Source organism: Agrobacterium sp. 22117, assembly GCF_052045735.1.
Lineage (GTDB): Bacteria > Pseudomonadota > Alphaproteobacteria > Rhizobiales > Rhizobiaceae > Agrobacterium > Agrobacterium cavarae.
Window position 1 is genome coordinate 390,696 of the sequence record NZ_JBQEPP010000002.1, and the last position, 54,898, is coordinate 445,593.

58 protein-coding genes, 1 tRNA gene and 2 pseudogenes (2 of these 61 only partly in view) are annotated in these 54,898 nt (G+C 58.2%); 27 read left to right on the forward strand and 34 right to left on the reverse strand.

The genetic code is table 11. From position 1 onward, the window contains the following. Positions 1-525, reverse strand: the start of a protein-coding gene (locus ACTJKV_RS06285; protein WP_113180681.1) for an efflux RND transporter periplasmic adaptor subunit. 666 nt of this gene lie to the left of the window's left edge; only the first 525 of its 1,191 coding nucleotides appear in the window; its start codon is at positions 523-525; the stop codon falls past the left edge of the window. A gap of 563 nt (positions 526-1,088) precedes the next feature. On the opposite strand from ACTJKV_RS06285, the pseudogene ACTJKV_RS06290 reads away from it, so the two are divergent. Further along, a pseudogene (locus tag ACTJKV_RS06290) lies at positions 1,089-1,394 on the forward strand (DUF2325 domain-containing protein); the annotation flags it as partial. A gap of 185 nt (positions 1,395-1,579) precedes the next feature. Here ACTJKV_RS06290 and ACTJKV_RS06295 read toward each other — a convergent pair. The 6 genes from ACTJKV_RS06295 to ACTJKV_RS06320 form a co-directional block, all read right to left on the reverse strand. Further along, positions 1,580-2,908, reverse strand: coding sequence for a GH1 family beta-glucosidase (locus ACTJKV_RS06295; protein WP_062426247.1), 1,329 nt, complete (start codon positions 2,906-2,908; stop codon positions 1,580-1,582). Positions 2,909-2,995: 87 nt separating this feature from the next. Next, positions 2,996-4,519 (reverse strand): ABC transporter substrate-binding protein, encoded by a 1,524-nt coding sequence (locus ACTJKV_RS06300; RefSeq protein ID WP_062439997.1) that lies wholly within the window; start codon positions 4,517-4,519, stop codon positions 2,996-2,998. 267 nt (positions 4,520-4,786) lie between these two features. Next, positions 4,787-6,043, reverse strand: a complete 1,257-nt coding sequence (locus ACTJKV_RS06305) for a DUF2254 domain-containing protein (RefSeq protein ID WP_274101903.1) — start codon at positions 6,041-6,043, stop codon at positions 4,787-4,789. 178 nt (positions 6,044-6,221) lie between these two features. Continuing rightward, positions 6,222-6,590, reverse strand: a complete 369-nt coding sequence (locus tag ACTJKV_RS06310) for a DUF423 domain-containing protein (protein ID WP_274101904.1) — start codon at positions 6,588-6,590, stop codon at positions 6,222-6,224. Further along, positions 6,587-6,988, reverse strand: coding sequence for a group II truncated hemoglobin (locus tag ACTJKV_RS06315; RefSeq protein ID WP_130979259.1), 402 nt, complete (start codon positions 6,986-6,988; stop codon positions 6,587-6,589). Before ACTJKV_RS06315 ends, ACTJKV_RS06310 begins: the two co-directional genes overlap by 4 nt. Positions 6,989-7,101: 113 nt before the next feature. Further along, positions 7,102-8,517 carry a phosphomannomutase gene (locus ACTJKV_RS06320; RefSeq protein ID WP_274101905.1) on the reverse strand — a complete coding sequence of 472 codons (1,416 nt, stop codon included), beginning with the start codon at positions 8,515-8,517 and terminating at the stop codon, positions 7,102-7,104. A 245-nt stretch (positions 8,518-8,762) separates the two neighbouring features. On the opposite strand from ACTJKV_RS06320, the gene ACTJKV_RS06325 reads away from it, so the two are divergent. Next, positions 8,763-8,972 carry a hypothetical protein gene (locus tag ACTJKV_RS06325; RefSeq protein ID WP_062426615.1) on the forward strand — a complete coding sequence of 70 codons (210 nt, stop codon included), beginning with the start codon at positions 8,763-8,765 and terminating at the stop codon, positions 8,970-8,972. Here ACTJKV_RS06325 and ACTJKV_RS06330 read toward each other — a convergent pair. Genes ACTJKV_RS06330 through ACTJKV_RS06340 form a run of 3 tightly spaced genes read right to left on the reverse strand, consistent with a single transcriptional unit; the run spans position 8,945 to position 11,320 of the window. Further along, positions 8,945-9,502: a hypothetical protein gene (locus ACTJKV_RS06330; protein ID WP_113261637.1), complete on the reverse strand. Its 558-nt coding sequence runs from the start codon at positions 9,500-9,502 to the stop codon at positions 8,945-8,947. The two genes, ACTJKV_RS06325 and ACTJKV_RS06330, sit on opposite strands and share 28 nt — an antisense overlap. Continuing rightward, positions 9,499-10,530 carry an SAM-dependent methyltransferase gene (locus tag ACTJKV_RS06335; protein WP_113261636.1) on the reverse strand — a complete coding sequence of 344 codons (1,032 nt, stop codon included), beginning with the start codon at positions 10,528-10,530 and terminating at the stop codon, positions 9,499-9,501. Before ACTJKV_RS06335 ends, ACTJKV_RS06330 begins: the two co-directional genes overlap by 4 nt. A gap of 1 nt (position 10,531) precedes the next feature. Continuing rightward, entirely contained in the window at positions 10,532-11,320 is a 789-nt protein-coding gene (locus ACTJKV_RS06340; RefSeq protein WP_130979255.1) for a DUF1295 domain-containing protein, read from the reverse strand. Positions 11,321-11,499: 179 nt separating this feature from the next. On the opposite strand from ACTJKV_RS06340, the gene ACTJKV_RS06345 reads away from it, so the two are divergent. The 5 genes from ACTJKV_RS06345 to arsK all read left to right on the forward strand — a co-directional run bounded on the left by ACTJKV_RS06345 (position 11,500) and on the right by arsK (position 15,075). After that, complete coding sequence (locus ACTJKV_RS06345) at positions 11,500-11,871, forward strand: DUF2147 domain-containing protein (RefSeq protein ID WP_274101908.1); 372 nt, start codon at positions 11,500-11,502, stop codon at positions 11,869-11,871. Positions 11,872-11,942: 71 nt separating this feature from the next. Beyond that, positions 11,943-12,359 (forward strand): DUF2177 family protein, encoded by a 417-nt coding sequence (locus tag ACTJKV_RS06350; RefSeq protein ID WP_111850375.1) that lies wholly within the window; start codon positions 11,943-11,945, stop codon positions 12,357-12,359. A 77-nt stretch (positions 12,360-12,436) separates the two neighbouring features. After that, positions 12,437-13,438: an alpha/beta fold hydrolase gene (locus ACTJKV_RS06355; protein ID WP_274101909.1), complete on the forward strand. Its 1,002-nt coding sequence runs from the start codon at positions 12,437-12,439 to the stop codon at positions 13,436-13,438. A gap of 94 nt (positions 13,439-13,532) precedes the next feature. Then, positions 13,533-13,889 carry an ArsR/SmtB family transcription factor gene (locus tag ACTJKV_RS06360; RefSeq protein ID WP_274101910.1) on the forward strand — a complete coding sequence of 119 codons (357 nt, stop codon included), beginning with the start codon at positions 13,533-13,535 and terminating at the stop codon, positions 13,887-13,889. Further along, complete coding sequence (arsK, locus tag ACTJKV_RS06365) at positions 13,882-15,075, forward strand: arsenite efflux MFS transporter ArsK (RefSeq protein WP_274101911.1); 1,194 nt, start codon at positions 13,882-13,884, stop codon at positions 15,073-15,075. Before ACTJKV_RS06360 ends, arsK begins: the two co-directional genes overlap by 8 nt. 12 nt (positions 15,076-15,087) lie before the next feature. Here the strand turns inward: arsK and arsH are convergent, their stop codons facing one another. The 14 genes from arsH to ACTJKV_RS06435 all read right to left on the reverse strand — a co-directional run bounded on the left by arsH (position 15,088) and on the right by ACTJKV_RS06435 (position 23,641). After that, positions 15,088-15,813 (reverse strand): arsenical resistance protein ArsH, encoded by a 726-nt coding sequence (arsH, locus tag ACTJKV_RS06370; protein WP_274101912.1) that lies wholly within the window; start codon positions 15,811-15,813, stop codon positions 15,088-15,090. Then, entirely contained in the window at positions 15,791-16,213 is a 423-nt protein-coding gene (arsC, locus tag ACTJKV_RS06375; RefSeq protein ID WP_440598530.1) for an arsenate reductase (glutaredoxin), read from the reverse strand. Before arsC ends, arsH begins: the two co-directional genes overlap by 23 nt. A 2-nt stretch (positions 16,214-16,215) precedes the next feature. Further along, entirely contained in the window at positions 16,216-17,274 is a 1,059-nt protein-coding gene (arsB, locus tag ACTJKV_RS06380; protein WP_440598531.1) for an ACR3 family arsenite efflux transporter, read from the reverse strand. Between the two features lie 49 nt (positions 17,275-17,323). Further along, positions 17,324-17,671 (reverse strand): ArsR/SmtB family transcription factor, encoded by a 348-nt coding sequence (locus tag ACTJKV_RS06385; RefSeq protein ID WP_440598532.1) that lies wholly within the window; start codon positions 17,669-17,671, stop codon positions 17,324-17,326. An 83-nt stretch (positions 17,672-17,754) separates the two neighbouring features. Further along, complete coding sequence (locus ACTJKV_RS06390) at positions 17,755-18,732, reverse strand: sensor histidine kinase (RefSeq protein ID WP_440598533.1); 978 nt, start codon at positions 18,730-18,732, stop codon at positions 17,755-17,757. 235 nt (positions 18,733-18,967) lie between these two features. Next, complete coding sequence (locus tag ACTJKV_RS06395; protein WP_440598602.1) at positions 18,968-19,414, reverse strand: DUF6691 family protein; 447 nt, start codon at positions 19,412-19,414, stop codon at positions 18,968-18,970. Continuing rightward, positions 19,414-19,821 (reverse strand): YeeE/YedE family protein, encoded by a 408-nt coding sequence (locus ACTJKV_RS06400; protein WP_130979248.1) that lies wholly within the window; start codon positions 19,819-19,821, stop codon positions 19,414-19,416. Before ACTJKV_RS06400 ends, ACTJKV_RS06395 begins: the two co-directional genes overlap by 1 nt. Continuing rightward, positions 19,818-20,156 (reverse strand): sulfite-sensing transcriptional repressor BigR, encoded by a 339-nt coding sequence (bigR, locus tag ACTJKV_RS06405; RefSeq protein WP_440598534.1) that lies wholly within the window; start codon positions 20,154-20,156, stop codon positions 19,818-19,820. Before bigR ends, ACTJKV_RS06400 begins: the two co-directional genes overlap by 4 nt. Then, complete coding sequence (gene blh, locus ACTJKV_RS06410; protein ID WP_440598535.1) at positions 20,147-21,445, reverse strand: bifunctional sulfur transferase/dioxygenase Blh; 1,299 nt, start codon at positions 21,443-21,445, stop codon at positions 20,147-20,149. Before blh ends, bigR begins: the two co-directional genes overlap by 10 nt. 166 nt (positions 21,446-21,611) lie before the next feature. Then, positions 21,612-21,878 (reverse strand): hypothetical protein, encoded by a 267-nt coding sequence (locus tag ACTJKV_RS06415; protein WP_062426272.1) that lies wholly within the window; start codon positions 21,876-21,878, stop codon positions 21,612-21,614. A 222-nt stretch (positions 21,879-22,100) separates the two neighbouring features. Beyond that, complete coding sequence (locus ACTJKV_RS06420) at positions 22,101-22,259, reverse strand: hypothetical protein (protein ID WP_162741055.1); 159 nt, start codon at positions 22,257-22,259, stop codon at positions 22,101-22,103. Between the two features lie 605 nt (positions 22,260-22,864). Next, a complete protein-coding gene (locus tag ACTJKV_RS06425; protein ID WP_440598536.1) occupies positions 22,865-23,140 on the reverse strand; it encodes a hypothetical protein in 276 nt (91 codons plus the stop codon). A 1-nt stretch (position 23,141) separates the two neighbouring features. Further along, on the reverse strand, positions 23,142-23,336 hold the full coding sequence (locus ACTJKV_RS06430) for a hypothetical protein (RefSeq protein ID WP_207773694.1): 195 nt from the start codon (positions 23,334-23,336) through the stop codon (positions 23,142-23,144). 65 nt (positions 23,337-23,401) lie between these two features. Beyond that, positions 23,402-23,641 (reverse strand): hypothetical protein, encoded by a 240-nt coding sequence (locus tag ACTJKV_RS06435; protein ID WP_274101919.1) that lies wholly within the window; start codon positions 23,639-23,641, stop codon positions 23,402-23,404. Positions 23,642-23,925: 284 nt separating this feature from the next. On the opposite strand from ACTJKV_RS06435, the pseudogene ACTJKV_RS06440 reads away from it, so the two are divergent. From ACTJKV_RS06440 to ACTJKV_RS06450, 3 genes and pseudogenes are all read left to right on the forward strand, one after another. After that, a pseudogene (locus tag ACTJKV_RS06440) lies at positions 23,926-24,141 on the forward strand (helix-turn-helix domain-containing protein); the annotation flags it as partial. Between the two features lie 431 nt (positions 24,142-24,572). Next, on the forward strand, positions 24,573-25,298 hold the full coding sequence (locus ACTJKV_RS06445; RefSeq protein WP_274101920.1) for a DUF5343 domain-containing protein: 726 nt from the start codon (positions 24,573-24,575) through the stop codon (positions 25,296-25,298). Next, a complete protein-coding gene (locus tag ACTJKV_RS06450) occupies positions 25,295-25,888 on the forward strand; it encodes a Swt1 family HEPN domain-containing protein (protein ID WP_274101921.1) in 594 nt (197 codons plus the stop codon). The genes ACTJKV_RS06445 and ACTJKV_RS06450 overlap by 4 nt, the downstream gene beginning before the upstream one ends. 187 nt (positions 25,889-26,075) lie before the next feature. On the opposite strand, the gene ACTJKV_RS06455 is transcribed toward ACTJKV_RS06450, so the two are convergent. After that, positions 26,076-26,152 (reverse strand) — tRNA-Arg (locus ACTJKV_RS06455). Between the two features lie 472 nt (positions 26,153-26,624). Here ACTJKV_RS06455 and ACTJKV_RS06460 point away from each other — a divergent pair. Both ACTJKV_RS06460 and ACTJKV_RS06465 read left to right on the forward strand, forming a co-directional pair. After that, positions 26,625-27,146, forward strand: a complete 522-nt coding sequence (locus tag ACTJKV_RS06460) for a MarR family winged helix-turn-helix transcriptional regulator (RefSeq protein ID WP_207773695.1) — start codon at positions 26,625-26,627, stop codon at positions 27,144-27,146. A gap of 703 nt (positions 27,147-27,849) precedes the next feature. After that, on the forward strand, positions 27,850-28,077 hold the full coding sequence (locus ACTJKV_RS06465; RefSeq protein ID WP_112521083.1) for a hypothetical protein: 228 nt from the start codon (positions 27,850-27,852) through the stop codon (positions 28,075-28,077). Between the two features lie 29 nt (positions 28,078-28,106). Here the strand turns inward: ACTJKV_RS06465 and ACTJKV_RS06470 are convergent, their stop codons facing one another. Further along, positions 28,107-28,586, reverse strand: coding sequence for a hypothetical protein (locus tag ACTJKV_RS06470; RefSeq protein ID WP_274101923.1), 480 nt, complete (start codon positions 28,584-28,586; stop codon positions 28,107-28,109). Positions 28,587-28,750: 164 nt separating this feature from the next. Beyond that, positions 28,751-29,737: a LysR family transcriptional regulator gene (locus tag ACTJKV_RS06475; protein ID WP_062426277.1), complete on the reverse strand. Its 987-nt coding sequence runs from the start codon at positions 29,735-29,737 to the stop codon at positions 28,751-28,753. Between the two features lie 267 nt (positions 29,738-30,004). Here ACTJKV_RS06475 and chvE point away from each other — a divergent pair, with 267 nt between their 5' ends. From chvE to araD1, 4 genes are all read left to right on the forward strand, one after another. Further along, positions 30,005-31,069 (forward strand): sugar ABC transporter substrate-binding protein ChvE, encoded by a 1,065-nt coding sequence (gene chvE / locus ACTJKV_RS06480; protein ID WP_062426278.1) that lies wholly within the window; start codon positions 30,005-30,007, stop codon positions 31,067-31,069. 90 nt (positions 31,070-31,159) lie between these two features. Continuing rightward, complete coding sequence (gene gguA, locus ACTJKV_RS06485) at positions 31,160-32,695, forward strand: sugar ABC transporter ATP-binding protein GguA (RefSeq protein WP_062426279.1); 1,536 nt, start codon at positions 31,160-31,162, stop codon at positions 32,693-32,695. After that, complete coding sequence (mmsB, locus tag ACTJKV_RS06490) at positions 32,695-33,891, forward strand: multiple monosaccharide ABC transporter permease (RefSeq protein ID WP_062426280.1); 1,197 nt, start codon at positions 32,695-32,697, stop codon at positions 33,889-33,891. The genes gguA and mmsB overlap by 1 nt, the downstream gene beginning before the upstream one ends. 99 nt (positions 33,892-33,990) lie before the next feature. Continuing rightward, positions 33,991-34,986, forward strand: coding sequence for an AraD1 family protein (araD1, locus tag ACTJKV_RS06495; RefSeq protein ID WP_062426281.1), 996 nt, complete (start codon positions 33,991-33,993; stop codon positions 34,984-34,986). A gap of 224 nt (positions 34,987-35,210) precedes the next feature. Here the strand turns inward: araD1 and ACTJKV_RS06500 are convergent, their stop codons facing one another. Then, positions 35,211-35,618, reverse strand: a complete 408-nt coding sequence (locus ACTJKV_RS06500) for a VOC family protein (RefSeq protein ID WP_274101926.1) — start codon at positions 35,616-35,618, stop codon at positions 35,211-35,213. Between the two features lie 472 nt (positions 35,619-36,090). On the opposite strand from ACTJKV_RS06500, the gene ACTJKV_RS06505 reads away from it, so the two are divergent. The 3 genes from ACTJKV_RS06505 to ACTJKV_RS06515 all read left to right on the forward strand — a co-directional run bounded on the left by ACTJKV_RS06505 (position 36,091) and on the right by ACTJKV_RS06515 (position 39,092). Continuing rightward, entirely contained in the window at positions 36,091-37,527 is a 1,437-nt protein-coding gene (locus tag ACTJKV_RS06505; RefSeq protein WP_274101927.1) for a PAS domain-containing protein, read from the forward strand. Positions 37,528-37,873: 346 nt separating this feature from the next. Beyond that, entirely contained in the window at positions 37,874-38,452 is a 579-nt protein-coding gene (locus tag ACTJKV_RS06510; RefSeq protein WP_274101928.1) for a histidine phosphatase family protein, read from the forward strand. Positions 38,453-38,507: 55 nt separating this feature from the next. Continuing rightward, positions 38,508-39,092 (forward strand): DUF1349 domain-containing protein, encoded by a 585-nt coding sequence (locus ACTJKV_RS06515; protein WP_274101929.1) that lies wholly within the window; start codon positions 38,508-38,510, stop codon positions 39,090-39,092. A gap of 432 nt (positions 39,093-39,524) precedes the next feature. Here ACTJKV_RS06515 and ACTJKV_RS06520 read toward each other — a convergent pair whose 3' ends face one another. Beyond that, positions 39,525-40,118, reverse strand: coding sequence for a class I SAM-dependent methyltransferase (locus tag ACTJKV_RS06520; protein WP_274101930.1), 594 nt, complete (start codon positions 40,116-40,118; stop codon positions 39,525-39,527). Between the two features lie 230 nt (positions 40,119-40,348). Between ACTJKV_RS06520 and ACTJKV_RS06525 the strand changes: the two genes are divergently transcribed. Then, the gene (locus tag ACTJKV_RS06525) at positions 40,349-41,218 is read left to right on the forward strand and encodes an MBL fold metallo-hydrolase (protein WP_440598537.1); all 870 of its coding nucleotides are present in this window, start codon (positions 40,349-40,351) and stop codon (positions 41,216-41,218) included. Between the two features lie 150 nt (positions 41,219-41,368). On the opposite strand, the gene ACTJKV_RS06530 is transcribed toward ACTJKV_RS06525, so the two are convergent. From ACTJKV_RS06530 to ACTJKV_RS06540, 3 genes are read right to left on the reverse strand one after another with little or no spacing between them, the layout of a single operon-like run. Next, a complete protein-coding gene (locus ACTJKV_RS06530; RefSeq protein ID WP_062598759.1) occupies positions 41,369-42,190 on the reverse strand; it encodes a transglutaminase family protein in 822 nt (273 codons plus the stop codon). 27 nt (positions 42,191-42,217) lie between these two features. Beyond that, a complete protein-coding gene (locus tag ACTJKV_RS06535) occupies positions 42,218-43,159 on the reverse strand; it encodes an alpha-E domain-containing protein (protein WP_062426289.1) in 942 nt (313 codons plus the stop codon). Positions 43,160-43,162: 3 nt separating this feature from the next. After that, the gene (locus tag ACTJKV_RS06540) at positions 43,163-44,572 is read right to left on the reverse strand and encodes a circularly permuted type 2 ATP-grasp protein (RefSeq protein WP_062426290.1); all 1,410 of its coding nucleotides are present in this window, start codon (positions 44,570-44,572) and stop codon (positions 43,163-43,165) included. A 436-nt stretch (positions 44,573-45,008) separates the two neighbouring features. On the opposite strand from ACTJKV_RS06540, the gene ACTJKV_RS06545 reads away from it, so the two are divergent. The 3 genes from ACTJKV_RS06545 (at position 45,009) to ACTJKV_RS06555 (ending at position 47,252) form a co-directional block, all read left to right on the forward strand. Next, positions 45,009-45,629, forward strand: a complete 621-nt coding sequence (locus tag ACTJKV_RS06545; protein WP_062426291.1) for a L,D-transpeptidase — start codon at positions 45,009-45,011, stop codon at positions 45,627-45,629. 110 nt (positions 45,630-45,739) lie between these two features. Further along, positions 45,740-46,537, forward strand: a complete 798-nt coding sequence (locus ACTJKV_RS06550; RefSeq protein ID WP_062440083.1) for a class II glutamine amidotransferase — start codon at positions 45,740-45,742, stop codon at positions 46,535-46,537. Between the two features lie 331 nt (positions 46,538-46,868). Beyond that, on the forward strand, positions 46,869-47,252 hold the full coding sequence (locus ACTJKV_RS06555; RefSeq protein ID WP_274101932.1) for a DoxX family protein: 384 nt from the start codon (positions 46,869-46,871) through the stop codon (positions 47,250-47,252). A 183-nt stretch (positions 47,253-47,435) separates the two neighbouring features. Here ACTJKV_RS06555 and ACTJKV_RS06560 read toward each other — a convergent pair whose 3' ends face one another. Then, entirely contained in the window at positions 47,436-49,409 is a 1,974-nt protein-coding gene (locus ACTJKV_RS06560) for a response regulator (protein WP_274101934.1), read from the reverse strand. Positions 49,410-49,829: 420 nt separating this feature from the next. Between ACTJKV_RS06560 and ACTJKV_RS06565 the strand changes: the two genes are divergently transcribed. Then, on the forward strand, positions 49,830-51,380 hold the full coding sequence (locus tag ACTJKV_RS06565; RefSeq protein WP_112360016.1) for a DEAD/DEAH box helicase: 1,551 nt from the start codon (positions 49,830-49,832) through the stop codon (positions 51,378-51,380). Positions 51,381-51,461: 81 nt separating this feature from the next. On the opposite strand, the gene mnmD is transcribed toward ACTJKV_RS06565, so the two are convergent. After that, positions 51,462-52,208 carry a tRNA (5-methylaminomethyl-2-thiouridine)(34)-methyltransferase MnmD gene (gene mnmD / locus ACTJKV_RS06570; RefSeq protein WP_274101935.1) on the reverse strand — a complete coding sequence of 249 codons (747 nt, stop codon included), beginning with the start codon at positions 52,206-52,208 and terminating at the stop codon, positions 51,462-51,464. Between mnmD and ACTJKV_RS06575 the strand changes: the two genes are divergently transcribed. The 3 genes from ACTJKV_RS06575 to puuE all read left to right on the forward strand — a co-directional run. Beyond that, positions 52,207-53,400, forward strand: a complete 1,194-nt coding sequence (locus ACTJKV_RS06575; RefSeq protein WP_274101937.1) for an NAD(P)/FAD-dependent oxidoreductase — start codon at positions 52,207-52,209, stop codon at positions 53,398-53,400. The genes mnmD and ACTJKV_RS06575 overlap by 2 nt on opposite strands. A 105-nt stretch (positions 53,401-53,505) precedes the next feature. Then, complete coding sequence (locus tag ACTJKV_RS06580) at positions 53,506-54,213, forward strand: DUF1045 domain-containing protein (RefSeq protein ID WP_113180647.1); 708 nt, start codon at positions 53,506-53,508, stop codon at positions 54,211-54,213. A 129-nt stretch (positions 54,214-54,342) separates the two neighbouring features. After that, positions 54,343-54,898 carry the 5' portion of an allantoinase PuuE gene (gene puuE, locus ACTJKV_RS06585; protein ID WP_274101940.1) on the forward strand. It continues 368 nt past the right edge of the window, so only the first 556 of its 924 coding nucleotides appear in the window; its start codon is at positions 54,343-54,345; its stop codon lies off the right edge, out of view.

Below are 54,898 nucleotides of genomic sequence, written 5' to 3' on the forward strand. Positions count from 1 at the left end.
TGCCTCGAGGCGCGCCTTGGCGACATCTGCCGCCGCTGCCGTCTGTTCCACCTGGGATACAGAGCCCGAGCCGGACTGGCCAAGGCGGGCGGCGCGATCCTTCTGGCGCACGGCGTCATCCAGATTGGCCTGGGCTTCGATCACCTGCGCTTTGCTCTGGGCAACGCCTGCCTCGGCTTTCGCCCGGTTGGCTTCCAGCTGGCTCTTTTGCAAAAGCAGGCTGTCGCGGGAAAGCTCGGCGAGAACCGAGCCTGCCTCCACTTTGTCGCCCACATCGACATTAAGCTTGTCGAGGGCAAGGCCCTCCACCTGCGGCTGGACATAAATCTCGTCCACCGGGCGAATGGTGCCGGTGGCAATCACGCGGTCCACGAGGTCGCGCTTTGCCACCTCCGTCACCACGATGGCGGGCAGGTTGTTGCGGCTTGCCTGCACGGGCTCACCTTCTGCCTGCGCCACTGTCTGAAGAGCGGAGCCCAGAAGAAGAAGGGCAGTAAAACCTGCAATCGGTGCGATGCGCTGCATATATTTGTCCGTCCACAGTGGGTCGCGCGATGATCATGCGCCGTCATCGGCGCCAATCATCTTCGGCGAGAAGTGCATGCGATATTCATTAGACTCTTCTACGATATCAGCCTCCATCCGGTTTACCTGACCGCGATGTCGGCGATATTACGCAAGCGTGTCCCATTCCCCTGATGCACGCTTTGTAAAAGCTCTGGTGAGGGGAATGTAAATGCGAGATCGCTACTTTTCAATCCGTCTAGCCGATGGCCCGGCTATACATTTTTGAATAGCGTTCTGGTGGGTGGCCAACGGGTTCATCGGCACTCAGGTACCAGCCTATCAGGAATTTCCGCGCAGTGCGCTGCATGTTTGAGAAAAACATGACGATTATCATCAACTTTATTCTTTACTCTAAAACTCATCTTTAATATCGTGCGCTCCAAGAACCGGCAGAGGGCCGGGTTTCAACGGCAAGGTGAGGCATGGCGCGGAAAGAAAAGAAGAAGGCAGTTCGGGGCAAGCAGGATGATCGCTCTCAATCGCCGGACACGTCCGTACAACAGCAGGCACCTTCCGGTCCGAAGAGCTTTCTCTATGTCGGCGGGCGCGACTGCCAGGTGGCGCATCTGCGCCAGATCGCCAGCAACTTCGATGCCGAACTGATCCACCATGACGGGGGCTTGCGCGAAGCGGTTTCCCGCATCGACACGCTGCTACCGTCGGTCGACTGCGTCTTCTGCCCCATCGACTGTATCAGCCACGACGCGTGCCTGCGCGTCAAATCCGGCTGCAAGAAGTTCGGCAAGACTTTCATCCCGTTGCGCAATGGCAGCAAGTCCAGCCTCGAGCGGGCGCTGCAGACGATGAATGAGCGCGGTGCGAATTAAGGGATGATGCTGAGGGGGCTTAAAAGGCCTCTCAAGTTCGGCTCTCGCCATCCTCGGCCTTCAGCCGAGAATCCGCAGCCGCACCCGTAAGCGCTTGAAACATGGATCCTCGGGTCGAGCCCGAGGATGACGGAGAGGTTGAAGCTTGCAGTGTCACCTCTCTTCAGGAGAGTTCCTATCACCTTTTACAAAGCGTTCTTCCGAATCACATCGCTCAGCCAGTGATATGACGCCTTCGGAATACGCTGTAGTGTCGGGTAATCGACATAGACCAGACCGAAGCGTTTGGAATAGCCGCGCCCCCATTCGAAATTGTCCATCAGCGACCAAGCGAAATAGCCCTTGATATCGTGGCCTTCTTCGAGTGCGTCGAGAAGAACGTTCAGGTAGCCTTCGAAATAGGCGATGCGATCCTTGTCGATGACCTTGCGATCCGGGCCGAGCGCGTCCGGATAGGAGGCGCCGTTTTCGGTGATGTAGATGGTCGGCTTGTTATAGCGCTCGCTGGTATCGCGGATCTGTTCGAGGAAAGCTTGCGGATCGACGACCCAGTTGACATCGGTGAGCGGACCCATGCCGGTGGGCGGGGCGGTCTCGGCAACGCCGAAGGTCGTGTTCTTGTTGGGGCCGACGAAGACCGGATTGTAGTGGTTGAGGCCGAAGAAATCCATTGTCTGGCTGATATCGGCCATGTCGTCGCCAAGAATGAACGGCTCCATTTGCTTGGCGATCGGCTCCGGATAGGTGCCGAGCCACAGCGGGTCGACGGTCACGCGGCGCCAGAGGCAATCGCCTAGAATGCGGGCTTCCTCGTGGGCCGCGTCGTCGTAATGCGGACGTACCGGCCCGAGCGAGACGATGTTGCCGACTTCCGCCTTGGGCGCTTCGGCGCGAACGGCCTTGACCGAGTAACCATGGGCAAGGTTCAGCGTGTGGATGGCCTGCAGGCTGTCCTCGTAGGACTGTTTGCCCGGCGCGTGGCGGCCGACATTATAGGCGACCCAGGGAATGACGTTCGGTTCGTTGATCGGCGCAAAGCGTTTGACGCGATCGCCAAAGTGGCGGGCAATCGTCGCGGCGTAATCGGCGAAGATCTTTGGGGTTTCGCGCGAGCGCCAGCCGCCCTTTTCTTCCACCGCCACTGGCATGTCCCAATGATGCAAGCAAATCCACGGCTCGATGCCTTCATGCAAAAGGAGGTCGATGACGCGGTCGTAGAAATCGAGCCCGCGCTGGTTCACCTGGCCGGAGCCTTGCGGGAAAATGCGCGGCCATGCGGTCGACAGGCGATAGGCGCCGACGCCAAGACCGCTCATCAGGCCGATATCTTCCGGATAGCGGTGGTAGTGATCGCAGGCGATATCCGCCGTCTCGCCATTGGTGGTGCGGCCCGGCGTGTGGGCATAAACATCCCAGACACTCTGGCCGCGGCCATCCTTGTTGACGGCGCCTTCGGTCTGGAAGGCGGAGGCGGCGACGCCCCAGAGAAAGTCCTTGGGAAAAGAACGCGTCATGACAGATGCTCATAATCGATGAAGGAGGCTTGCGGCGTGCCCCGCACAGGATGCGGGACACGTGTCTTCTTGGGAGGAGAGGTGACCTCAGTTTCCGGTGCTGACATTCCAGAAATACGGCCAAGGGGATGGCTTGAAATCCTTGAGCGTCTTCTTCTTCGAGCTCAGCGCATTGAAATCGCCAACCTTGTAAACCGGGGCTTCCTCATAGAAGACCTTCTGAATTTCGGCGAAGAGGGCCTTGCGCTTTTCCGGGTCGGATTCCGCAATGAAGGGCTCGACTGCTGCGGCCTTGGCAGGTGTCGACCACCAGCCGGGATAGCTGTCGGACATCCAGCCGTTGAGGATAGGCTCCGGCGGGAAGGGGCCGTGGGTGATGAAGATGTCCCACAGTTTCGGATCGGCCCGGCGGGTGGTCAGCGTTGCCCAGTCGAAGACGCCAAGCTCGACCTTGAAGCCGGCGGCCTTCAGATACTCGGCCGCCACCTGCGCCATCTTGTAGTGGAACTCATACTGGCGGCTGGTCAGGATGCGGATCGGCTTTTCACCGTCATAACCGGCCTTCTTGGCCATGGCTGCTGCCGCTTCGGGATCGCCCGCGCCATAACGCTCGATGCCCTCTTCCGTGTGCCAGGTATAGCCTTGCGGATAGAGCGCGCCATCGACGGCGAAGAATTCCGGATTGCCGAAGGCGGCCAGCAGCATGTCTTCCGGGTTCAGCGCGGCCTGGATGGCGTGGCGCATCTCCTTGTTGGCAAGCACACCTTCCTTGGTGTTCATCACCATGACTGGCGCACCATAGGGCTTCAGCACCACAGGCTCGGACGCCTGCGACGCCTTCAGGCGGTCGAAGGTTTCAGGCGGAAGAGAGTCGGCATAGTCGAACTGGCCGGAGACGGCACCTTCGAGGCGGGTATTGGCATCGGGAACCGGCACGAAGCGGACTTCATCGAGAATGGCCTTGCGTGCGCCGCCAAAGCCGTTGGCCGCTTCGGACCGCGATTGGTAGCCATCGAAGCGGACGAGCTGGATATACTGGTCGGCCTTGCGTTCTTTCAGCATATAGGGGCCGGTGCCGATGATCTTGGTCAGCGGGTCTTCGGCAAGGTTTGCCTTTGGCATGATGACGGCGGCGGAATTGTTGAAGGCGAGAAGCGAGAGCAACGGCGCATAGGGCTTGTTCAGCACGATCTGAATGCCGTCATCACCCTTGGCGGTGACCGAACTCAGATAAGGTGCGACCTGCTTGCCGCGTGATGCGATCTTGGCCCAGCGCTCGATCGAGGCGACGACATCGGCGGATGTCATGGTGGAGCCGTCGTGGAACTTGATGCCCTTGCGCAGCGCGATGTCATAGGTCTTGCCGTCGGCGGAAACGGTCGGCATTCCCTCGGCCAGCAGCGGAACGACGTTCCATTCGGCATCGAAGGTGAAGAGCGTTTCGAAGATGTGCTGCGTGATCATGCCCACCACATCGGCGGTCGATGCCATCGGGTCGAGTGTGGGCGGTTCACCGATCGTCGCGACATTGACGACGCCGCTGGCAAAACTCGGCGTGGACATGGCGGGCAGCAAGAACAAGGAGGCTGCAAGCAAAGTGCGTTTGAGCATGACGTTCCCTCTTTTGAATCCACAATAATGGAATATGCATTCTTATTGCGTCATACTGTAGCGGGATGATGAGCGTTGTCAAATGCGTTTGCGCGCACAGTCACGTGCAAGCGAAGTTCATAAGAGGTCTCGGGGATCGACGCGAAAGCACATGCGCGTTCTGGCAAAGACGCACCGAAACGTCGTCGTTGCGGTCAAAGTGGATCGCTATCCATTTCACACGCCGAGCGAGGCGATCTGCGGATCGCCCTTGTCCGCCGCCCGGTCTTACGCCGGTCCCAACAGGCCTGCGATACGCCGAAGCTTGTCGAGGTCTTCTTCGATCATCGATGTTGCTTCGGCACGCTTGATTGCGCTTCTGGAATGTTGGACGGCAATGCGTTTGAACTCGGGGTGGCGAAAACCGGAAAGGGTGATGAACGCCTTCTGCAGTCGAATGCCGACTTCAAGGATCGCGGCGCCATCGCGGGCAAGCGGAATGAAGAGATCGTCGAAGACATCTTCGAGCCTGATGGGCGCGACATGCAGGCGCGGATATTGCACGTCGATGTCGTCGGCGTGTTCATCCCAGACCGTCAGGACACGCATATATCTCGAAATCAGATCGATAGCAGTGCCGGAATCGTTGATGGCTTGCGACAAGGACCTGGACGCGATTTCAGCCAGAACCGCAGCACCGAAACGCGGGTCCTGATCGAAGGATCGGACGTCCCCAATCGTGAATGCCGATGCTACGCGTTTTTGACCCTCTTCATCGACATCCCCAACGATCCAGGCCAGGGGAATATTGGGGGCAACCAGCTTGCCGGCTATCGCCACAACTGCGATCTCCACGTCAAGTTCTTCCGAAATTTGCCCGAGCGCGCCGCCATCCACATGCTGGACATAGCCAACCTTCGGCTGGTGAACGGGCGTGTTCGGCGCACTCAGCCTCGGATCATTGTACTCCAGTTCTTTCCCGCCCAGGCACGGGCTTTCTATCCAGGACCGTAAGGCCTCGATGGTGGCTTTCTCCACGCGCTCCGTCGTTTCCGTCACACGTCCAAGGCGTGAAAGGTGATCGATCCAGCGAAGCAGGGTGACGATGATCAGAAGGATGACGCCGATCGTCACGACGAAAAGGATCACGCGGCCCTGGTCGCCATAGGCTCCGGTTGCAAGCGCGATAATGCCAACGAGGCTGAAGAGGAACGAGCCGACAAAGGTGGCCAGCACATTTTGCGTCGTGCTGTCTTCCATCACGAGCTTGGTGGCCCGTGGCGTCACGTTGTTCGTTGCAGCCGAATAGGCGGCGACCATCGTGCTCAATGAGAAGGTGGTCACTGTCAGCATGCTCGAGGCAATGATGCCGAGGATCTTGTCGACAGCGTCGGCACCGATCTTCGCGGGAAGCTCTGCCGGGATGTAGGAGGAGAAGGCGACGGCGAGAAGTGCGGTCACGACTCCTCCAACCGAGAACAACGTGGCCCTGAACCATATTCGCCGGACGATCTGGTTGAGCCACCACTGCCATTTCGATGTCATATAGCCCCCGCTCCATTGCAACCCGATCGTCTACAATCGCCGACGATCCGGTTTCACTCCGACACTTTTCAGAGCGATAACGACGTCACGCGGAGGGCGTTCCGTAAATGGGTGTGCAACGCTTCGGGTCAAGCTGGACGCGTTTGCCGTGGTTTGCGTGAGCCGCTATTTCGCGGCGCTAGTCCCGTGCGGATGGAAAAAAGGCCGAGGCTGCAAGCGCCAACCAGCCGAAGATCATGCCGAGACCGCCTGCGGGCGCGGCCATGGGAAAGAGGCTTTCGCCGGTAAAATGCTTGGAGACGAGATCGCTGGCAAAGAGTGCGGTTCCAAGGCCGAGAAGAAGGGCAGTGGGCAGCGCGGTCTTGATACGATCCCAACCAAGGTGAAGACCGAGCAGCACCGGCGCATGGGCAAGGCACATGGCGGACGCATTACCGAGCAGCACTGTCGCGCCTGTGTGGGTGGCAGCGGCGGCAAGGGCTACGCCGGAGGCGCCGAGGACGCCGCTCAAAAACAGTGTCCCGGCTTTCAGGATAGCCTGGTTCATGGCTGCGCCTCTTCCTGGTTTTGCATGTGAAAGGCCAGTCTTTCGACCGGCGCCCAGATGATGTCCCGTAGCTTCGGGTTTTCGATCGTCTCATCCATGGCGCGGCGGAAGCAGAGCAGCCACTCATCCCTTTCGCTTGCACCGATCGGTGCGACGAAATGGCGGCGGCGCAGCATGGGGTGGCCGTATTTTTCCACATAGACCGGCGGTCCGCCGAGATAGCCTGTCAGATAATCGTAGAACTTGCTTTCGCTGCCGGAAAGATCGGCCGGATGGATGGCGCGGCAATGGGCGGCTTCCGGCAATGTGTCCATCAGCTGATAGAAGCGGCGGGTGAGCGCCCGCACGGTGGCGTCTCCACCAATGGCTTCATAGAGAGTGATCGTATCGTCTGCCACGCCTTAGCCGTCTCCGTTTGCTCCGCTTTTGGCGCGTCCTCAGGGAAAGTGCAAATGGAAAGGCCAGGATGCGGCAATTTGCGTTGCCGCATCCTGATGATCGTCAAAGACGATCAGCCGAAATTGCGGATGAGGTCGAGGCCCTGGTTCAGCAGCGCATTGGCCTCGTCTTCATTCGCGGCTTCCACATAGCAGCGCATTTCCGGGGCATTGCCCGAGGGGCGGAAGTGGATGGTGTTGCCATTTGTGAGCGTGACCCGCAGGCCGTCGATATCGCTGGTGGACTGGACTGCGCCGACCGGCTTGAGGAACGCTTCGAGATTGCTGCGCGAGGCACGCAGGTGCTCCATCAGAGCCGAGCTCTTCTCCTGGGCGAAATCCTGCAGGCGGTCGGCGGCTGCGACCGGCAGCGAGTATGCAGCGGCCACCTCGGACAGGGTTTTGCCCTCGCTTGCCTTCAATTGCAGCGTGGCGAGGATCGGTAGGAAGCAGTCGCGGGTGGGAAGGGGGGCGATCTGCTTGCCGTGTAGGGTAAAGGGCGTGGCTGTCAGGAAGCCGCCATTGGCCTCAAAGCCGACCACGTGGTCGTGACCTTCCGACAGCGCATCGGCCATGCCGGCGATGACGAAAGGTGAGCCGACCTTGGTGCGCACCACCTTGAAGTCACCCGCCGCTTCGATTCCGGAATTGGAGGTGACCGGCGTGACAACGACGCCTGCTTTGAGGAAGTTCGAGGTAATGAGACCGATGAGATCGCCACGCAGCGGCGTGCCGGTTTCATCGGCAAGCAAAGGCCGGTCGCCATCGCCATCGGCGGATACGATCGCATCCAGACCATGCTCAGGCGCCCAGGCTTTCAGCTTCTCGAGCGTGTCGGGAGAGACCGCTTCGGTATCGACCGGAATGAAGCTCTCCGAGCGGCCAAGCGCCACGACGTCGGCGCCGTAATGGGCCAGGACGTCGACGAAGAGATCGCGCGCCACGGTGCTGTGCTGATAGACGCCGATCTTCAGGCCTTTCAACGCATTGTCATGCAGAAGACCGATATTGCGCTCATAGAAGAGTTCGTTTGCCTCGCTGCCGCGGCTTTCGCCCGTGCCTTCCTCAACGGTCAGTTCGTCCTGCTTCAGGCTTGCGGCCAGATCGGCAATCGCGGTTTCGTCCTGCTTGTCGATTTCGCCATCCGGGCGGTAGAACTTGATGCCGTTGCGATCTGCGGGAATGTGAGAGCCGGTGATCATCAGGGCCGCTGCCTTGAGCGACAGGCCGTAAAGCGCCAGGGCCGGCGTCGGCAGCGCGCCGCAATCGAGCGGCTTGAGGCCGGCGGCCTTCAGCGCGCCGATGCAGCTTGCGGCAATCGCTGGGCTGGAGTCGCGAAAGTCCTGTCCGACCAGGATCGGGTCGCCTTGTTTTGCCAGGCCGGAGTTCAGAAGATGATGGGCGAAGGCTGTGGCATAAAGGGCGGAAGCCTTGCCCTTCAGATCTTCCGACAGGCCGCGCAGACCGCTCGTTCCAAACTTCAAACTCATCTCAAAAAAGCTCCTTGTTCAAAATCTATTCGAAGCCCGAGACATGGGCTCACATGTTTTCTAACCCGGAACATGCGGCATTGATCCCGGCGTGTCATCAGGAAAGACGGTATTGCGTTAACGTGCGAGCGGCATCGATCCTCCTGCAAAGCCTGCAACCGGTGGCTTTTACCGGCCTTTTTGCTTACAGACTTTTTCTGGCACTGCTCCATATCGGCGCATTGCTTCCAAGGGATGACAAAGCAATGGACACAGTATCGATCGACAACCGTGGCGATTTTGGCCTTTGGGCCATTGAGCGTGCCAAGGAGATCATCGCGGTCGAGGCTTCGGCGCTGGCGATCGCGTCACGCGATGGCAAGGACGAGGAGATCCGCGATGCGGCGAATGCGCTGGGCGCGGCCATCTCCGCCGCACTTCTGGAAGTCTATGACGGGCTGGTGCCGGAGGAGTGATCGGCGCCGCGAAGGCCTGAATAGCGAAGCGCGATGAAGGCGGTGAGGCAGGCGACGGCAAAAGCGTTGAGGTTGAAGAGCTTGCCCAGATCCTCCGCGCTCCAGATGTGCAACGCATCGCCGATCAGGTAGCGCGTGGTCAAGAACCCGGCAAAGACGACGCCCGTCAGGCCGATCTGCCAGAGTTTTTCGCTTGCCCTGAAAGATAGTGCCACGAGCATGATACAGGCGGCAAAGAACAGCTCGGTGCCCGATCCCGTGCCGAACAGCTTGGTTTCGAACACCGTGTCGATGGTGCCGATGAGGGGAAGCGCAATTCTTGCCGCCAGTGCGGACCGCCTGGCGATGAAGGGGATGGCGAGAAAGAAGGGCATGGAAAGCACGCTGATCCATGCCGCCTCGACGCCATTGCCGACGACCCACCAGATGGTCGGCGGGTAGAACGGCTTGTTGGCAATGATGACCCAGGCAACGGTGACGGTGGCTGCCGTCAACGCATCCTGTTTCGCGCTTGCGCCTTTGTCTGTCATTTGCTGACCGGCTTCAGCAGATAATGTCCGACGCCCCAAACCTCGCCCTTGTCGTGGCCGAAAAGCCCTGCGGTGGCGAGGAAGAACAGTCTCCAGCGGCGGTGCCACAGCGAGGCGTCCTTGCCGTAAACACGCTGCAGGATCGGTGTGATCCTCTCCGACTTGGCATCGAAATTGGCAAGCCAGTCCATGGCAGTCCGGCGGTAATGCGTGCCAGACCAGCGCCATTCGGCTTCCACGGCGTAGACATCGGCGAAACGATGCGGGAGATCATGCGCCGGCATGATGCCGCCGGTGAAGAAGTGATGTGCGATCCAATCGGCAGGGTCGTTCGGATCGAAGCGGTAGGAGCGGTTCTTGTGGGTGAAGACGTGGATGAACAGCCTTCCATCCGTCTTCAGCCAGCCATTGGTGCGTTCGAAAAGAGCGCGCCAGTTGGACATATGCTCGAACATCTCGACCGAAACGATGCGGTCATATGTCCCCGATGGGGAAAAGTCGTTCATGTCCGCGGTGATGACGGTGAGGTTGCTGAGGCCCTGGCGCTCAGCCTCCCCGACAATATAGGCGCGCTGCGAGGCGGAATTGGAAACCGAGGTTATCCGGGCATTGGGAAACTGCCGCGCCAGATAAAGCGATAGCGAACCCCAGCCGCAGCCAAGCTCCAGAACATCCATACCGTCATGGACATCGGCATGCTTGACCGTTTCAGCCAGTGCCGCGGTTTCAGCGTCGGCAAGCGTGCTGGAATCGCCCAGGTAATAGCAGCAGGAGTATTTTCGCTGCGGCCCGAGCACCAGAGAGAAGAATTCCGCCGGGACTTCGTAGTGCTGGCGGTTGGCGTCATCGGTGTGCGTGGCGACAGGAAAATCCGCCATGTCACGGGCGAAGCCAGCCTCCTTGCTCTCCGGCACCTTCTCCAGCCGGCGCTTGGTGCGGTTGCAGAGGAAATCGATGCCGGTCAGCGTGAGGCCGTCGGACAGCGGTGCCTTTTCGGCTGCGTTGATGGCGAATGCCAACATGTTCATGTCATGCCTCCTCTTTGCGTGGGCCGGGGAAAAATGCGTTGACGCGGCGCTGAAGCGCGCGGAACTTTTCGCCGCGCGAACGCAGCATGTGCTCTTCAAGCGGCGGGATGCCGGACGCGTGGACGAGGAGCCAATACATCAACGCTGGCGCGAGAAGCGCTGCCCAGGCGAAAGGCGAGGGGCCTGTCAGCGCCAGCAGCGGCCATGAGCACCAGTAGAGCCACTCGAAGAAATAGTTGGGGTGGCGGGAATAGCGCCACAGGCCTTCCTCGCAGACCTCGGTCTTGGCTTCCGGCTTCTTGCGGAAGCGTGCCAGTTGCCGGTCCGACAGCGCCTCGCCAGCAATGGCCAGAAGACCGATGACGACGGCGATCAAATCCAGCGAGTGGGGGAAGCTGGCTGTGCTGAAGGCTGCCAGATAGATGGCAAGGACCAGAATGAACCCGGCGAGGGCCTGGATCTGCAGAAACAGGAAGAGGCGTTTGGAGGCGTTGTCGCCCCATTCCTCGACGAGCTTGGCATAACGCGGATCTTCGCCGCCGCCCTTGGTGCGAGAGCCGATATGGCTGCCCAGCCGGATGGACCAGACGGCCACGAGCAGGAATGCGGCAAGCCTGCGCTCCTGCGTGCCATCAGCAATAAGGATTGCGACAATGCCGCCGATACCGACGGCAAAAGACCAGATCGTATCGATCCAGCCGCTTGCCCCCGTGCGGCGTTGCACGGCCCAGGCCGCAATCATGGCAAGCGACAGGCCAAGGGCAATCAGAAACAGGAAGAGGACATCCATAGGAAAGTTCTTTCCGTGATCAGCATGATGAGTCTGCCAAATCTACGGAGAACGACCGGTCATGGTTTCCTTGCAGAAGAAAAAAAATTCTTACGCCGTTTCTTGTGATCCGAAATCAAGGTCGGCGCGTTGTTCTCGTCATCGGTGCGCAGTGACGCCTCTTGTTAAAGGATTTGAGCATGAAAACGGTTCTTAGACTGTCCATCCTTGCCCTTGCTTTGAGTGGTGGCAGTGCCTTTGCAGATACGATCGAGGGCCAGTGGGCGCGCGGCGATGGCAATGCCAAGGTCCGGATTGCGCCCTGCGGCTCTGACATCTGCGCCATCAACACCTGGATCAAGCCGGGTACGCCGAAGGAAAAGACGGGCGACAAGCTGGTGATGAGCATCAAGCCGACATCCGACGGCGAATATTCCGGCACCGCTTTCGATCCGCAGCGCGACCTCACCTACAAACTGACCGTCTCCGTCAAAGGCGCCAACATGACGACCAAGGGCTGCGTATTGGCAGGCATCATCTGCAAGGGCGTCAACTGGACGCGTATCAACTGATCCTTGGGGTGCCGGGCGCGACAGCTTTGCGCGCTTTGCGTCCAGAAATGCTTCAAGACGTGGGAGTTCTCATGAAACGGTTCGTCATCGCCTATATCGCGACCATGGTCTTCTTCCTGGCCATCGATGCGGTGTGGCTCAGCACCATGGCGGACCGTCTCTACCGTCCGCTTCTGGGTGATCTTCTGGCGCCGCAGTTCCGCCTTGTTCCCGCCGTGCTCTTCTATCTGATCTATTGTGCGGCGTTGAGCTTCTTTGCGGTTCTTCCCGGCCTCGACCAGCGCCGCCTTGTGGTGGCGCTGCGCAATGGCGCCTTCTTCGGCTTTGCTGCCTATGGCACCTATGACCTCACCAATCAGGCGACGCTCGTAACCTGGCCGACGACGCTGACCATTGCCGACCTCATCTGGGGTTCGGTACTTTCCGCGGCCACGGCGTTCTGCTCCTGCTGGCTGACGGGAAAGCTGAATGGGCGTTCTGCCCATTAAGGACCCGGCCGTTTCCGTCTTGCGTATCGAGATGGCCGGGTTCAAGACGTGATGTTACCTCTCTTCTCAGGACGATCATGCCCAACAGTTTTCTGCCGATGCTCGGAACGGTTCTTGCCATGAGCATGATGACGCCTGCGATCGCTGGATCGGATAGCCCGACCAAGGGTGAGGAGAGCGTCGATGTCGGCGGCTTCAAGCTGAACAGCATCCTGCTGCCCGCCGGAAAGAAGGCCGATCTTCCGCCGATCGTCTTCATCCATGGCGCGAGTGCCAGCCTTTACGATCCGCTCTTTTCCTTCCGCGAGCCGCTGGAAGGACGCGGCAAGCTGCTCTTCGTCGACCGGCCGGGGCATGGTCTTTCCGATGTCGGACCGAAGGAAAACATCCTGCCGGACGCGCAGGCCGATGCGATTGCCGAGGCGATGAAGAAGCGCGGCATCCGCAAGGCAATCATTGTTGGTCACTCCTTCGGCGGCGCGATCACGGCGGCCTTCGCGCTGCGCCACAAGGATATGGTCGAAGGGCTCGTCTTTCTGTCACCAGCCCTCTACCCGTGGCCGGGTGGCATCAGCTGGTACTATGACGCCGCACGCGTGCCCGTGGCCGGCGTATTCTTCAGCACCCTGATTGCCCCGCCTGCCGGGCTGATTGTGTTGAACGGTGCGGTCAAAGGCGTCTTCGCACCCAACCCCATGCCATCCGATTATGTTTCGAAGACCAAAGCCTACCGTGCCTTGCGCCCCGTTGCCTTTCGTCACAACGCCCAGGAAGTGGGTGCGCTGAACGGCTGGGCAAAAGATGCCTCTGCGAATTATCGGCAGATCAGAGCGAAGACGATCATCATTGCCGGGGACAAGGACGGCGTGGTCTCGACCGAAATCCACTCCAAGCATCTTGCCCGCGATATCCCGGGAGCAGAGCTTATCGTCGTCCATAATCTCGGCCACAAGTCGGATTACGTCGCCCGCGATCTGGTCGTCGCAGCGCTGGAGAAAATCGCTGGCAAGCCCCGCAATCTGAAAGCCATCGCCAAGACGGTGGAAACGCGAATTGCCAGCGACAAGGGCGCGATGTGACGGCAGGACGATATTTCGACCAGTCACAGCCACACTTGCCGATCTTCATTGCATGTCGTATGTCTCAATCCAATAGTTCAAGGATTGTTGAAATATGGACGAGCGCCAGGCGCTTTCTTCATTCGCGGCACTCTCCCAGGAAACCCGGCTTCGCATCGTGCGGGCCCTGGTCGTAGCGGGTCCGGATGGACTTGCGGCCGGTAAAATTGCCGAACGCATGGGCGTTTCTGCCACCAATGTTTCATTCCACCTCAAGGAACTGGAGCGGTCCGGGCTGATCAACCAGCAACGGGTGTCACGCTCCATCATCTATCGTGCCAGTTTCGAGACGCTTGCCGAGCTTGTGACCTTCCTGATGGAAGACTGCTGCGCTGGTAACTCCGCGATCCGGCATAACGTCTCGTCGTCCGAGGGTCATCTATCTGCTGCAAGGGTGAACGCCGTTGAATAGGTCGCGCGTTTCTGCCTCTCTCGTTTCAGCGCTCGGCCTGACGCAGATCATCGGATACGGCACGCTCTATTACAGCTTCAGCATCCTGGCGCCCGGCATGGCGCAGGATCTTGGGCTTTCGCTGGCGCAGGTGTTCGGGGTGTTCTCCGTCTCCCTTTTCATCGGCGGGCTTTCGGCAATTTACATCGGCAGACAGATGGACCGGCTGGGTGCGGCAACCATCATGGCGGTCGGGTCCGCGCTGGCATCGGTGATGCTCGTGCTATGCGCTGCGGCACCTTCGGTCGCGACTTTTGCCATTGCCATCATCCTGCTCGAGGTTTCGTCCGGCATGGTGCAATATCAGGCGGCCTTCGCCACGCTGGTGGAGAGCGATGCCCATAGCGCGTCGCGGAGCATTACCTATCTGACGCTGATAGGCGGCTTTGCGTCAACGATCTTCTGGCCGATCTCCAGCGTGCTTGCCAGCCATCTTTCCTGGCGTGAAATCTATCTCGTCTTTGCAGCACTCAACCTTGTTGTCTGCATGCCGCTGCATGTCTGGATCAGAAGCCTCGGCAAGAAGGCACGCGGTTTGCCCGTTGGCGCGAAACCGACTGTCGTCGGCGCCGTTCCGCCGCATATGCGCCAGAGGACCATGCTCATCGTCTCCGTCGCTTTCGCGCTTCTCGGATTTACGCTTTCCGCCATGCTGGCACATATGGTGCCCATGCTCGGATCGATCGGGCTGGGTGCTGCCGCGGTCGTGATCGGTTCTCTCTTCGGCCCGGCCCAGGTTTTGAGCCGCCTGATCAACATGGTGTTTGGAAAGCGTCTTTCGCCGCCGGGCCTTGCCGTTTTGTCCGCGGTGCTGATCGTGTCCGGGGTGGTGATGCTGCTGCTCAGCGCAGACTGGTTGCCGGGTGCGGTGGCCTTTGCCATTTGTCTCGGGCTTGGCTCCGGCATCAACAGCATCGCACAGGGAAGCCTGCCGCTTTATCTCGCCGGCTCGGAAGGCTATGGCGCAATGACCGGCAAACTGACCGCTGCACGGCTTGCGGTCGGCGCTTTCGCGCCATTCGCCTTTGCTGCCGCGATGGAAAATGTCGGTCTAAGCTTTGCGCTTGCAGCAAATGCAGGACTTGGCGCGTTCAGCATTGCCGCTTTCGTCATTGTCGCGCGGTCCTGCCGCGCTCAGGTGGCGTAAGCGCGCCGCCGATCAGATCGAGTTCAGAGACACCCGCTTCTGAAGTGCTGCAGCTTCTTCCTTCCGCTCGCTGTAACGGCTGGTCAGATAGGGCGAGGCATCGCGTGTCAGAAGGGTGAACTTCACCAGTTCCTCACAGACATCGACGACGCGATCATAATAGGAAGATGGCTTCATCCGCCCTTCGGCATCGAATTCCTGAAATGCTCTGGCGACCGAAGACTGGTTGGGAATGGTGATCATCCGCATCCAGCGGCCGAGGATGCGCATCTGGTTGACCGCATTGAAGGACTGGCTGCCGCCGGAAACCTCCATCACGGCGAGCGTCTTGCCCTGGGTGGGGCGCACGGAACCGAGCGACAGGGGGATCCAGTCTATCTGCGATTTCATGATGCCGGTCATGGCGCCGTGGCGCTCCGGGCTGATCCAGACCTGCCCCTCCGACCATTGCGAGAGGTCGCGTAGTTCCTGCACCTTAGGATGACTGGCCGGTGCTTCATCCGGAAGCGGAAGTCCAGCGGGATCGAACAACCGCACTTCGCACCCCAAATGCTCCAGCAGGCGACGGACCTCGAAGGCAAGGAGCCTGCTATAGGACATTTCTCTGAGCGATCCATAGAGGATGAGGATGCGCGGGCTGTGGACCGACATTGCAGGACGCAGGGCCTCGGCCGGGATGGGATCGAGATGTTCGCTCTGTAAAGCGGGGAGGTGCTCAGACAATACGCTTTCCCTCATGATCGAGAACCTGTTCTCCATCTTCCTTGGTGAAGGCACCCTGATGGCTGTCGGGCAGAATATCCAGCACCGCTTCCGACGGACGGCAGAGCCGTGTTCCGAGCGGCGTAACCACGAAAGGCCGGTTGATGAGGATCGGCTCCTTCACCATGGCATCCAGCAACTGCTCGTCGCTTAACGCCGGATTGTCCAATCCAAGTTCGGCATAGGGCGTGCCCTTTTCCCGGATTGCTTCGCGGACCGTCAGTCCAGCATCGGTGATCATTGCCTTCAACTCTGCGCGTGATGGCGGGGTTTGGAGATACTCGACGACCGTGGGTTCGATACCGGCGTTGCGGATCATGGCCAGCGTGTTGCGCGACGTTCCGCAGGACGGATTGTGATAGATGGTCACATGCATGGTTATGCCTCCTTGGTTTGGGCGTTCTTTGAAACGGATGGGGCGCTTTCGTACCACCCCTTCGAGCGGTTCACGATCCAGACGACGGACAGCATGACGGGCACCTCGATGAGCACGCCGACGACGGTTGCGAGTGCGGCGCCAGACTGGAAGCCGAACAGGCTGATAGCCGCGGCCACCGCAAGCTCGAAGAAATTGCTCGCCCCTATAAGAGCTGAAGGCCCGGCCACGCAGTGCTGTTCGCCCGCCATGCGGTTGAGCAGATAGGCCAGTCCAGAATTGAGGTACACCTGGATCAGGATTGGAACCGCCAGAAGTCCGATAATCGCAGGCTGAGCAATGATCTGCTCGCCCTGAAAGCCAAAAAGCAAGATTAGCGTTGCCAGCAGTGCGACGAGAGAGAGCGGCTGCAGCTTTGATAGCAGGGCGTCCAGAGACCGAGTCGTCCCATCGGCGGTCAGCAACTTTCGTAGGACCTGCGCGATCGCCACCGGGATCAGGATGTAGAGGACAACCGAGATTGTCAGCGTGGCCCACGGGACGGTGATTGCCGACAGCCCGAGCAACAAGGCGACGATCGGGGCAAAGGCGACAATCATGATTGCGTCGTTAAGCGCGACCTGGGACAATGTGAAGTGCGGTTCGCCCTTCGTCAAATTCGACCAGACGAAAACCATCGCCGTGCAAGGTGCGGCCGCCAAAATGATCAAGCCGGCAATATACGAGTCGATCTGATCTTCCGGCAGCAACGGTCGAAACAGCCAACCGACGAACAGCCAGCCGAGAAGAGCCATGGAGAAAGGTTTGATCGCCCAGTTGATGAAAAGCGTGACGCCGATGCCGCGCCAATATCGTCCGACTTTCGACAGCGAGCCAAAATCGATCTTCAGCAGCATGGGAATGATCATCAGCCAGATCAGGATGGCGACAGGAATGTTGACGCTGGCGACCTCAGCTGCGCCGATCGCATGAAAGACCCCTGGCAACAGGTGGCCGAGCGTGATGCCGACCAGAATGCAGAAAAAGACCCAAACCGTCAGATAGCGTTCGAATGTGGACATCAACTTGTCTTTCCGGCGTTTGATCCTGGCGTGGTGGCGTGATGCTGCGTCACGACTTTTCAACCCTACAGCAGGGCGTCAAATCGGCGATTAGCGGGGTGCAGAGCGCGGCATTGCCGTTGCAGCAATCCTTGAGCAGGAAAAGCGTCAGCGCACGAAAACCATCGAGATCGGCGCGATAGATGATGGAGCGGCTTTGCCGGTCGCTTTTCACGATGCCTGCTCGCTGCAAGATGCCGAGATGGGCCGACATCGTGTTTTGGGGCACGTCCACCAACCGAGCAAGCTCACCGGCCGCCACACCATCGGGCTCAGCTTTCACGAGGAGTCGGAAGGTTTCAAGACGTGTGGGTTGCGCAAGGGCCGACAGCGCTGCAATGGCAAGATTAGTATCCATATATCCAGAATAATGGATATTTCATTTCCGTCAAGAGCGCGTGTCTCTCGGGCGTGCAGAACGCCGCAGGGTCGCGGATTGGCTCAGTTTTCGATCAGATTGGCAACCGGCGCCGAAAGCGAAAACACCAGCCCATCCCTGTCGAAATCAATCCGGCTTGTGCCTCCGAGATAGGAAGAGAGCGCCTTGTCGATCATCCTCGATCCAAAGCCGCGGCGGGTTGGCTTGAAGACTTCGGGGCCGCCGGTTTCTTTCCAGGTGAGGTCGAGGGTGGGACGGTTGGCGCCTTCGTTAAGTTTCCAGGTGAGCGAGACGATGCCGGTGTCGTTGGAGAGCGCGCCGTATTTGAAGGCGTTGGTGGCGAGTTCGTGGAAGGCGAGGGTAAGCGCAAGCGCACATTTGGCCGAGAGATCGATTTCGGGGCCATCGATCAAAACCCGGCCGGCGCTATGTTCGGCAACGACGGCCTCGGCGAGTGTGCGCAGTTGCGTCGGGTTGTGGTGGGCGTTGATGAGGATGTCATGCCCGCGGCTGAGAGCGCCCAGACGCGAAAGGAAGGTTGGCTTGGCGGTTGCCATGTCGGCGTCGTCTTTCAACGTTTGCGACGCGACAGCCTGCACCAAGGCGAGGATATTCTTGATGCGGTGCGCAAGCTCGTTGCGCAACAGGATCTGCTCATCCTCGAAGGATTTGAGAGCGGTGATGTCTCTTGAAATGGAAAGGATGCCTTCGACAGCACCCTTGTCATCGAAGAGCGGCGAGACCTTCACATCCCAATAACGCGGCGTGCCCTTGGCTGTATTGGCAAAGCCCGTAAAACGCGCGGCGCGACCGGCGCGGGCTTCATCCAGTGCGGCAACAGCTTCGGTATTGCCCTGGCCCTCCCAGAAATTGGGCCAGTAGCAGCCCTTGAATTGGGAAAAATCGTCCACCTCCATCACTCGCTGGCCGCCTTCGTTCATGAATTGGAGGGACCCATCCATGCCGATAACTTTTATGCAGTCATCCGAAACAGCGAGTGCAGCGGCAATGAAGCGAGAACTATTGTGGCTATCCAGCACTGGAAATTACCTTGAATAAGATGCGGGTCTGCGAGAAACACAGGCTAGTTCAATACCATAACCATTTAAGGCGCAACAGAAGAAGAAGTTCCCATCAATACTTCGTTAATGACGTTACGTGAGGTCTTTCACGTCGGATTTTCTTCGCTGTGCATTGCGCAAAATCGCCTTGCCGGGGAGCGCTGACAAGCACGTTCAACGTCCCGGTGCCGAATTTCGTGGCAAGTCCGTGTCGTTAGGGACGCCTGCTCCACAGGCGGTCATGAAGCGTCATACCCAAAAGCATGGCGACGACGAAGAGGATGACTTGCGGCGCACCGCTGGTGAGTGCTGTCACCGAGAGAGACGCGATGGCCGGGCCGGGGCAGAAGCCGCCGAGCCCCCAGCCGAGGCCGAAAAGCGCTGAGCCGATGATGAGCGGCGCATCGATCTTATGTTTTGTCGGCAGGTGGAACGTATCGTCCAGTACGGGATGCCCCATGCGTTGTGCTGCCCGCCCGCCGATAAAGGCAACAAGGACAGCGCCGCCAAGAACGAAAGCGAGGCTCGGGTCCCAATTGCCGAAGACATCCAGAAAGGCTTGAACGCGGGCAGGGTTCAGCATACCGGAAAGTGACAGGCCGAGGCCGAAGATCAGGCCGGATGCCAGTGCTGCGGAAAATCGAAGGATCGAGCGGTTCATCATCCGATGCTCCGCAGGACGGCAACGGCGGCGATGCCCGTTGCCAGAAATGTCGCGACCGCCGCCATGGAGCGGGGAGACAGCCGTGCGAGCCCCAGCACGCCGTGGCCGCTGGTGCAGCCGGAGCCCATGCGCGAGCCGAAGCCGACCAGCAAGCCTGCGAGCGCAATGAGTGGCCAGGGCGTGGTGATCTCGATCTGCGGCCAGCCACCGAAGAAAGAAAGATAGGCCATCGGCCCGAGCAGCAGGCCCAGCACGAAGGCGAGATTGGTGGTGAGCCCGACACCTTTGGCCAGGCGTCCGACAATGCCGCTGATACCGGCAATGCGACCGTTGAGGATGAGCAGCATGACGGCGGAGGCGCCGATCAACAGGCCGCCCGCAAGGGAGGCGAGATAAGGGCTCATGCCGTCTCCCTTGCGCAGAAAATGTTATAGAGAGCGGCGACCAGTTGGGCGGCCTTTTCCTCGGTCAGACGGTAGAAAATCTGCTTGCCATCACGCCTGGTATCGACAATGCCGGAGCCTCTGAGCACGGTGAGGTGCTGGGAAAGATGCGGCTGGTGCAGATCGAGCCGCTCCTCCAGATCGCCAACGGAGAACTCCCCCTCGGCCAGGGTGCAGACGATCATCAGCCTCGCCGGGTGCGACAGGGTTTTCAGTAGGGTGGCGACATCTGCGGCACGGTCTGCCATTTCGGCAGGCGAAAGCGCCAGGTCTTTTGGCAGAGCGGTCATTCCCAAACGGCTCCCTGCAAGGCATCCAGCGGAAACTTGAGATAGCGTTTGCCATTCGCCTCCGGTTCCGGCAGGCGGCCACCGCAGATATTTACCTGTAGCGCATGAAGCATGAGCTTCGGCATGGGGAGCGTCTTGTCGCGTTGTGTGCGAAGCGTCACGAAATCCTGCCTGCTGACGCCTGCAACATGCGGGTTGGAGGCTTTTTGTTCGGCCACCGTACTTTCCCAACGCGGCGTGCGGCCATTCGGCTGATAATCATGACCGGTAAAGAGCCGCGTTTCATCCGGCAGGGCCAGAATATCCTGTATGGAGTGCCAGAGGGCATTCGCATCCCCGCCGGGGAAATCGGCGCGCGCCGTGCCGCCATCCGGCATGAATAGCGTGTCGTGGATGAAAGCCGCATCGCCGATGACATAGGTGATCGAGGCGAGCGTGTGGCCGGGAGAGAAGAGAACCCGCGCGTCGAGTGAACCGATCTTGAACGTCTCTCCATGGGCAAACAGCTGGTCCCATTGCGACCCATCGGTTTCGAGGTCCGGCCAGTTATAGATATCCTTCCATAGCGCCTGGACATCCACGACGCGCTCGCCGATGGCGGTGCGGGCACCTGTCTTTTGTTTCAGATAGTGCGCGGCAGAGAAATGATCGGCATGCGGATGCGTGTCGAGGATCCATTCGACCGTGAGATCTTTGGCACGCACATAATTGAGGATCGCATCGGCATTGATGGTGGCTGTGGCGCCGGACTTCTCGTCGAAATCCAACACCGGATCGATGATGGCGCATTTGCCGGCCTCGGGATCAGAGACCACATATTGAATGCTGGAGGTGCGGGCGTCGAAGAAGCCTTTCACCTGCGACCGCCGCGAGGTTTGGCGGGCAAGCCACGTCTCTACGACACCCATGTCGAAGCCATGGGCGCGGCCGAAGGCAGCGACATCGGCTGCTTTCATCCGCCCATCCAGAACTTCGCCGATCACATAGAGGCTGAGCGAACGGGTGCCGCCTTTGCAATGGGCGAAAACCGGGCCATCGGATTGGCGCATGGCATCCTGGAAGGCCCGCACGTCCGCCTCGGTGATGGTACTCATCGTCACCGGAATGTGGCTATAGGCCAGACCATATTGGCCCGCTGCCTGCGCCTCCACTTTCGTGCCGAGTTGAGCCGTGTCCTCGCCATCCGGGCGATTGTTGATGAATGTCGTGAAGCCTTGAGAGTGAAGAGCCTCGATGTCTTCGACACTTGGCTGGGTCGAGACCGATAGCTTGTCGGAGATTTTGGTGACCGGCATAGGTGCCCTCCATCCTAAGTCATTATATATTATTTTATAATGTATAATGATGTGGGCTGCAAGTGCTAAAGCGTGGCGCGATCTTCAGATTCCCTCGCCACGCTTCAGCTCGTTGTCTTTAGTCTGTCACTATCGCCAGACCGCTGCACCCCTTGCGCGGCATGCTTCAGTATTTCGGAATGGACGATGGCTTTCGGTCGAACGTTTCCGTCGTGCCGTCCGGCCTGTACAACGTCCAGGAGCCACTGAGATTTTGCGAGAGCCTTCCCTCGCTTTTGCCGTCGCGGCTGACGGCATATCCGCCTCCAAGATTCTGCTGGAGTTCGTAGGTGCTTCCATCTTTCTTGAAGCATCGCGAGGCGTTCATCCCGCACTCGGCGAAGGCGCTGTTTGCTGCAAGCACCATGATGGAAGATAGGATAAGTCGCTTCATGAGTTTGATCCTTTCGCTATTGCGTTCAGTTGGAAGTGACATCGATTTGAACTGTTTTGGACGATGACCGCAGGATTCGCCCGGGTGAAAAATCCGTCCGGACGGGCAGGCGGCGGAGATGGATGCTCTCGTCTCCCGGCCGAGATGGAGCACGGCGCCTTCGTCCCTTTGGGTGGGCAGCGTTTCGCCGTGATACCGGGAGATGCGTGCGACTATGAAAGGTCACCGTATGCGTGAACTGGCGTTACTGCCTTCGCATCGCGCATAGTCTGCCGCATCGCTGGCAAAGTCCTTCGCCGCATCCGCAGCATCGGCTGCGTCCTCTGCATATTCCGTCAGGGCGCGAATATAGGTCGCGACGTCGTTCTTGTAGGAGCGCATGTCATACTCCGAGCAATTGGAATAAAGCACGCAGGAAGGCTGTGAAATTTTGGAGGGTGCCCTGGGAATGCGGACATCGCTGGAAGGCTCGGAGCAGCCCAGTGCCAGTGTTGGAGCGATCATGAAAACAGTACAAAAAAACGAAACGCGTCGCATGCTGGGAACCTCCGTTTGCATGGCTGATGAAAATCCGTGTCAGGGTTAAAGTGTTGCGCGGAACCGTGCAGTCTCTTGTCTGTCCATCGCGCCGACCTCACTATCGTTTTGTCCATTTGTCCTTTATGGTCGCGGGCTAAATGCCGCTGCGGAAAGACGATCCCGCTTTGCGTCGTGCCATGTGCAGGTCGCCATGTGTTCGACCCGTCTGACCCTAAGATTCTCTCCCAATCTCTTCATTCGATGCGTCCTTCGTGGGTGGCGGTTACGACCGCCGTTGCCGAGTGGGTGCGATCGGTGAGTAGGGACTTGCTTTCGCCTCAGTGGCCGCTATCCGATTGGCGGACGGCTCTTACTGAGCGGCTGGCATTCTCCCCGGCATCAATCTGCGCATATGGACAAGACGATCGTCGAGAGGCGATCTGCATTTTTCAAAGCAGCATCCGTCCTCAATCGCGCGATACATGCCCGAAGACAAAATGGTTGCCGGTTCCGTTGCCGCATCGGCTGCATCGCAACTTCCGTTCCAGCAGCATCAACTGCTGCGACTTGCCAAACCGTCGCTGTAATTCCCATCGCTCCAGCATGCTCACCTCTCCGCATTGTCCGCATTTGCCGCTGACCGAATACCACTGCGGCAGGTCGGCAAATGTAACCTCGTTGGCCTTTTGTCCTGCTATCTCGTCGCCCGCGCCCACCAGATCGATACCGCGACGGTGGCGCATGTCACTCCCGCTCGCCGTTCGGTATCCACCCGCGCGTAAATCCTCGTCCCATCGCGGCGACGGCGACCGAAAGCTGTTGTTGAAGATGCTCGATCTCATCCAGCAGCGTTTCTACCGCCGCCTTCGCATCCCCGTCGTGGCATTGGATGACATATGCCGCAACATCCACGACCTGTTCGTTGATTTCGGCACACACGTTCCCGATCTCCTGTTTCAGAGCCACCTGCTCGTTGATGTGAAAGATGATTGATCCCTGTCCGGTCAGTCAGGCATCAAGTCGGTTATCTCGCCATGAGAGACCAGGAGACGGGGATCGGCCATATCGCCGCTCTCCTCATCCACGGTGACGGCATAGGCAGCAACGCCAATATGGCGAGACGCCATTGCACCGGCAATCTTCTCGGCAGAGGCTGCGTTGGAAGCCTGCCGAATATCCCCCGGCACAATACCGCCGCGCCCCTTCTTGAACTGCACCACGATGATCTTCTCAGTTCCGGACATCTCTCGGCCTCTCATTTGTTCTATAAATGTTCTCATTTTTTGGAAGAGTCAAGACAGTGTTTTGGCGTGGTTTCGCAGCGTCGTACGGCAACCAAGCCAATAGCTGCGGATGGCAGGACGCCCATCGCTGTGACCAGTCAGAATAAATGCTCTTGTCCGACCTGAGAGATACGTGACGTTTTGTACCGGAGACATGGGTAACACTTTTCGCTTTGCGGGAGGTGTTGATGCCGTTGAGAGAGACTTCGGTTATGGAAGAACGTCTACGCTTTGTCGCCTGATTACTGGAGGGTGAAGGGATAAGCGAGGTGTGCCGGGACTTCGGCATATCACGCAAGACCGGCTACAAGATATTCAATCGCTACAACGATGACGGGCTTGAAGCTCTGACGGACAAATCCCGGCGTCCGGTTCGCTACGCCAACCAACTCCCGATCCCGTCGAGGCAGGGATCGTGAGCCTCAAAAAAGGAGAAGCCGCATTGGGGGCACCACACTATCGCAAGCCGTCAATGCACACGATCTGCGGCGCGCCGACTTCAAACGCGACTCACCTCTATAGAAGTGAATGGGTTCTCCCACTTGTTCGCCACTATAAAGTTGGTTTGGGTTACCGAAAAGCGCGAGTTGGTTTTGCGGCTGCCACCCTAAACGAGGATTGATTCTTCCGGGTCTTGATCACGAATCTGCTGCCTAGGATCGTGTCTAATTAGCGAAGCAAAACAATGGTGCAAATGATCTATTGGATTCGCTTGCTGGGAGGGTGTCTGGATCTAGCTTCGACAGGCGTTCCGAGACATTAGGGCTTAGTATATTGCGGTCATCAAAGATTTTCCGACTAATTTATGCTGAAATGATTAGTTGCATATATGTTCTGGTACACTCTTGCAGAGTCAGGCTGTTGCGATAAGCTCCCGTCGGCTGGAGATATCATGGTAAAGCAATCTAATCCTGCAGGCGTCGCTAGAGCGGCGGAAGATGCGAACGACGTAGTGGAGGAGGTCTCGGCGTCCTCCACTGACAAAAGCAAGCAAAGAGAGATCAAGGGTGGCATTCCCTATACCCCTTCTCCTGGCGTGTTCAAACGCGCCCTAGAAGGGATGATAGCTGCGGAGCGACCTGACAAATTTAGTCCTGACTTCATGGAGACTATCCTTCACTTGACTGGTGGCGGTGCCAGAGCGGTGCCCCCAATGTTGAAGAAAATGCAGTTTCTCAGTCCTGATGGTTCGCCCACAACTTTGTACTCGAAGTTCAAGACAGATGGCGGTCGGAGCCAAGCGGCTTACGAGGGATTACGGAATGCTTTCGGCGAACTCTTCAAGCGGAAAGAATTTGTGCATCGCGCCGACGAGAACGCCGTAAAGGATGTTCTGGTCGAAATTACAGGGCTGAAAAAAACCGACTCCATCATCCGCCTTATGTACGCGTCCTTCGAAGCCGTTCGCGCATTCATTACGAGCGACGTCGTGAAGGAGTCGGATGCAGTTGGCGAGACCGATGTCAGCAATGCTTCTGAAAAGATTCCTCAAGATCGGCCGGTCAGCGTTGTGAAGCTTGGGCTGTCATATCAGATAAACATCGTTCTGCCAGAAACTGAAAACATTGCGGTCTTCAATGCGATCTTCAAAAGCCTGCGGGAAAATCTCCTCAGATGAGTCAGGAAGATCACATCGAACTGTTTATCCTTAAGAATGCGGTGATAACTCGCGATCTTCGGACCGCTTTCAACGTTAATGGGATCGGCAATAAGAGAGGTGCGCTTGAAGCCCAGGCCGACTCCCTCGTTGCCGAATATTTGAGGCAGGTAGACTTTGCAACGCTCGCTGCCGCCGAACGGATGAGCGAGTTCTACAAGCTGTTCTATGCGCTCGAAAATGACATCAGAGAGCTGATAGAGGCGACGATGCTCGAGAGCAGTGGAAACGACTGGTGGAAAACGTGCGTCCCACAGGTCGTCAGAGAGAACGTTCAAAAGAACTACGATCGCGAGGCTGCTGAAGGGCTGCCTCCTCGTTCTGACCGCCTTATTGACTATACGACCTTCGGCGAACTCGGTGAAATTGTGAAGGATAACTGGGACATCTTTTCAGGGATGTTCTCCAATGCTACGCGAAATAGAGTTCTTCGCGTTCTCAACCGTCTGAATCTCGTCCGAGGGCCCATCGCCCATTGCAATTTCTTGCAGGAGGAAGAGGCGATCAGGCTAAAGCTGGCGATACGCGATTGGTATAAGCTCATGGAATAGAAATCAGCCTAAGGCAGATGAGCTAGCAATATTTTTGACACTCGTCGCGTGGAATTGATTGTAATGCTTCACGAGCAGGCAGACTGTCCGGGACTGCTGGATGTGTGAAGATCCCCGTTTGCGCTGTCATAGTCTATGCTATGTCGTAATCAAGTGCCATCTATGTTGCGACGTAGTCGTTAAAAAATGGCGCACCCGACAGGATTCGAACCTGTGACCTTTGGAATCGGAATCCAACACTCTATCCAGCTGAGCTACGGGTGCACTCGTGACGCGTTTTTGAGTCGCGTTTGGATATGCCGGGTTTCTTAAACTAGCTTTCCTGTCTCTTCAATCCGTAAAATGTCGCCGGCGACAATGATATTGCCGATGAATCGGTATGGTTAAAAATCATCTATTACTTCTTGCACGCTTTGCTTGTGTCTAATTCTTACGGGCTGGAATTTGTACTTCATCTTTCGCCGGTTGCATGATGAGTGGCTAGTTAACGAGAACGTGCATGATGATTATTCGCGCTCGAGTTTGAGAAGAGCGAGATTAGTGGTTTGTTTACAATATATTGGTTGTAAGAACCAATATTTATGTGATGCTAATAGTAGGAAATGCTTATCGTTTCCGCCATGGAAGATTTCATCCGTACGAGCCCTAGACCTATGGATTAATTACTATTAAACATTGTTCTAATAAACATATGCCGCTAATGACCTCTCAAGCGGATGAATCACAGGAGGCCGGGATGACTTTGAATATGGCTTTTGAGCAAGGTCGCGCGAAGGGTAAATACTCGGAAGCCGATGAGCCGTCGCTTGGGCATTCCAAGCTCTCGAAGCTCGATGTCGATTACTCCATTCTTTCCGAGGCTGTACTTTACAGGCTCCGGAGGGCGCAACTCGCGGTGGTGGGGGACTTCAACGAGAGCCTTCTTGCCTACGGTCTTCGTCCGGCTGATTTCTCCGTGCTGATCGTTGTGGCGAACAATACCGATCTGAAGCAGAGCGATGTTGCAGAGGCGCTTGGAATTCAGCGCGCCAACTTCGTGGCGATCATCGATGGTCTGGAAAACAAGGGGCTGCTCGCCCGCCGCAGATCGGCGACCGACCGCCGTGTGCATTATCTGGAGATGACGGAAGAGGGCAAAGCCACGCTCGACGAAATCCTGCAGATCTGGAAAGCCCATGAGGACAAGCTCGTCGGCAGACTGGGAGGCGAGAAGGCTCGCGATCAACTTGTCGGGCTGTTGCGCAAGATCGAGGATTGATCCCTAGAGATAATGCTCGGCGTTATCCATTGAACACTTGAAGGCGGTGCAGCTTTGCGCCGCTTTTTTGTTGACGGGTTAGGGGTGGCGCGTCTGCGATGAGCGGACTGACCCATCATGGTGTTCGCCGTTGCAGCACGATCCTAGGACGAGACCTCTTGCTGCGCCATTCCCTTCATTGTGCGGTGGCTCTGGGGCAAGAGGTAGCGGTTTCCTCATCCGTATTGTGCTGTCGCTCGCCAGTCCACACGCAGAGCCGCTTAGGGCAAGTTCTCTCAGATCAAGGACAATGGTCTGGCTGTTTCTCCAATACCGCCGGATGGGTGTGCCTGTCATCTGGCTGGATCCTGACGCTGGGAGCGAGGCTCTTGCCATGGGTCAAGCGTGTCGGCCTTCTCTAAACGCCGGCATATCCTGCCCAGGCCAGCGCAGTAGAGTGGCTTCGGTCGATCACAATCCGGTTGGATAGGCGATTCTCGCGCCTCTCTTTGGCCTGCGGTCTTGCATTGTTGCGTTTCTGAGGGGATATGCTCGGCAAAATGCTTGAAGCGCCGTGCGTCCTGTTTGACGCCCAAAGGATGCTTTACCTTTTTGAACCGACACATCGTGCTTTTCCGAAAATCGATTTTGATTTTCGGGCCGATGCAGTAAAGCCGGATGCTTGCGTGGATTTCGCATGAGAGGCTGGCGCAAGGGAGAGACCATGCTTTTGATCGATACGAACCACCCGATGTATCGCCCGCTCTGGGTGCGGCTGCTGATCGTTGGCGTCTGCGCTGGCTGGGCGGTGTTGGAGTTCGTCAACAACGAGCCCTTCTGGATGACCGTCGTCGGCGGCATCGCGCTTTATGCAGCCTATGTGCTGCTGTTTACCTTCAAGCCGGCCGAGCCGAAGCCGGACGAGCCAGCGGTTCGCTCCGAGCAGGACTGAGGCCTCATGCGCGCTTTACCGGGCGGTTTTCAGGTTCTGCCCATCAGCGGCAAAAGCCGGATGGCCTGATCGATCAGAAGATTGGCGGCCGTCATGCGCAAATGGGCGTTCTCGCGAAAGGCGGCGGGGACTGCGTCGGGGTGATTGAGCCTGGCGAAGGCCCGCCGCTTTTCGCTGAGGCTTTCCAGCGTGTCCCTGTCGTTGATGGCAAGCTCGTGGTTGACATCTTCCAGAGAGGTCTTTTGAAGATAATCCGGCATTGGCGCCGGTTCAGGCTCCTCATCCTTCGGCTCGATATTCGAGGTCGGCATTTCCTCCAGCACATCGAGATAGGCAGAGAGCGGGCGATTGTCCGGCTCTGTGTCGGGTATGCCGGATGTCGCGATGGGGCCGGGGTCGAAGATGACGCGCGGGCTAAAGGGTGTGGCAATTTCCTCCTCAGGTCGATCTTCCGCCTCGCGCTCAAGGCGCGCGACGACAGACTGGAAAACCGACTGGCCGAAAAGCATGACACCCCATCTCTTTGCGACCGCGCGACAGCAAGATGCGTAGATTCAAAAAGTAAAGCGCCCTTTGTGCGTCGAATAGGACGCGCGGTACTTTAGCAGGTCTACAGCGGCGGTCGTTGCTTACCGCAGAGAGAATCACTCTAATATTGCCCGAGCCTTGAGCGTTACGCGGCCTTGCGGCTTTCCTCCAGCACCAGATCATAAAGAAGCTGGGCGCTGGGCGGCAGCACTCGGTCCTTCACCGTCAGCAGGCTGAAGGGTTTGACGCTGAGTTCAAACTCGGTCGGTAGAATGCGGATGTCGCCCATGGGGGAATGCTGGCCGGAGAGAAACTCGGCCATTTCCAGCGCAAGCGGCGCGATTGCGTGGGTGGTGCTGACAATGGCGAGGGTCAGCACGGTGGAGGGTGTGTTGATGATGTTGCGTGGCAGCGAGACGCCCTGGGCAAGGAAGGCATCCTCGATCGTGCGCCTCAGCAGTGTGCCGGGCGGCTGGAACACCCAGTCGTAGTCACAAATATCCTCCAGCCGCGCAGGCGGGGCATTCAGCAGGGGATGATTCTTGCCGACCAGAAGACAGGCGCGCTCGATGCCGATTTCATGGGCATTGAACAGGGCTGGGTCGAGATCGTCCGGAATGCGGCCGATGACGAAATCATGCCGTGCTGCCAGAAGCTCGCGCGCGAGAATATTGCTGGTTTCCACCTGCACGCTGATTTCGATGCCCGGATAGATATCCATTGCTTTACGAAGTGCAGGCACCACCATGCTGATGGCGGGTGCGGTGACAGCACCAATATAGACCGAGCCGCCGCTGCCGGATTTCATCTGTGCGAGCTCCCGGCTTGCCTCGCGCAGCTCCAAAAGGATCTTCTTGGCCCGTCTCGCCAAGGCTTCTCCAAACTTGGTTAAGACAACGCCGCGTGATGCGCGCTGACAGAGCGGGCTCTTCACGATGGCCTCCATCTCCGACAGAACGCGCGAGGCCGCAGGCTGCGTCATGTTGAGGGCTGCTGCCGCAGCGCTTACCTGGCCGTGTTCTTCCACCATCACAAGCATACGTAAATGGGTCATTTTCAGCCCGGCGCGCAACAGGGGGTTGTCTTCGATGATCGAGGGAAACTCACTCAGATTCGTTTCATCGCGTTCCATTTTCGTCACCGTTTATGGCAGGAGAGCTTAGAATAAAAATTTGTATCGATTTAATATATCAAAATTGATATAGGAAAAGAGAGATATTCTATTTGACAGTTATATAGATTCAGAACAGTTTGCACCTCGTGCCGGGGAGGAGCGATGAAAGACGGATTATGCTCAGGGAGCCCGTTCGAGTAAGCTCGATTCTTCACTACCGCGCATGAATTTGACGGCATTCTGTAAGGATACAGAAGCCTAAAAGGGTTCCAAGGGAGAGAGTTCATGAAATCCATCATTTCGTTGTTTGCTGCCTGCGCTATCGGCGCTGCGGCATTTGCGTCGCCCGTCTGGGCGCAGGACAAGGGCACGGTCGGTATCGCCATGCCAACCAAGTCCTCCGCGCGCTGGATCGACGACGGCAACAACATCGTCAAGCAGCTTCAGGACGCCGGCTACACGACCGACCTTCAGTACGCTGACGACGACATTCCGAACCAGCTTTCCCAGATCGAAAACATGGTCACGAAGGGCGTCAAGGTCCTCGTTATCGCTTCGATCGACGGCACGACTTTGTCGGACGTTCTCAAGCAGGCCGGCGAACAGGGCATCAAGGTTATCGCCTATGACCGCCTGATCCGTAACAGCGGCGACGTCAGCTACTACGCAACCTTCGACAACTTCCAGGTTGGCGTTCTGCAGGCAACCTCCATCGTCGACAAGCTTGGCCTGAAGGACGGCAAGGGTCCGTTCAACATCGAGCTCTTCGGCGGTTCGCCGGACGACAACAACGCCTTCTTCTTCTATGACGGCGCAATGTCTGTCCTGAAGCCTTACATCGACAGCGGCAAGCTCGTCGTGAAGTCCGGCCAGATGGGCATGGACAAGGTCGGCACGCTGCGTTGGGATCCGGCAACGGCCCAGGCTCGCATGGACAACCTGCTCTCCGCTTACTACACCGACGCCAAGGTTGACGCCGTTCTGTCTCCTTATGACGGTATCTCCATCGGTATCATCTCCTCGCTCAAGGGCGTAGGTTACGGCACCAAGGACCAGCCGCTGCCGGTCGTTTCCGGTCAGGACGCTGAAGTTCCTTCCGTCAAGTCCATCCTGGCTGGCGAACAGTACTCCACCGTCTTCAAGGACACACGCGAACTTGCCAAGGTTACCGTCAACATGGTCAACGCGCTGATGGAAGGCAAAGAGCCTGAAGTCAACGACACCAAGACCTACGAAAACGGCGTCAAGGTTGTTCCGTCCTACCTGCTGAAGCCGGTTGCCGTGACCAAGGACAATGTTGAAAAGGTTCTGGTTGAAAGCGGTTACTACAAGGCTGACCAGCTGAAGTAATTTCTTCATGATCGTGGCGGGGAGGGACGTGATCGTCGCTCCCCGTTTATCCAAATAAGAACGCCGGATTGTACGGCGCAGGATTGTGATATGGACAACACCATTCTCGAAATGCGCAACATCACCAAGACGTTTCCAGGCGTGAAGGCGCTTGAAAACGTGAACCTCAAGGTTCGCCAAGGTGAGATACATGCGCTCGTCGGCGAGAATGGCGCGGGAAAGTCGACCCTCATGAAGGTCCTCTCCGGCGTTTATCCCGCTGGCACATATGATGGAGAGATCCACTACGAAGGTGAGCTGCGCAATTTCCGCGCCATCAACGACAGTGAAGATATCGGCATCATCATCATTCACCAGGAGCTGGCGCTCGTGCCGCTTCTGTCGATTGCAGAAAACATTTTCCTCGGAAACGAAGTCGCGCAAAACGGCGTCATCAGCTGGCAGCAGACCTTCAATCGCACCCGCGAGTTGCTGAAGAAGGTTGGCCTGAAAGAATCGCCCGAAACACTCATCACCGATATCGGTGTCGGCAAGCAGCAGCTGGTGGAAATCGCCAAGGCGCTGTCGAAGAGCGTGAAGCTTCTGATCCTTGACGAGCCGACGGCTTCGCTCAACGAAAGCGATTCCGAAGCGCTGCTCAACCTCCTGATGGAGTTCCGCACCCAGGGGCTGACCTCGATCATCATCACCCACAAGCTGAACGAAGTGCGCAAGGTGGCCGACCAGATCACCGTGCTTCGCGACGGCATGACGGTGAAGACGCTCGACTGCCACAAGGAAGAGATCAGCGAAGACGTGATCATCCGCAACATGGTGGGTCGCGATCTGGAAGACCGCTATCCGCCGCGTGACGTGCCGATCGGCGAGACGATCCTCGAAGTCAAGAACTGGAACGCCTTTCACCAGCAGCACCGGGACCGTCAGGTCCTGCACGATATCAACATCAATGTCCGCAAGGGCGAGGTTGTCGGTATTGCGGGTCTGATGGGTGCGGGCCGCACCGAATTCGCCATGAGCGTGTTCGGCAAGTCCTATGGCCACAAGATCTCCGGCGAGGTTCTGCTTCACGGCAAGCCGGTGGATGTCAGCACCGTGCGCAAGGCGATTGATGCGGGTCTGGCTTACGTGACCGAAGACCGCAAGCATCTGGGTCTCGTGCTGAACGACAACATTCTGCACAACACCACGCTTGCCAACCTGGCCGGGGTGTCGTCTGGAACCGTCATCAATGACATTCAGGAAATGAAGGTCGCGACGGATTTCCGCAAGCGCTTGCGCATTCGCTCGTCCGGCATCTTCCAGGAAACGGTCAATCTGTCCGGCGGCAACCAGCAAAAGGTCGTGCTGTCCAAGTGGCTGTTCTCCAACCCGGACGTCCTCATTCTGGATGAACCGACGCGCGGTATCGACGTCGGCGCAAAATACGAAATCTACACCATTATCAACCAGCTTGCCGCCGACGGTAAGGGCGTTTTGATGATCTCATCGGAAATGCCCGAGCTGCTTGGCAATTGCGACCGCATCTACGTTATGAACGAAGGACGGATTGTCGCCGAATTGCCGAAGGGAGAGGCGAGCCAGGAAAGTATCATGCGCGCTATTATGCGCTCAGGGGAGAAGAACTGATGAGTTCGACCAACACATCCACCGAAGAGAACAACGTCATCTCGGTCGGCTCGTATATCCGGTCCAATATCCGTGAATACGGCATGCTGATCGCGCTCGTCGCCATCATGCTCTTTTTCCAGTTCTACACAGGCGGCATTCTCTTCCGTCCGGTCAACCTGACCAACCTCGTGTTGCAGAACTCCTTTATCGTCATCATGGCGCTCGGCATGCTGCTCGTCATCGTGGCAGGGCATATCGACCTTTCGGTCGGTTCGATCGTCGCCTTCGTCGGCGCCATAGCCGCCATTTTGACGGTCCAATGGGGTATGAACCCGTTCCTGGCCGCGCTGATCTGCCTCATCGTCGGCGGTGTCATCGGTGCCGCCCAGGGCTACTGGATTGCCTATCACCGCATTCCGTCCTTCATCGTGACCCTGGCGGGCATGCTGGTTTTCCGCGGCCTGACGCTTTTTGTCCTCGGCGGTAAGAACATCGGTCCGTTCCCGTCCGACTTCCAGGTCATCAGCACCGGCTTCCTGCCGGATATTGGCGGCATCGAAGGCATCAACACCACCTCGCTGATCCTGACGATTTTGATTTCAGTCGTCCTTCTGGTTCTGGCTTTCCGTCGCCGTCAGGTGAATCAGAAGCATGGCATCGAGGTCGAGCCTTTCGGCTTCTTCCTGGTGCAGAACGTTCTGATTGCCGCTGCGATCCTCTTCCTCGGCTACAGCCTGTCGACCTATCGCGGCCTGCCGAACGTTCTCATCGTCATGCTGGTGCTGATTGCGATCTACAGCTTCGTCACCCGTCGCACCACGATCGGTCGTCGCATTTATGCGATGGGCGGTAACGAAAAGGCGACGAAGCTTTCGGGCATCAACACCGAACGCTTGAGCTTCCTGACCTTCGTCAACATGGGCGTACTCGCCGGTCTTGCCGGCATGATTATCGCAACGCGCCTGAACTCGGCGACGCCGAAGGCCGGTGTGGGCTTCGAACTGGACGTGATTGCGGCCTGCTTCATCGGCGGCGCATCTGCTTCCGGCGGCGTTGGCAAGATCACCGGTGCGGTCATCGGCGCCTTCATCATGGGCGTAATGAACAACGGTATGTCGATCATCGGTCTCGGCATCGACTTCCAGCAGATGGTCAAGGGCCTCGTGCTTCTGGCCGCCGTGTTCTTCGACGTCTACAACAAGAACAAGGGCTGACCTTAGCGTTCGCCAACAGTTTTGAACGATAGCAAGTGGCCGGTTTCCGGCCACTTCCATGAGGAGGGGGCGTTTGAGGACGCCCAGGAAGGAACAACTATGCTCATTTCTCAAATCAAGGACGCCAGCGGCAAGATCATCGTTGCCGCGCGTGAAGATGGCGGCGAGGCCCGCGCCGTCAACAATGCCGAGTCTGTTTATGCGCTGGCGATGGAAGCTGCCAATGGCGGCAAGTCTCTTGCCGATGTGATTGCTGCCCATGGTTATGGCGAAGCGGTCGATCTGGAGAAAGCCTATTCCGAAGGTCGCTTCCTGCCGCCGATCACGCATCCCGATCCTGCGCATCTGCATCTGACCGGCACGGGCCTGACGCATCTGGGCTCTGCCGCCACGCGCGACAGCATGCACAAGAAGACAAGCGAGGCGTCCGACGACACGCTGACGGACTCGATGAAGATGTTCAAGATGGGTCTGGAGAACGGCAAGCCGAAGGCTGGCGAAAAGGGCGTTCAGCCCGAGTGGTTCTACAAGGGCAACGGCCATGTCTCGGCAGCCCCAGGCGCAGCACTCGTTTCTCCGTCTTTCGCGCTCGATGGCGGCGAAGAGCCGGAAATGGCCGGTATCTATGTGATTTCGGACAAGGGCGAGCCTGTTCGCATCGGCTTTGCCGTTTCCAACGAGTTTTCCGATCACGTGACGGAGCGGATCAACTACCTCTATCTGGCGCATTCCAAGCTGCGTCCGGCAAGCTTCGGCCCGGAAATTCGCGTCGGCGCACCGCCATCCGATATTCGTGGCACGTCCCGTATCCTGCGTGACGGCAAGGTGATTTTCGAAAAGCCTTTCGTTTCCGGTGAGGACAACATGTCCCACACCTTCGCGAACCTTGAATACCACCATTTCAAATACGGCCTGTTCCGCGTTCCTGGCGAAGTGCATGTGCACATGTTCGGCACGGCGACGCTGTCCTTTGCCGATGGCATCAAGACGGAAGCCGGCGACGTCTTCGAGATCGAAGCCGGCGGCTTTGGCCTGCCGCTCCGCAACCCGCTGAAGGTTGCCGAAGAAGAGACGATTACGGTTCGTCAAATCTAACGGGCAGGGCGGTTCTCCTCAAAGGACTGCCGCCCCACAGACATGATGAAAAGGGCTCGGCGCATGGCGTTCGAGCCCTTTTTTTTCTGTCGCAAGGGAATCGCAGATTGAAACGCCGTCCGTCCCTTTGGATGCACTGAGGACGGGCCTCGCTCTTCAAATCTACGCATCGTGCTTTTCCGAAAATCGATCCCGATTTTCGGGCCATGCGGCAAGGCGTTCCTTCAACTCGCCCACAGACCCACTTCCCCGATCTCGACGGAGTTGCCGGCCGGATCGCGGACGTAAACGGAATAGGTGCCGTTGTCCCAACGGAAGTAGAGGTCGATCGCTACACCCTTGGCGACGAAGTGATCGCGCCACGCATCGACCTCTGCCTTGTTTTCTGCCCTGAAACACACGTGCCCGGCCCCTGCGGTGCCATGACGGGGAAGCGGATTGCCGCCTTGTGCGATACGTGAGGTCTCCGGATTGAAGATCAGCAGCATCTGCTCGCCGCAGCGCAGGAAGACGAACTGGTTCTTGAAAGTTTTGACCACCTCGAGCCCGACAACATCACGATAGAAGCGCTCCGCGGCATCAAGATCGGTCGCATAGATCACGGTTTCTAAAATGGCTTTCGGTGGCTGCATGAAAAGCTCCTGTTCGTTGATCTGCCAACTTTACGATAGTCGATCTTATGAACGCGATCGATTGCCAGATGACATGCCTTCACCGTAAGCGATCATGTGCGCGCTCAAGTCTGCGTCGTCGCTTACAAGCGCCTTCGGTGAAGCTTTGGGGTGGAAGGCTGTAAGTCTCGCGGTGCACCGTCAAACGTCCCGGAATGCGTGGTAGAACTACCTACACCCACTCTCACTCTTGAGCTTAAGAATGGGTTCTGGAGGCTGTTTGGTGGATTAAGGGAACGGGCCTCTGGCACCTTAAATATTGATCGAGAGCGACGGGTCATCAATGGGCTCGTGCTATCATTTTGCTGGCATTCTTTGCAGGATGAGTTTCGTCCGCGACGCTGAGCGAGCCCTCTGCTTCGAGACGGAGGCATTTTTCCAGGCGATCCATTTTCCACAATACAAAAGAACAAAGGGAGTATATGGATTTCTTATGGACAATCCCGAGCACCTGTACACCGAACATGAAATCAGCGAGCTGGTATCTGGTGCCGGTCCGTTTGCGGCGGCGATGCGGGCATCGCGGATGCCGATGGTGATCACCGATCCGCGAAAGGCGGATAACCCGATCATCTTTGTCAATGATGCTTTTGCCAGGTTGACGGGCTACCGCCGTGAGGAAACGCTTGGCAAGAACTGCCGGTTTCTTCAGGGGCCGGGTACGAATGCCAACGACGTTCGTCGCCTTAAGCAGGCGATCGCGGAGCGCCGTTCCGTCGAACTGGACCTGCTGAACTACAAGCGGGATGGGTCGATCTTTTGGAACAGGCTGCTGATTTCGCCGGTCTTCGAGGGCGACGAACTGGCGTATTTCTTTGCCACTCAATACGACGTCACACGCGAGCGTGCGGTCAAGGCCATCGAGCATCAGGAAGACTACCAGCTCGAACTGGAGCAGCGCATCGCCGATCTGATTGCCAGCGAAGAGCGTTTGAATTTCACGCTCAAGACAGGCGGTTTGGGAACCTGGGCGCTCGACGTTCCAGCGCAGAAGCTGTCTTGTTCTGCTCTTTGCAAGAAGAACTTTGGCCGCGGCCCGACGGACAGGTTCGATTACGAGGAACTCAAGGCTTCCATCCATCCGGGCGACTTCAACCGCTGGCAGGATGCGGTGATGTCTGCTCTTTCCACCGATGGCAATCTCCAGGTCGAGTATCGTGTCGTCCGACCGGACGGGACTTTAAGCTGGGTAGAAGTTCGGGCAGAAACGAAGTTCAGCGCCGACGGGCAGCCGATCCTGATGAACGGCATCTCGATGGACATCACCGCGCGCAAGACAGTTGAGGCAGAGAAAGCCGTCATTGCGCAAGAGATGGGTCATCGGATCAAGAACATGATGGCGACCGTTCAGTCGATCGTGAACCAGTCGATGCGCGGCGATTTTGACGTGGCGACAATGCGCAACAACATTACCAGCCGCCTCGATGCGCTTGGCCGGTCTCACGATGTGCTGCGGTCCAGGGACTTTCTTTCGGCCAATATCAGGGCAGTCATCGAACGCGCCATCGAGCCTTTCGATGCCGGCGAGCGTTTTGTCATCTCCGGTCCCGACTTTCTCCTGTCCCACCAGGGCAGCAACACGCTGGCGCTTTCGGTGCATGAGCTTGCGACGAATGCGGCCAAATACGGCGCATTGTCTAAAAGCGGCGGCGAGGTTCGCATCGAGTGGCGGATCGAGGGCGAGGACTTCCACTTCAGCTGGGCCGAGAGCGGTGGACCGCCCGTGGTGACGCCCCAGAAATCAGGCTTCGGGACACGTCTGATCAGAATGCTGGGCCTCGGCCTGAGTGGCAAAGCCTCGATCGACTACAACGAAACAGGCGTCGTCTTCACGGCATCGACGAGCCTCGCATCGCTTTCCGAAATCTGATCCACAGATCGAGGTTCACCGGGCCAAAGCCAATTAGTTCTGGCGAGGAAGCGTTGATCGATGCGATCGTCGCGCTCGGCATCAGGATCGGCGAGGGCGCGGTGATCCGCAATCGCACAGATGATAGGGATATTTGTCTGCTGCAGGAAATGCACTGGTGAGACTGGCCAAGACCGATCGCATTCGGCGATGCAGGTCATGAGCAATGGGCACGTGCAATCGCTGCATAGTGGTTGTCGTTTGTTGGTGGAAGTTTGACGAAGGGACCTCACATGTTTCTAGTTTCTGTTTGGAAACGCGGATGTAAACATGGATTCATAAAGCGATAGGCAAACGAGGCAGCAGCATGGTTGAGCTCAAGCCCTTTATCTACATTCGTCATGGTGAGACGGATTGGAACCGTGCAGGACTGTTTCAGGGGCGAAGTGACATCGCACTGAACGAGAACGGGCGACGCCAAGCTCGCGCAGCAGCGTTCGATATGAAGGGCGTGCGTATTTCTAAGGTGTTGGTCAGTCCATTGCAAAGGGCGGTTGAGACCGCGACGCTTGCTTTCCCCAACGACCTCGATCGTGTTCAGGTTGAAGACCTTCTGATTGAGTGTGACTTTGGCAGTTTGGATGGCAAATCGATCAAAGAGGCGATGGAAGATAACGACATCACTCGAAAAGAGCAGTTGGCGGACATCATTCCAATAGATGGGGAAACCTGGTCAAGCGTACGGGAACGCTGCAATATGATTTTGGAAAGGGTCGCGGGACTTCAGACAGATGCATCAGTCGTTGTTCTGGTTGGGCATGATGCCATCTTTCAAGGACTATCCGAGATTTTGACAGGGCGCTGGTGTGACAGTCTGCACGGGCAGCCCTATTACTTTAAGCTGGATGGCAGTGGATGGCACATCACCCCATCTAAAAGTGCCTAGTGCATACCACCATAACCGACCAACCCTCCCATTCTCAGACGCACGGAGCCTGCTTGTGACGATCGATTTTAGACGTGGACGATGGTTGAACGAGCCGGTCGACGCGCAGGTCACGGAACACAGCCTGACGATGACGACGGATGCGAAGACGGATTTTTGGCGGGAGACCTATTATGGCTTCACCCGTGATACAGGCCATTTTCTCGGCGTACCAACAGCGGACGGGTTCACGGCGGAAATCCGCGTGCAAGGCGAGTTTCGCACCTTGTACGATCAGGCCGGTCTGATGGTGCGGATCGATGAGACCCGTTGGGTCAAGACGGGTGTCGAGTTCACCGACGGAGAGGCATTTCTGAGCACGGTTGTCACCAACGGACAATCGGACTGGTCTGTCTCGCAGCCTTTCAAACAGCTTGACGATTTCTACATGCGCGTCACGCTGTCAAAGGGGGCGATGCGGATACAGGCATCGCGAGACCGGAGCTATTGGCCCCTTCTTCGGCTTGCGTCTTTCCCAGTTGCGGAAACTTACGAAGTTGGTCCGACGGCCTGTACGCCGGAACGCAGCGGACTGAGCGTCCATTTCTCTGAGTTCACGATCGGTCCGGCGACCACAAAGGATCTCCACGATCTAAGCTGAAGACGAGAGGGCTGATGAAGGGCGATCACTCGCTGCCATGCCACCGGTTCGAACGAGCAGAATGGTGAGATAGTCCCGGAGTTCAAAATCTATCTCGATCTCTATCCGGACCATCGTCAATTACGGGCTTTTGAAATCCAGTGGCTGTCGTGGTTGTCATGTTGGGACGAACGGTCCCCAGGCATTTCTGCCTCGTCCAGTTGCTGTAGTAGATGTGAGAAAAGCTCGTCCGTCTGTACCGATCTTCTCGATGCAGAGCGTGATGCTTGCTTTATGGCGTCGTGGCTCAAAAACCTAGCCAAGCGATAGTCTTGTCCTGTCACTGATCTGTCCCTGTTGTTCCCCACCCGGCAAACAGTTCCGGGTGGATTAGGTTCCGCGGGTGTGCGGCATCCATCGTGAAAAACAGGGGCGCGCCCATTAATGAGACAGTTATGGTTTCACAGCCGTTACATGCAACCAGTCGGTCGGCTTGTTGTCGTAGCCGCTGCCCTTGGCTTCATCGATGGTGATCTGCTCCCATGGGAGTTGCTGGTAGACGTCCAGGAGCCAATCCCGAGAAGGGTAATTATAGAAGCGATCGAGTTCGTCGCGGCCTTCGGCCGTTCCGGCCTTATAGCTGGCATAGAAGACGCCCTTGTCTTTCAAGGCGGCATGAATGCGGGCGATGATCGATGGCAGGGTGGCGCGTGGCACGTGCAGCAGGCAGGCATTGGCCCAGATGCCGTCATAGGCGTTTTGCTCGGCAATGTCTTCGAACAGCAAGGTGCTGGTTGCGACGCCCAGCCGTTCTGCGGCTGCGCGTGCCATTTCAGGCGTGCCGTCGGTGGGATGGACGTCGAAGCCGCGGGCAAGCATGGCTTCGCTATCCTGGCCTGCGCCGCAGCCGAGTTCGAGAATGCGGCCGCCAGGCGGAAGCGCTGCGAGAAAGGCCTTAAGGCGAGGGGAGGCCTCTTCGCCTCGCGTGGTGTAGGCGGCAACTTCTCGGGCGTAGAAACCGATCGTATGGTCATCGCGGGCAGTCATGAATGCTCTCTCTCCTCAGTCACATTCCATTGAGGTAAAGCGCTTAGCAGTTTTGTGCGATCGTCTCTACCTCCGCCTGTTGGGTTCAATTCGCATCCAGGCTTGATGCGGGGACGTTGGTGCGCTGGCCACCACAAGTGTTTCAGAGCTTGACGATTTCAGAGCCGCACCACCATGATTGGGAGGAGCCGCAGGACGGACTCGTTCGTTTTCGTCAGAAAGGTGTGATGATGACGGTTGATGTGAGTCTGACATCGTACCCGGGTCTCGATGATCGCATTACGGTTATTCGGGCGGGTGATGAGGTCGATGCTGTGTTCGTCAGCACCGAGCGTTTCAACGTGCTGGTCGATACGCTGGGGACGCCAAGCCTGTGCCGGCGTGCGCTGGAGCTGCTTGCCGATCGCATGCGAGATCGACCGCTCATCGTCGTCAACTCGCATATGGACTGGGACCATTTCTGGGGCAATCGTGCCATCAGCGACGCGCCGATCATTGCCCATCAATCCGCGATCGATCGGTTGCGCAATCCGTCTGCGCTTCAAACGCTTGAACAGAAGAGAACGACCGAGCCCCGCTTTGACGAGGTCGAGCTTGTGTCACCGACATTGACCTTCAGCGGTGAGAGCATGACGCTGCATGGCGGGGATCTCAGCCTGCATCTTCTGCACACGCCCGGACACACGCCAGATCATCTTGCCGTCTGGATACCGGAGATCGAGACGTGCCTGGCGGTGGATGCGGTCGAGCATCCCATCCCGGAAGTTTGGAGCAGCTCGCCTGACGATCTGCGCAGTCTCTGCTCCTCGTTGAATCTCATTCGCAGCCTGAAGCCGAAACAGCTTGTTCTTGCGCATGGTCAGACGAGTGACCCCGCCGTCTTAGACCGCAACATCGCCTATTTTGAAAACATTCAAAACGCCGTGGCTCTACTTCCTGCTTCTGCTCTGGAACACGAGGCTCTGCATGAGCGTGAAGGAATGAGGCTGGAAGACTTCGTCGATATTCCAGCGGGTATGTCTTTGGAAGCAATAGAGTTTTATAGACGCTGCCACAGCTCCAATCTCGCGGCTACAGTAGCGGCGCGGGGAGCGTCTTGATCTGTCAGCTGGACGATGAAGCCGAGTACAGCGTGGTGAAAGGTCCTGAAGACGCCTGTCGCGATTGATCGCAGAGTCCATTCAAACGGGCGTGGATTTTGGCTCTAAAGCATCGGCCCGAAAACCGGGCTCGATTTTCGCAACGGCGCCTTAACTCTGCGACTGACTCTGGCTCTGGGATTCATGCACGGTGACGGACACGCTCAGGCTTTCGCCAGAGACGCCGACGCGCATGCCCGACACTGGGGCGCAGTCGCGGTAGGATAGGCCCGTGGCGATGCGGACATAGCGCTCATCCGGGCAGATCTTGTTGGCCGCATCGAAGCCGACCCAGCCGAGGCCGGGAAGATGGGCTTCACCCCAGGCGTGGGTTGCCACCTGTTCTTCGACGCCTTCCATCATCAGGTAGCCGGAGACGTATCGGGCAGGATGGCCGAGCAGGCGGGAGGCGGCAATGAAGATATGGGCGTGGTCCTGGCAGACACCCTTGCCGGCTTCCAGCGCCTGTTCTGCCGTGGTTTCGGTCCCGGTGCTGCCGGTCTGATATTCGACCTCCAGGTGGATCAGGGCCATCAGTTCGTGAAGGCGTTCCAGTTCGGTGCTGCCTGAACTCTGTCGGGCGATCTCTCGTATCAGCTTGCCGGGCTTGGTCAGCGGCGTATCGCGCATGAAAAGCCAAAGCGGCGCGTTGCCGATATGCGCGCCGAAGACGCCTGCCTTGTCCTTCGTTTCCACTTCACCGCTTGCCGTAACCTTCACGGCGCGGCTCGGGCCTTCGCTTTCCACAAGCTCGATGCGGTTGCCGAAATGGTCGTCGTAGCGCGTCTCTACTGTCGCGCCCTCAACGACGACGTCCCAGTTCAGCACGGTCTGCATTGGGCCGCTGAGCGGTGTCAGGCGCAGGCGCTGAAGGGAGTATGGCACCACCTCTTCGTACAGATATTCGGTCGTGTGATTGATCTTCAGACGCATTCGCCCCGTATCCCCGTCTTGTACCGCCTACTGATAGAAGCGGTAACCTTCCGTGATTTCCTGACCCAGCTGGCCGTTCCTGTTGATGAAGGCTTCCAGGAACTCGTGCAGGCCCCGATCCATCACGCGGTCGATGGTGGTTTCCTTCAGTGTCGACAAAATGGCGTCCGACGTTTCGTGTGCCTTGTGCCGCTCGCCATAATCCTTGGCGAGATAGCCGAGGTTGCTGACGATCTTCTCATAGCAATAGGCGAGCGAACGCGGCATGCGGGCGTTGAGAATGAGGAAGTCGGCAATGTTGGCGGGTTTGTATTCCGCGTCATAGACCCAGCCATAGGAGCGGTGGGCCGACACCGAGCGCAGGATGGATTCCCATTGTGCATTGTCGAGCGAGGAACCGACCTGTGCTGCCGCAGGCAGAAGCACATAATATTTGACATCGAGAATGCGCGCGGTGTTGTCCGCCCGTTCGATGAACGTGCCGATGCGCGAGAAATTGTAGAGGTCGTTGCGCAGCATCGAACCGTGGAAGGCGCCGCGCACCAGGCCTGCCCGATGCTTAATGACATCGATGACATGCGGCATTTCCGCCGGTTTCAAGCGGCGTCCGAGCAGGCTCTTCAGCTCGATCCAGAACTCGTTGGTCGCTTCCCAGGTCTCGCGCGTCAGTGCGGTGCGCACCATGCGGGCGTTGTTGCGGCCGGAGTCGATGCAGGACATCACGCTCGACGGGTTGCTCTTGTCGCGCAGGAGATAGTCGATCGCATCTGCCGACGTGACCTTCTCGTTGTCTTTGAGAAAGGCTTCGCGAACGCCCGCACTTTGCAGCACGCCGTCCCAATCCTCATCCGCGCTGCCGCTTCGCGTCAACGAGACACGCAGGCCCGCATCGACGAGACGCGCGATGTTTTCGGCGCGCTCGATATAGCGGAACATCCAGTAGAGCCCGTTTGCAGTTCTTCCCAACATGGCTCAGTCCTCCAGTACCCAGGTGTCTTTGGTGCCGCCACCCTGGCTGGAATTGACCACGAGCGAACCCTGCTTGAGGGCCACGCGGGTCAATCCGCCTGGAATGATTTTGACCTTGTCGGACACAAGCACATAGGGACGAAGATCGACATGGCGTGGCGCGATGCCGTTCTTCACCATGATCGGAACAGTCGAGAGAGAAAGCGTCGGCTGGGCAATGTAATTGTTCGGCCGCGCGCGCAGCTTCTCGGCAAACAAGGCACGCTCCTTCTTCGAGGCTGTCGGGCCGACCAGCATGCCGTAACCACCGGAGCCGTGCACTTCCTTGACGACGAGATCGGCGAGATTGTCGAGCACGTATTTCAGGCTGTCCGGTTCCGAACAGCGCCATGTCGGCACGTTTTCCAGAAGCGGCTTGCGGCCAGTATAGAACTCGACGATTTCCGGCATGTAGGAATAGATCGCCTTGTCATCGGAAATACCGGTGCCGGGCGCATTGGCGATGGTGATGTTGCCGGCGCGGTAGACATCCATGATGCCGGGAATGCCAAGCGCCGAATCCGGGCGGAAGGTGAGGGGATCGAGGAAATCGTCGTCGACCCGGCGATAGAGCACGTCGATGGCTTCATAGCCTTGCGTGGTGCGCATCTTCACCTTGCCGTCCATGACGCGCAGGTCCGAACCTTCCACCAGTTCCACGCCCATCATGTCGGCCAGGAAGGAATGCTCGTAATAGGCGGAGTTGTGGATGCCGGGGGTCAACACCGCAACGCGTGGCTTGCCCTTGCAGCCGGGCGGCGCAAGCGACGCCAGCGACTGGCGCAGTTGATAGGGGTAGTCCTCGACGCGCTGAACCCGGTTCTCATGGAAGAGTTCGGGGAACATCTGCATCATGGTTTCGCGGTTTTCCAGCATGTAGCTGACGCCCGACGGCGTTCTGGCATTGTCTTCCAGCACGTAGAACTGGTCTTCGCCGGTGCGCACGATGTCGGTACCGACAATGTGGGTGTAGACGCCGCCCGGCGGCCGGAAGCCGATCATCTGCGGCAGGAAGGCTTCGTTCTTCTCGATCAGCTCGCGGGGAATACGACCTGCCTTGATGATTTCCTGCTTGTGGTAGATGTCGTCCAGAAAGGCGTTGAGCGCGATGACGCGCTGTTCGATGCCCTGGGCAAGCTTGCGCCACTCCTTGCCGGAAATGATGCGCGGAATGATGTCAAAGGGGATGAGCTTTTCGGCGCTGTCGGCGTGGCCATAGACGGCAAAGGTGATGCCGGTTCTGCGGAAGATGTTTTCCGCGTCCTTGGATTTCTGGATCAGATGCGACCGGTCCTGTCGGCTATACCAGTCGTTGTAGTTTGCGTATGGGCTTCGCGGCGTGGTGTCCGCATTTATCATTTCATCAAATGCCAACTTTCAGATCCCCTTTTTGTACATTTGAATACAAGGTTGGAAGCAATGCAAGCCGCATGAGCGGTCGGCGATCCAGATTTTTTGGGCCGCCTCGGTCCCTCAAAGCGACTGAAAATAAAGCAATCTTTCCCTCTCAGCATCAAAATGCGGCAGCGCGTGGAAAGTTCATTCCGTGTTGGTAGAATTGCGGAGGTTTTTACGCCCGATGCGAGGGCTCAATGCCTATAAATTGAGCGCATTTTTATTATGCGTCCTTCCCCCAGAATTGAGTGCCGGAGAAGAAGATGCGGCGCGGCCAAGGCAGAATAAGAATGGACTCGGCAGAGGGATGTGGTGCTCGCTCGTCCTTAACCTCCGGGCAGGGATATTAGATATTTGTTAACCATAAAAATATACCTCTGGTTAAATCGAAAGATTCGTGACGGCAGGGGGTAATATGTCGATTTCGCGTCGTGGTGTCCTGTTTGGGTTGCCACTTTTCCTGGCAGGCTGTGCAAGTATCAATCCCGCGGGCCAGCGGCAGAACTATGCGGCTCTGCCGAATGAGCAATTTCCCATGGCAGCCATGCCGCTTGAGAAGATCAAGCCGGAACTGCGCCGCCAGGAAGTGGCCTATGAAACCACCTATCCGGCAGGAACCGTGGTCGTCGACACACCGGCACGCCGCCTCTATTTCGTTCTCGGCGATGGCCGCGCCGTTCGCTACGGTGTGGGTGTCGGTCGACAGGGTCTGGCGCTGAAGGGCAATGCCTATGTGGGCCGCAAGGCCGAATGGCCAAGCTGGACGCCGACCCCGAACATGATCCGCCGCGAGCCGGAACGGAACCTGAAATATGCCGGCGGCATGCCAGGCGGCCTTAACAACCCGCTGGGTGCGCGTGCGCTTTATCTTTATCGCAACGGCAATGACACGATGTTCCGCCTGCATGGCACAAACCAGCCGCAGTCGATCGGACACGCCATGTCGAGTGGTTGTATCCGTATGCTCAACCACGATATCATCGACCTTTACGAGCGCGTTCCAGTCGGCGCCCGCGTGGTCGTGATCCAGGCCTGAAGCATCTCATTAACGCCCTGATCGGGCGTTAGAGCGGCCTTGTTGAACAATGAGGCCGCCCCAATGGCCCGATCGGTGGGGCGCTTTCAACCTGATATGAAGGTATGCGCATGTGCCGTTTTCTTGCCTATTCCGGCTCACCTGTCTGGCTCGACACTCTGCTGATCGAGCCGGAGAGTTCGCTGATCAGCCAGTCGCTTGCCGCAAGGGAAGCCAAGACGGTGGTGAACGGCGATGGGTGCGGGATCGGCTGGTATGGCGAAAGACCGGAGCCGGGCATTTATCGCGGCATCCTGCCCGCATGGTCTGACAGGAACCTCACCTCGCTTTGTCATCAAATCCGCGCTGGCATGTTTCTGGCGCATGTGCGCTCCGCCACCACCGGCGGCGTTTCCATGGCCAACTGCCATCCCTTCGGTTTTGGCCGACACCTCTTCATGCATAACGGCCAGATCGGCGGCTATGAGAAGGTGAAGCGCGCCATCGAGGCGCATATTTCCGATGATGTTTACTGCTCGCGGGCCGGCAATGGCGATAGCGAGGCGATGTTCCTGATTGCCGCTGGCCTCGGTCTCGATAAGGACCCGGTCGATGCGCTTTCGCGCACCATCGAAATCTGCATGGATGTGGTGCTGGATGCAGGCGTGGATCAACCCATTCGTTTCAGCGCCATCCACGCCGATGGCGATACGCTGCATGCCTTTCGCTGGTCGAGCGACGCCCGCCCACCGACCCTTTACTGGCGCAATATGGGAGAGGGCATCGCCATCGCCTCCGAACCCTTCGGCACTGGCGGCGAGATGTGGGAAATCATCCCTGCCAATACAGTGGCGACGGTGACCAAGGGCAAGATCGAGTTCAAGCCCTTCACGCCTTACTATCGCGATGCGGTTCTGATGACCGCTTGAGTGCGGTGTGCCGTCAACCGAAACCTAAAATATGTGGATTAATTTCTGGCGCCAATAGATGCTGCCGGTTGAATTCCGCTAGGCGAGGCGGGAAACGGACCATTTTTTCAACTCAACGGAGAGTTGCGCCTGTGGCTGATAGATCTCCTTCTTTTCGATAGCGGAAATGTGATTATCGAGCGCTCGATTTCGCGCCTATCGACGAAGCGCAACCCAGAGCAAATGCGATGACCGTATTTCCATCGTATGAGCTTCAACCCTTTGTTTTTAAGCATTTCTAGACACGAAGCTAAGCACCGCCGCTGGAAATGCGCCAATCAGGAACGCTTGAATGTCGGTATTTGAAAAATTGTCCCGTTACCAGCCTAACGCCCTTGCAGCACTGCGCATCATCGCCGCACTTCTCTTTATCGAACACGGCACGCAGAAGCTGTTCGGCTTTCCTCCTTCTACAATGGAAGGCTCGCTTCCGCCGCTTCTTCTTGCGGCCGCTCTGCTGGAACTCGTCGGCGGCATTCTCATCCTCGTTGGCCTCTTCACCCGCCCGGTTGCCTTCATTCTCTCCGGCCAGATGGCCTTTGCCTATTTCATGGCACACGCGCCGAAGAGCTTCTTCCCCGCCATCAATGGCGGTGATGCTGCAATCCTCTTCTGCTTCGTCTTCCTGTTCTTGGTGACCGCCGGTCCGGGCGCGTTCGCAGTCGACAAGCGTTAAGACGCCCTTGTTCGCCGTCATCCTTGGGCTCGACCCACGGATGACGGAGAGCGGGCTATTGGGATTCAACCGCAACTCCCATCGGAGGCGCTTAAAGTCGGTGCCGTCTCGATTTTCGGAAAGCACGATGCGTCGATTCAAAAAGGTAAAGCACCCTTTGAGGGTCCAATAGGACACGGCGCTTTAAAACGCTTCCAGCGCGCCCTTCGGTAGCCACTGGCTGATCTTGGCGCGCAGCAGTTCGGGACTGATGGGTTTTGAGACATAGTCGTCCATGCCAGACGCCAAGCACAATTCGCTGTCCAGATCCAAAGCATGTGCCGTAACGCCGATGATCGGCACGCGGCCGAGGCGGCCGTCTTCGTCATCTTCCGTCTGACGGATGGATTGGGTGGCGTGGTAGCCGCTCATGACCGGCATCGACACGTCCATCAAGATGAGCGCCGGGCTCTCCTTGCGCCAGGCTTCCACGGCCTTCTTGCCATTGGCGACGATGCGGAAGCTGAGTCCCGTTTGCTGCAGGATCTGGCTGAAGACGATCTGGTTGACATCATTGTCTTCAGCCACCAGCACATCGATGCCGGAGCCGTTCTTGCGGGGCGGCTGCGGCAGGTGAAACGGCTGGTCATCCTCGACAGGTGCGGGGATCGAAGGCGAGGGGATGTCCGTCAGAGCAGGAGCGGGAATGAGCGCTTCCAGCGTCTCGCGAAGCTTTCGCCTGCGAACCGGCTTGGCAAGGTAGGCTTCAGCGTTCTCGCAAGCGTCTTTCTCTCCAAGCGCGGTCAGCAGGATCACGGGTATGTCCTGCATGCCGGGATGACGGCGGAGGTAATCGACCACGTCATTGGCACGCATATCGGGCATCGCTTCATCGACAAGGATGGCGGCGGGGCGCAGACCGAGCGCTACGGCTTCCTCCAGAACGGCAAGCCCGGTTGTGCCGTCTTCGGCGGCATAGGCGTCCAGCTTCCAGTCGCTGAGGTGTCTTGTCAGGATATCGCGGCTCATCGGATTGCCGTCGATCACCAGGATGCTTGCATGGGCAGGCCATGGAGGTGTGACGGGTTGTGCCGAAATCACGGAAACTGGAAGTGTCACGGTGAAGACCGATCCACTATTCTCTTCGCTTTTCGCCTCGATCCGGCCACCGAACAGAGACACGATACTGAGGGTTTCAGCGAGCCCGGCTGCGGCGGGTGCAGAACGACTCGTTTGACCAAGGATAGAGGCAAGCTGCTCCTGCGACATGCCGATGCCGGTATCTTCGACGGTCAGCCGAAGTGAGGCACTGTCCGCAACGTTCTCAGCCTTCAGCCTGATAATGACATGACCGGACCTGGTGAAGTGGATGGCGTTGCTGACGAGGTGGGTGACGATCTGGCGCAAGCGCGCTGCGTCCGCTTCGATCGTGATCTCTGCCGATGAATCGATGTCGGTAAAGAGTGTCAGCCCCTTCTCTTCCGCATGAAACGCGAGCAGCGACGCAATCTCTTCCACCAGATCGGCGGGATCGAAGAGGCTGGTCTGCAAGGATGCTGAGGCGTCAGTCGCAGAGGCGCTCAGCACAGCGTCCAGGCTTCGCAGCAACGCGTTGCCGGAGTGAACGATTGCGTCCGCATAGGTTTTTTGTCGGGTGTCGAGGTCGGTTCGGGCCAGCGCGTCTGCCATGCGAAGAATGCCGGTGAGCGGCGTCTTGATCTCGGAGAGCCACCGGGCGGCGTCGCCGCGGCGCCGACCACCTTCTTCTGCACCCTGACCGTCATTTTCCATGACACTGACCGAATTCGGCCGCGGCGCACTGTCGAAGTCCGGCATCTTTTCGAAGACTTCGTAGAGGAAGATCTGCCCGGCCTCGTCGATGAAGCGCTCGCATCGCAGGGTCTGCGCCTCGGGCAAGATGCCCCGGCATGTGGCGACCTCGTCGGTGGCGAAGACGAGACAGCGGCGTTCCTTGTCCTCCCGCTCCACATCGTCCGCGGTGTTGAAGATGAGGCGGCTGGTTTGCCCGGCGAAGTCTTGTTGGTTCTTTCCGGCAAAGCGGGCATAGGCTGCGTTGACGCAGATATAGCGCAACTCGCTGTTCTTGACGCAAGCCGGCAGGTGCAGGGACGAAACGCCCTGGCAAGCCTTTTCCAACAAGCTGCCCTCGATACTCAAGCCGTACTCCGCACCATCAATGGAATCAAAATATCTTTAATCTGATCGCAAGCTAGGAGAGGTGAGCATGAAAAACCATGGGCGACCAAGGCTTTTCACGCTTTTTTAACCATAAGCATCAGGTTGGGAGCGTGGTGCCTGCGAAAGAATTGCTTGACTTTTTTCGGCAAAACGACCACATGCCTGTCAAGCTTTCACCTTCCACAGCCGCGTGAGCTGTAGCGTCCACTTGAAAATTATACGCACGCATGAAGGAAAAGCGCAGGCAATACAGAATACGGCGACCCTTCGCCGGTGCTCAGCGCAGAAAGTCATTTCAACCACCAAGTTCCCAATTCACGCGGGGTTCTTGACGCCAAGACAACCGGACAGCATGGGCTGAACCGGCTGAAGCGTTTTGGCGCCCCGAAAGGTATTCTATTGACCAGTTTTAACGAACTCGGCCTCTCCGAAAAGCTCGTGGCTGCGGTCACCGCTCTCGGTTACACGACACCAACACCTATTCAGGCGAAAGCCATTCCCTTCCTCATGGAAGGTCGCGACGTCATTGGTCTGGCTCAGACCGGCACCGGCAAGACCGCTGCATTCGGCCTGCCGATGATCGAAATGCTGATGAAGCATGCCGAACGTCCTGCAAACCGCACCACCCGCTCCCTGATCCTTGCGCCGACGCGCGAGCTGGTCAACCAGATCGGTGAAAGCCTGCGCGCCTTCGTGAAGAAGACGCCGCTTCGCATCAACCAGGTAGTCGGCGGCGCATCCATCAACAAGCAGCAGCTGCAGCTGGAAAAGGGCACCGACATTCTCGTTGCCACGCCTGGCCGCCTGCTCGACCTGATCGCGCGCAACGCGATTTCGTTGTCCAAGGTCACGCATCTCGTTCTCGACGAAGCCGACCAGATGCTGGATCTCGGCTTCATTCACGATCTGCGCAAGATTTCGAAGATGGTGCCTGCCAAGCGTCAGACGCTTCTCTTTTCGGCGACCATGCCGAAGACGATTGCCGATCTCGCTGGTAGCTACCTGACCGATCCGGTCAAGGTGGAAGTGACACCTCCGGGCAAGGCTGCCGACAAGGTGGAGCAGTATGTTCACTTCGTTGCCGGCAAGAACGACAAGACGGACCTTCTGAAGAAGTCTCTGTCGGAAAACCCCGATGGCCGCGCCATCGTCTTCCTTCGCACCAAGCATGGTGCCGAAAAGCTCTACAAGCATCTTGAGCATATCGGCTTCAAGGTCGCGTCGATCCATGGCAACAAGAGCCAGGGCCAGCGCGAGCGCGCGTTGAAGGGCTTCAAGGATGGTGAAGTCAAGGTGCTGGTGGCGACGGACGTTGCTGCACGTGGTATCGACATTCCTGCCGTGACGCATGTCTTCAACTACGATCTGCCGGAAGTGGCGGATGCCTATGTGCACCGTATCGGCCGTACGGCCCGTGCCGGTCGCGATGGTATTGCGATTGCATTCTGCGCACCGGACGAAACCCGCCTGCTGCACGACATCGAAAAGCTGATGAAGATCGAAATTCCGGTCCTCTCCGGCGAGCGTCCAGAAGGTCTTGCCAGCCCGACCCGTGGCAGCGGCAACCGTGGCGGTCGTGGAAACGGCGCCGGTAATGGCGGTCGTCGTCAGGGTGGCGAGCGCGGCGAGCGTGCGCATGGCGATCGTCCGGCCCGTGCTCATCGTGAGGGCGGTCCCCGTGAAGGTGGTCATCGCGACGGTGGACGTCGCAATGGCGATTTCCGTGGACAGCGTGCGGGCGAGTTCGCTCCTGTCGAACGCGACAACGATCTGGAAGTCACATCCGACTTCAAGCGTACCAAGGTTGAAGGTGCCGAAGGCGCCAAGGCTGCAGGTCCGCGCAAGCATCGTGGCGGCCAGGGCCGTCCTGCCCGCAAGGCTGGCTCCTTTGCCGCCGCCGGTCAGGCTCGTCCTGCCGGTAACGCCGGTCGCGGTCGCAAGCGCGGCTGATATAGCTTTGTAAAACTGGAAACGCCCGGACGATGATCCGGGCGTTTTTGTTTTGGGTATCTTGTCGATGGGACGGCGAGGCTACTCGGCCGATCTGCTATCGCCCTGCTTCGTGCCGCAGAGCATTTCGCGCTTGCCGGCAAAGCCCTTTCGGCGCTCGACTGCAAAGCCTGCGGACTGCAAGTTTCGGCGGACAAAGCCCGCGGCGGCATAGGTGGCGAAGGTTCCGCGCTCTTGCGTCTTGTCGTAGATCGCGCTCATGATCTCCACCGACCACATGTCCGGATTGCGCGATGGCGCAAAGCCATCGAGGTACCAGGCGTCGAAGACAAGGTCGCTTTGCTTGATACCCTGTAACGCCTCGCCGCAGACGACGGTGAGCTTCGTCTGCTCATCCAGTTGCAGCTCAACGATACCGTGGGGCTCTTCCGGCCAAAGCGCAACGAGGGCCTGACGCTCGGCATTCACCTCGGGCCAGCGCGAGAGCGCCCGGTCGATCTCTGCGGCGCGCATCGGGTAAAGCTCGAAGGACACAAAGTGCAATGTCTGACCAGGCTTGCGCGCAATCCTCCACTGCCGCCATGTCTCGGTGAGATTGAGCGCGGTGCCGAAGCCGAGTTCTCCGATCACGAAGGTTTCTTTCGGGTGATCTTCCCAGCGATCCGGCAGTCCGTTGCCGTTGAGAGAGACATGCTCGCATTCCAGCCGCCCCTCGGTCTGGCAATAAAAATGATCGCCAAAGGCCAGGGAATAGGGCATATCGCCCTCTCGCCAATCCAGCATGTTGTTGCCGGTGCTGTCCGGTCTTGCGTCTTCGGGATGTGTCATGGTCCAAGCCGATAGTCTTCCCGATCACCAAGGTCAATCGCCTTGGCCCTCCAGTGCCGCGCTGCTGATTGTCGGCGGCGGCATCATGGGCCTGTGGGCGGCGCTGAAGGCGGACCGTCTGGGGATCGATACGGTGCTGGTCGATGCCGGCCAAACGGGAAGCGGCGCAAGCGGCGGCCTGCTCGGCGCCCTGATGCCGCATATGCCAGATCGCTGGAACGACAAGAAGCAGTTTCAGTTCGATGCGCTTCTGACGCTTGAAGACGAGATTGCGCAGCTGGAAGCCGAATCCGGCATGTCGGCCGGTTACCGGCGATGCGGGCGCATCATCCCGCTGCCGAAGCCGCATCTGCGGCCCATCGCCGAACGCCACCGCCAGGAGGCGCTGACCAATTGGGATCAGCAGGGGCAGCGTTTTCACTGGCATGTGCTGGACGCGCCGCCCGTGGAAAACTGGGTCGATGCATCCGCGGGGCAGGCGGGCTTTGTGCATGATACCTTTGCCGCCAAGGTCTCGCCGCGGGCTTTGGTTGCAGCACTCACTGCGCGTCTCAAAGCTTCGCGGCACGTGCGTGTCGTAGAGGGCCAACGGGTTGTCTCGCTGGGAAAAGAGCGCGTCGCGCATTTCGATGACGGCGCGCGCCTGTCATTTTCCCATGCCATTGTCTCGGCGGGCCATACGTCGTTTCCACTCTTGACGCAGGCATTTGCTCTTGCCGCCGAGCCAGCACTGGGGCAGGCGGTGAAGGGTCAGGCCGCCCTGTTGCGGGCGACGATCGATCCCGCCATGCCGGTGGTCTTCCTCAACGGGCTTTACATCGTGCCGCATGAGGACGGAACGGTTGCGATCGGCAGCACCAGCGAGGAAGATTTTGCCGATGCCTTCAGCACCGATGCGAAGCTGGACGCTCTGATGGATGCGGCAAGGGAAATTGTGCCGGCGCTTTCAACGGCCGAGGTCATCGAGCGTTGGGCCGGTCTTCGTCCAAAAGCAATTGGTCGTGATCCGATGGTGGGCGCACATCCTGATCATCCTCAGATCGTTGCCCTGACCGGCGGCTTCAAGGTGAGCTTCGGTCTGGCGCATCGTCTTGCGAATGCTGCGCTTTGCGCCGTTCAGGGCCAGGATATGGATGTGCCTTTGGGCTTCCGCACCGAAACGCACCTGGCTCTCGTTCACGGAAATCTTTGATTCGTCTTCGTTTTGCGTCGTCAATCTGTCACGCAAATCACCTATCTGCTGTCGCCATGCACATACAGACGTAAATCCCAGTTGAGCGGGGCGAGGTGACGACGCATGCGGTACGCCATTCATTACACGCCTTCCCCGAACGACCCGATGACCTTTGCTGCTGCATCGTGGCTTGGTCGTGACGTCTATTCCGGCCACAGCGTCGAGCCGCCGCCGCAGACCGGGCTTGGGATGCAGGAACTCTCCTACTTCACTGCACTTCCGCGCCGATACGGTTTCCACGGCGCGATCAAGGCGCCGTTTTACCTTGCCGAAGGCATGACCGAAGCCGGGCTTCTGCGCGACCTGATGCGGTTTGCCGGCACGCACCAGCCCTTCACGCTGCCGCCGCTCGAAATCGCCAAGCTGGGCAACAGCTATGGGCTCGTCCCATCCTGGCCGTCGGAGACGCTGAATTTCCTCGCCGCAAGCGTGGTGCAGGACTTCGACCGCTACCGCGCGCCTCTGTCGGATGCCGATATCGACCGGGCCGATCCGCACCGGCTCTCTGCCGCCCAACTGACCAATCTGCATCGCTGGGGACACCCTTACGTCATGGATGAGTTTCGTTTTCAGATGACGCTGACCGGCGCCATCGTGCCAGCCGATTGCGCTCGCCTGGAGCGGGCCTTGCGAAGCGTTTTCGCCGCCCTGCTGGAGCGACCGCTGGAGTTTGCCAATCTGGCGCTCTTCGTCGAAGAGGAGCCGGGGGCGCCTTTCAGGGTGCATTCGCTGCATCCCATGGGCCGCGTCTCGGCGCGCAAGATCGCCTGATTGCAAGGCGCGCTGGACGTTTCAGCCCAGCGTAAAAGCAGTGGGCGCTTTTGGTGAAATTGCGCTGAAACGCTCTCGACTTTCCGGTCTGCGATGCTACCGTTCACGAAATTTCGTGAAGGTGATTTGATGATTTCCGCAGACTATCCCCGCAATCTCATTGGTTATGGCCGCAACGCTCCCGATCCGAAATGGCCGGGAGAGGCGCGCATCGCCGTGCAATTCGTCATCAATTATGAAGAGGGCGGGGAAAGCTGCATTCTCGACAATGACAAGGCGTCGGAATCGCTGCTCTCCGAAATCGTCGGGGCGCAGCCTTGGGCCGGTCAGCGCAACCTCAACATGGAATCGATCTACGAATATGGCTCGCGCGCCGGTTTCTGGCGTCTCTGGCGCATGTTCACGTCGCTCGGCGTAACCACCACTGTCTATGGCGTGACCTCCGCCATGGCGCGCAATCCGGAAGCGGTTGCGGCGATGAAGGAAGCGGGATGGGAAATCGCCAGCCACGGCTATCGCTGGCTGGAATATAAGGATTTTTCCGCAGAGGAAGAGCGCAAACACATTCTCGAAGCGGTGCGGCTGCACACGGAACTGACGGGCGAACGGCCCTACGGCATGTATCAGGGCAAGCCGTCGGACCATACGCTGAAGCTGGTGATGGAGGAGGGTGGCTTCCTCTATT

Coding starts and splice junctions, on each gene's coding strand:
- ACTJKV_RS06305 (WP_274101903.1), bottom strand. CDS start 6,043: ATGACATCGAAATGGCAGTGGTGGCTCAACCAGATCGTCCGGCGAATA.
- ACTJKV_RS06340 (WP_130979255.1), bottom strand. CDS start 11,320: ATGGATGTCCTCTTCCTGTTTCTGATTGCCCTTGGCCTGTCGCTTGCC.
- ACTJKV_RS06525 (WP_440598537.1), top strand. CDS start 40,349: ATGACGGTTGATGTGAGTCTGACATCGTACCCGGGTCTCGATGATCGC.
- ACTJKV_RS06460 (WP_207773695.1), top strand. CDS start 26,625: ATGACTTTGAATATGGCTTTTGAGCAAGGTCGCGCGAAGGGTAAATAC.
- chvE (WP_062426278.1), top strand. CDS start 30,005: ATGAAATCCATCATTTCGTTGTTTGCTGCCTGCGCTATCGGCGCTGCG.
- ACTJKV_RS06335 (WP_113261636.1), bottom strand. CDS start 10,530: ATGAACATGTTGGCATTCGCCATCAACGCAGCCGAAAAGGCACCGCTG.
- araD1 (WP_062426281.1), top strand. CDS start 33,991: ATGCTCATTTCTCAAATCAAGGACGCCAGCGGCAAGATCATCGTTGCC.
- ACTJKV_RS06445 (WP_274101920.1), top strand. CDS start 24,573: ATGGTAAAGCAATCTAATCCTGCAGGCGTCGCTAGAGCGGCGGAAGAT.
- ACTJKV_RS06500 (WP_274101926.1), bottom strand. CDS start 35,618: ATGCAGCCACCGAAAGCCATTTTAGAAACCGTGATCTATGCGACCGAT.
- ACTJKV_RS06350 (WP_111850375.1), top strand. CDS start 11,943: ATGAAACGGTTCGTCATCGCCTATATCGCGACCATGGTCTTCTTCCTG.
- ACTJKV_RS06465 (WP_112521083.1), top strand. CDS start 27,850: ATGCTTTTGATCGATACGAACCACCCGATGTATCGCCCGCTCTGGGTG.
- ACTJKV_RS06360 (WP_274101910.1), top strand. CDS start 13,533: ATGGACGAGCGCCAGGCGCTTTCTTCATTCGCGGCACTCTCCCAGGAA.
- ACTJKV_RS06545 (WP_062426291.1), top strand. CDS start 45,009: ATGTCGATTTCGCGTCGTGGTGTCCTGTTTGGGTTGCCACTTTTCCTG.
- ACTJKV_RS06320 (WP_274101905.1), bottom strand. CDS start 8,517: ATGAGTTTGAAGTTTGGAACGAGCGGTCTGCGCGGCCTGTCGGAAGAT.
- ACTJKV_RS06520 (WP_274101930.1), bottom strand. CDS start 40,118: ATGACTGCCCGCGATGACCATACGATCGGTTTCTACGCCCGAGAAGTT.
- gguA (WP_062426279.1), top strand. CDS start 31,160: ATGGACAACACCATTCTCGAAATGCGCAACATCACCAAGACGTTTCCA.
- ACTJKV_RS06425 (WP_440598536.1), bottom strand. CDS start 23,140: ATGCGCCACCGTCGCGGTATCGATCTGGTGGGCGCGGGCGACGAGATA.
- ACTJKV_RS06435 (WP_274101919.1), bottom strand. CDS start 23,641: ATGTCCGGAACTGAGAAGATCATCGTGGTGCAGTTCAAGAAGGGGCGC.
- ACTJKV_RS06330 (WP_113261637.1), bottom strand. CDS start 9,502: ATGACAGACAAAGGCGCAAGCGCGAAACAGGATGCGTTGACGGCAGCC.
- ACTJKV_RS06400 (WP_130979248.1), bottom strand. CDS start 19,821: ATGAGCCCTTATCTCGCCTCCCTTGCGGGCGGCCTGTTGATCGGCGCC.
- ACTJKV_RS06580 (WP_113180647.1), top strand. CDS start 53,506: ATGCGGTACGCCATTCATTACACGCCTTCCCCGAACGACCCGATGACC.
- ACTJKV_RS06295 (WP_062426247.1), bottom strand. CDS start 2,908: ATGACGCGTTCTTTTCCCAAGGACTTTCTCTGGGGCGTCGCCGCCTCC.
- ACTJKV_RS06420 (WP_162741055.1), bottom strand. CDS start 22,259: ATGCGCTCCTACAAGAACGACGTCGCGACCTATATTCGCGCCCTGACG.
- arsH (WP_274101912.1), bottom strand. CDS start 15,813: ATGAGGGAAAGCGTATTGTCTGAGCACCTCCCCGCTTTACAGAGCGAA.
- ACTJKV_RS06505 (WP_274101927.1), top strand. CDS start 36,091: ATGGACAATCCCGAGCACCTGTACACCGAACATGAAATCAGCGAGCTG.
- ACTJKV_RS06345 (WP_274101908.1), top strand. CDS start 11,500: ATGAAAACGGTTCTTAGACTGTCCATCCTTGCCCTTGCTTTGAGTGGT.
- ACTJKV_RS06550 (WP_062440083.1), top strand. CDS start 45,740: ATGTGCCGTTTTCTTGCCTATTCCGGCTCACCTGTCTGGCTCGACACT.
- ACTJKV_RS06310 (WP_274101904.1), bottom strand. CDS start 6,590: ATGAACCAGGCTATCCTGAAAGCCGGGACACTGTTTTTGAGCGGCGTC.
- mmsB (WP_062426280.1), top strand. CDS start 32,695: ATGAGTTCGACCAACACATCCACCGAAGAGAACAACGTCATCTCGGTC.
- ACTJKV_RS06555 (WP_274101932.1), top strand. CDS start 46,869: ATGTCGGTATTTGAAAAATTGTCCCGTTACCAGCCTAACGCCCTTGCA.
- arsC (WP_440598530.1), bottom strand. CDS start 16,213: ATGCATGTGACCATCTATCACAATCCGTCCTGCGGAACGTCGCGCAAC.
- ACTJKV_RS06300 (WP_062439997.1), bottom strand. CDS start 4,519: ATGCTCAAACGCACTTTGCTTGCAGCCTCCTTGTTCTTGCTGCCCGCC.
- ACTJKV_RS06325 (WP_062426615.1), top strand. CDS start 8,763: ATGGACACAGTATCGATCGACAACCGTGGCGATTTTGGCCTTTGGGCC.
- ACTJKV_RS06475 (WP_062426277.1), bottom strand. CDS start 29,737: ATGGAACGCGATGAAACGAATCTGAGTGAGTTTCCCTCGATCATCGAA.
- arsB (WP_440598531.1), bottom strand. CDS start 17,274: ATGTCCACATTCGAACGCTATCTGACGGTTTGGGTCTTTTTCTGCATT.
- ACTJKV_RS06575 (WP_274101937.1), top strand. CDS start 52,207: ATGGTCCAAGCCGATAGTCTTCCCGATCACCAAGGTCAATCGCCTTGG.
- blh (WP_440598535.1), bottom strand. CDS start 21,445: ATGCCGGTCACCAAAATCTCCGACAAGCTATCGGTCTCGACCCAGCCA.
- ACTJKV_RS06450 (WP_274101921.1), top strand. CDS start 25,295: ATGAGTCAGGAAGATCACATCGAACTGTTTATCCTTAAGAATGCGGTG.
- mnmD (WP_274101935.1), bottom strand. CDS start 52,208: ATGACACATCCCGAAGACGCAAGACCGGACAGCACCGGCAACAACATG.
- ACTJKV_RS06395 (WP_440598602.1), bottom strand. CDS start 19,414: ATGAACCGCTCGATCCTTCGATTTTCCGCAGCACTGGCATCCGGCCTG.
- ACTJKV_RS06385 (WP_440598532.1), bottom strand. CDS start 17,671: ATGGATACTAATCTTGCCATTGCAGCGCTGTCGGCCCTTGCGCAACCC.
- ACTJKV_RS06470 (WP_274101923.1), bottom strand. CDS start 28,586: ATGCTTTTCGGCCAGTCGGTTTTCCAGTCTGTCGTCGCGCGCCTTGAG.
- ACTJKV_RS06510 (WP_274101928.1), top strand. CDS start 37,874: ATGGTTGAGCTCAAGCCCTTTATCTACATTCGTCATGGTGAGACGGAT.
- ACTJKV_RS06535 (WP_062426289.1), bottom strand. CDS start 43,159: ATGTTGGGAAGAACTGCAAACGGGCTCTACTGGATGTTCCGCTATATC.
- ACTJKV_RS06355 (WP_274101909.1), top strand. CDS start 12,437: ATGCCCAACAGTTTTCTGCCGATGCTCGGAACGGTTCTTGCCATGAGC.
- ACTJKV_RS06530 (WP_062598759.1), bottom strand. CDS start 42,190: ATGCGTCTGAAGATCAATCACACGACCGAATATCTGTACGAAGAGGTG.
- ACTJKV_RS06415 (WP_062426272.1), bottom strand. CDS start 21,878: ATGAAGCGACTTATCCTATCTTCCATCATGGTGCTTGCAGCAAACAGC.